We start from the raw sequence: 51,231 nt of genomic DNA on the forward strand, positions 1-51,231 counted from the left end.
CGGCTCCTGGCCCTCCGCCGAGGCGTCACCGGCGGCGGCGGTCTCCACGCCCGCCGCGGGCGCGTTGGGGTCCTCACCGCGGACGCGCGCGGCCATGGCGTCGATCTCCGCGGCGGCGGCCTCCGCGGCCGTGCGCCGTGCGGTCTGCTCCGCCCGGATCGCCTCGGAGCCGCCGGCCAGGGCCCGCATGGACGCGAGACCGTCATCATCGATCTGGTCCCGCGCGGAGAGCGTCGCGAAGGCCTGCGCGGAGAGGGTGAGGGCGTCCGCCAGGTTCTCGTCCGTGAGGGCGGTGAGGTAACCGGCGTCGGAGAGCTGGTTCAGGTCCTGCGGGAGCTCGAACTCCATGGGGGGTACTCCGGAGTGTTCACGTTCCAGAGCCCGGCCCAAAACCAGCGGCGTAGGGACACAGCATAGCCACTCACCAGCGGCGTAAAGCGGGTCTCACGGCCGCGCGGGCGGGGAGTGGACGCGTGGCCCTCCCCGCCCGTGTGCGGGCCTCTACGGTCAGCTTGCGGCCGGGGCGGCGGCGGTGAGGGCGGAGCCTGCGGCGGTGAGCGCGGCCGTGAGCGGGTAGACCACCGCGCCGCCACCCGTGGCGCGGACCACGGCGCCCTCGTGCGCGTGGGCCTTCGCGGCCGACTGGAGGGAGGAGCGGTCCGCGGGGGTGCGCACCGTGGTGGCCGCCTTCACGACGGGGCCGGCACCCGCGTGGAGAACCACCTCATACGTCCCCTTCGGCCAGGCGAAGTAGACGGCCTCGCCGGTCTTCTTGTCGCGGACGACGCTGGAGGCGTACCGGTCGGCCACGGCTTCCGCGGTCCCCTGGCTGGAGGACGTGAACGCCGGGCGCTTGGCCGCCCCGGCGTTCGCGACGACCTCGAAAGTCTGGTGCTTGTTCTGGCAGCTGCACGGCATGAGGGCCGGCTCCTTCCGGGAGAACGGGTGGGGTCAGAAAGCGGCGGGCGCCGGGGGCGTGGTGGTGAACGCGGCGGCGAGCCGGGCCACCTCCGCCCGGCGCTCCTCGTCGCGTTCGCTCTGGCGGCGGGTCAGGGCGTCCAGGAGGCCGTCCAGGAGCTCCGGTCGGGCGAGGGCGGACGCGGTCAGGGCCTCCAGCTCCCGGGCCCCTGCGGCGGGCGCCTCCTCTGGCTGCGCCAGGACCTCGAGGTCCCCGCCGTGCCCGGCGGCGGAGGCGGCCAGGGCGATGTTCGAGCGCTCCACCGCGGCGGCCAGGAGCGGACTGGAGTGCCCGGGCACGGGGACGGAGAGCACGGCGCGGAGCTGCCATGTGCCGGACGGGGCCTGGCGCATGTGGTAGCTGGGCTGGCAGGCCTGGAACACGGTCCGGTCCCACTGGCTCAGCCACGGCGCGGCGGCCCCGGAGAACCAGAGTCCGCGGTCGTTGAGGCCCACGGTGACGACGCCCGCCACGGTGCGGGAGTCATCGAACTGGCACACCGCGCTGTCGCACTCCGCGCCGTCGCGGGAGTGGGGGACGTTCATGGTGAACGCGCCGGCCTTGACCAGGCTGCCGTCATCGAGTTGGAAGCGGGCGCGGAGGAAGTGCGTCATGTCCAGGGCGCCCAGGGACTCGATGGTGAGCTGCCGGCCGGGGTAGCCGGCGTGTGGCTCCCCGGCCTGCGCGACCCACCCGAAGATCCGGCCGTTGGCGTAGTTCACGCCCTGCGCGCCCGGCGGTAGCTCCTCCACCGTGGGCTCCCGGAACCAGGCCGCGGGCATGGGGTCCGCGTCCTGCATCGCTGACCACGCGGACGCGGTGAGCTCCCCCAGCACCTCGTCCGAGACGGGGTGAAGGGTCACGCCGGCGGACGCGCCCACGGTGGTCTCCGGCGGGCGTCCCTCCGGCATGGCGGACGCGCCGACGTAGAACCCGGGGCGGAGCCGGACCAGCTCTCCGTCCTTCGCGGCCGCGTTGAGGTGCTTGCGGACCGTGGACACGGCGAGGCCTACCGCGCGGGCGACTTCCGCCGGGCCGACCGCGGCCGGGCAGGAGCGGACGTACTGGACGATGCGGCGCCGGGAGTCACCGGCCGCCGTCACCTCCTCCGGGCGGGCGGACGCGGCGGCGTCCTCGCCCTCCGCCGGGTCCAGGACGATCCGGGCGCCGGCGAACGCGGGGACGGCCACCAGGGTGGCGCCGCGGAGCCGGGCGCGGGTGATGCGGAACAGGAACTCCCCGGAGCTCTCGGCGTGGACGACCACGCCGGTGTCCGTGTCGTCCGGGTCACCGGCCGCCGCGGTGATCGCGTCGGGGAGGAGTCCGGTACCGCGGAACGCGGCGACCAGGGCGCCCGCGTTGACCTGGCCGCCGGGGCCGGTCATGAGCTGGACGGTGTGCCGCTGCCGGGCCAGGACCGGGCCGGACGCCGTCCACTCCGCCGCTGGCTGCGCGGTGATCGCCCAACCGCCGTCATCCAGGTGGAGCACGGACATGGAGGGCAGGGACGCCAGGAGCGCGAAACCGCCGTCTTCCCCCTCGGTGAGGGTGCGGTCCACGAACTCACAGTCCACGTCGTCCAGGTCGACGGACACCCCGAGCGGCGCCTCCTCGTCCAGGAGCATCGCCGCTTCGGCGCCGGCTCGTTGGCCGAGGTAGAGGACGCCGGACCCGGCGATACGGTCGCCGTCCCGGTTGACGGAGCCGATGGCGCCGGCGAGCTCGGCGCCCTCGTGGCCGCGGAGCATTTCGTCCGCGTACTGGAGCGGCCACGGTCCGCCGGCCCACTCCAGGGCGCCGGCGGCGAAGAGGCGCCCGTCTCCGGTCTCCTGGTTCTCGAACGCCAGGGCCGTGTCTCCGGGGGTGGTCCAGGTGCGTGTGGGCATTCCGGCCGCGGTGGTCTCTTCGGGCATGGCGTCCTCCTCGGGAGCCAGGGGGATATCCAGGTGATCGCCCGCGAAGGCCAGGCGGACGCGGTCGAAGGTGATGGGGCCGAGGCGGTCCTCCAGGGCCGCCAGGAGGGCCGGGTCCTCGCTGTACGCCGCGCACACGTGCGGGACCCACGGGGAGTGTTGGACGGGGAGCTCCGGCCGGTGGTGGGTGTTCTCCAGGGCGTCCGTCGTCAGGGTGTGGAGGGCGGTGAGGCGGGGCGCGTCGTCCGGGGCGTCGCGGTCGTCGCCTACGGCCCACACCCATGACGGGGAGTCGGATCCGGCGTTCCAGTGGTTCGCGCCGAACGCCCGGGCGGTGAGCGGGCCGCCGAGGTCCGCCAGGCGGGAGCGGACGGCGGCCGCGAGCTCCTGGCGCTGGTCCTCGCTCCAGTCGGCGCCCTGGTCGCCCAGGAAGTAGAGGGTGAGGTGGAGCTCGGCGGCGTCCTCTCCGCCCTCGATGGCGAGGCGCGCGGCGTCCTCCTCGGTGGGCAGGAGAGCGATCATGCCGCCCATGAGGTGGCTCCCGTCCCCGGCGGCGGTCACGCCCCGCCGATTCGTAGGTTGGTCCCCGGGGTCGTCCTGAGAAGCGAAGACGCCCGGGCGCTCCTGCGGCAACGGATCGAAGGCGGCGGAGGAGCGGTCCTCCGCGCGGGCCAGGACGAGCCGGCACCGGCAATTCACGACGAGGGAGGCCGGGGCCGTGGGGTCGCCGGGCTGCATCATGTCGACGCCGCCCACGTTGAACGGGTCGTCCAAGAGCTGGAGTTGCCCGTCCACGGCATCGTGGGTGTGGCGGACGCGGGTGTCTCCGCGGGTGCGCCACTGCTTCACCAGCGGCCGGTCCGGGCCGGTGAGGGCCCGCGCGGCCTCCAGGGTCGCGGTGTTCCAGGCGCGGGAGGCCTCCGTGGCCGCGGTGCGCTCCTCCCTGACGCGGCCGAGTTGCGCGCCGTCCGCGGCGAAGCGGGCCAGGAGCCGGGCGCGGAGCTCGTCCAGGCCCTCTCCGGCGTCCAGGCCCGCGGCGAGCTCCTGGCGCGCGACGTCGGCCAGGCGGTCCCCCACGGCCGCGAGGAGGTGTTCCGTGGTCGTCACGTATTGGCCGAGGTCCCCGGGGAGCTCCTGGCCGTTGTCGTGGCGGCCGGGGAGGTCGGTCCAGGTGTCGTCCAGCTCTCCGCCCACAGAGTCCGCGGCATCGTGCGCGGCGGTCTCCGCGACGCCCAGGAGCCGGCGCACGAGGCGCGGCACGCGGGAGGTCCACATGCGGGCGATGGAGCCGACGGAGAACCGTGCGGCCACCAGCTCCTCCGCGTCAGCCACGGCGTCCGCGAAGGCCTCCGCGACCTCGTCCAGGACGGTGCGCACCAGGCGGCCCACCGCCTCCTCCTCGCCCTGGAGAGCTGTCTCCGAGTCAGCCACGGCCGGCCACCTCCTGGCGGGTGCACGGCTGGGCTACCGGGCCGACGTAGACGACCGCCTCCCCGCGGTAGCGGAGCCCGCCGGGCCCGTCCAGGCGGACGTCCGTCACACCGGAGAGGCGGTTCAGGCTGGTGGTGAGGAGGCCACCGCAGGCCGGGCAGAGGGAGAGCTCGTCAAGGTGGTCCGGGCAGCGGGACGCCCAGTCCTCCGGGTCAGACACGGGGGTTCTCCTTCGGGAAGCGGGGGTCATCGCAGACCTGGCACCAGGCGTAGCGGCCGACCGTGGTCACGCCGCCCGGCTCCAGGAGGAGGAGGTCCCCGGCCAGGCGCGTGTACGCCTTGCACGCCGGACACCACTCCGGGGCGGAGGTGCCGGGGGTGACGGTGAGGACGAGGTCCGCCGGCTGGGGCGTGCCCTGACGCCGGCTCATGCGGCGACCGCCAGGCATGAGGTGCGTAGCGCGCCGGAGGTCTGGTCGAAGCTGTGCGTGATCCCGGCGGGGATGAGCTCGCGGCAGTACGTGTCCAGTGACGCGGTCAGGCACTCTGCGTCCAGGCCGAGGCGGCCGGCGACTTCCCCGAGGCGCGGCCAGGCGCCCTCCAGGAGGCCCCATTGTTCGACCTGGCCGTGTTCCACGCGGATGACGGTGTGGAGGCGGGCCGGCTCGATCTCCCGCGCGCGGGCGCGCTCGGAGCGCGGGCAGGCGGGCGTCTTGCGGAGCTTGTCTCCGGCGAGGGTGAGCGCGGTCCAGATCAGTCCGTCGACGGCCTCCAGGACGGCGGCGGGGAGGCCGGGAGCGGCGGACGCCGGGAGCGTGTCGGGGATGCCCTGGTCCTCGTCCACGGGGAGGTTCGTCTCCTCCTGGCCCGCGTCTGGGTCGTCCTCGGGCGTCTCGGGGCGGCGGCGGGCGGCCTCCTTTTCGGCGGTGGGGGCGTCGGCCTCGTCGAAGCCGGTCTCACGGCGGACGGCGGCGGCGGAGATCGCGCCCGCGTTGTAGAGCTCCAGGGCGGTGGCGGATCGGTTCGCCCGTACGCGGAGGTTGGAGGTGTCGACCACGACCAGGCAGCGGTCCGCGTCCTGCACTTTGTCGGCCTGGAGGAGCGGGCGGAGGTAGGTGGTGGTCAGGGCGTGCGCAACCGTGTCGAGGGGCGGCTCCACGCCGAGGGTGACCGCCTCGTCTTGGAGCGCCCACGCGGACCAGTGGTTCGAGTCGCCGAGGCCGAGCATGACCTCCGCGGGGACGTCCAGGCCGGTCGCGAAGCGGCGGATTGCCTCGTCCCTCAGCTTGAGGGCGAGCTCGTCAAACGGGGACTCGAAGGTCAGGCGCTTGATTTCCCCGATCGCCTCGGCGGGCACTTCCAGGATGATCGGGACCGTGGCGGCGGCGGACTCCGGCTCCCGGTACGCGGTCTCCGCCACCTCCATGAACACCTCGATGAGGTCGTCTTCCGCGTTGCCCTGGACGGGCGTGGAAGGGAACCGGGTCCCCTGCGGAACGAGGAGGACGCCCCGGCCGGTCAGGCGGGAGCGGGCGATTGCGGAGACGGCGGCGTTGAGGAGGTGCAGCTCCTCCAGGAGGCCGAGGGACGCGCGGAGCGGGGAGTCTGCCTCCAGGAACCGGCGGGGGTGCGGCTTCCACACGCGCAGGGCGATCGGCGCGCTGTCGTCCTGGACGCTGCTCTCCGGGTCCGCGGGAGGGATCTCCACCAGGTCCCCGTCAATCTCCGCGATCATCTTCTGCCCCTGCGTGCGGAGCTCCTGCGTGGAGAGGACGTGCCACTCATGCGTGCCGTCGTCCCGGGGGCGGATGACGATCCACCCCTCGCCGGCCACGACCAGGTGCGGGCCGAACGCGCCGAGCATCTGTGCTTGGCCCTCGGGGCCGCCGGCGATCTGGGAGACGATCTCCGCGGCCGGGTGGCCGTCCGGTACCGGCTCGATGGTCACGCCGTCATCGGCGCGGCGGCCGGCATAGAGGGTGGCGCGGCTCATGCCGCCGGACACCCACTGGGCGGCGAAGCGGACCTCCGGGGTGGTGTCGTAGAACCCCCAGGCGCGGTCCTGCCAGCCGGTGTCCGGCGCCTTCGTCTGGCCTTTGATCTTGCGGGAGGTGTACCGGGAGGCGGCGGCGGTGATGACGCGGCGGGTGCCCGGCTTCACGACTGGCCCTTGCGGGAGTCGTCCCAGCGGTTGAGGAGGACCGCGCCTCCGGCCACGGCGAACCACTCCAGGCCGTGGATGAGGAGCGGCGCCCGGTCCCATGTGCCGGTGGTCAGGAGGTAGGTGCCGAGGACGGCGCCAGAGAGCCACCAGCCGGTGCAGTAGACGCAGGTGATCAGGGTGACGATCGCCGCGCGGAGGGTGGACTCCGGGCGGCGCGTCTGCCAGTCGATGACCTTGTCCCGGGCGGGGTCCAGGATGGAGTCCCACACGGCCAGTTGCGTGGCCCGGTATCCGGCAAGTGCCAGAACGAGCAGCACGGGAATTCCGATCATTTCCGCCCCTTGCATGATCCACCGACGGTCGGCGGAGCATCATAGGCCCACGCGGCGGAATGGTCGGCGGGTAAACCTCCAGGTCAGGGCAGGGTTTTAGATCATGATGGGGTTTAGTGCGTAGTAATTCTGATCAATTCTGGTGCGGAATTCCCCAGGGAAAGGGGTAGGGTGCCGCGCACGGGGCCCCGGCGGTTATGCCGATGCAGTGTCCGGACGGCGTGGGGGTACGCGCCCCACTGGCCGACGCCGCCCCGCCACCCGGGCCCCGCGGCTGGCGTGCACATCCGCCGCGGGGCCCCGTTCACAGCGACGCGGAACGCGACGAAGGCTCCCGGCCTCGCCAGCGGCCCGCTGGTAGGGCGGGTGCTTACCCTTGCCCCGTGACCGAACAGACTGGCGAAGAGGCGGACCAGGAGTACGCGAAGCTCGTGGACCTGGCGGTGAGGTCCCTGGAGGCCCACGAGAGGGCCGTGGCGGGCCCGTACAGCCCGGAGGCGTGGGCGCCGTGGCGAGAGGCTGGCCACGCCTTCCAGGAGGCCGTAAGGGAGTACGTCGCCGCCGGGGAAGGGCGAAACCGCTTCGAGGTGGAGATGTCCGCGAAGGCGGCCGCGAAGGCACGGCGCGCCGGGAGCTGAGCAGGCACACGAACGCCCGCCCCCGCACGTGTGCGAGGGCGGGCGTTGCGTTTCAGCTCTCGTCCGTGTCCTGCGGGCCCCCGGGCCGGGCGGTGGTGCGCGGGCGGGCGAAGCGGGCGCGAACGGCCTTGACGGCACGCGGCGCCACGTCACCGGCCACGGCCGGGATCGCGTGGTAGGCCAGGATCATCACGGCCAGGCCGGCGACCTCGCCGAGTGCCTTAGGCGCGTAGGGCTTCCCGAGGGCCGCGGCCTCCGCGCGACCCTGGCTCCTGTAGAACTCGCGGAAGGCGGCGGGCCCGCCTCGCTCACTCGCCTCTTTCGTCAACTCGGTGTACGCGCTCGTCATGGGTCACTCCTCGGGTGCTCTCCGGAAGGCTGATGCTCGCAGGCCGGCGCCGCGCCTGGAGGCCTTTTCGGGGAATGAGCCGATACGGACACCCAGCCGGGACAGGGGTGCCGGCGCACCAGGTCAGAAGTCCGGGCCGCTGAACGGCTCGCCCGCCGGGAGCTCTCCGCGGCCGAGCGCGGCGACCCACGCGAGGCGCGCGGCGCGGGCGGCGACGGCCGGGCCGTAGCCGAGCGGCACGAACACCACGCGCGCGGAGAGCTCCGCCATGGTGGAGCCCGCCGGCGTGAGGCCACCTGGCGCGTACTCCGGCTCCCGGCTCACGCCGCTCCTCCGGCGGCGGCCTCCTCGAGGGCGCGCCGCGCGCTGGTGGCGTAGGCGTGTCCGGCCGTACGGACGGCGTCCGCGTCGGTGTCGCCGGAGTCGTGGCGGTCCAGGGCGCGCCACACGGGCGCCAGGCGGCCGGCGCGCTGCTCCGTCCACGTCTGCCACCGGGCGAGGTCCCGCACGAGTTCCAGGGTGTCGCTGGCGGCCTGGCGGAGGCCGAGCTCCTGGAGGCGGGTGGCGACGTCGGCCAGGGTGTCCGGCCGGGCGGCGAGCTCCGCCAGGCTCCCGGCGTGCTCGTGGATGTAGTTGTGGCTCCCGCCGCTCATGGCGCCCTCTCGCTCCTGGTCTCCGGACCGGGAAGGGTAGAGCACCCGCGGACGTGAGCCGGCCCCCACCCCGTGCGTCTAGGGGAGGTGGGGGCCGGAGTGGTGGCGCTTTCGGCCGGTCGGCATTTTGGCTACCCGATCGCCTGTCGGACCTCATCCGCCGGTGGCTGACCCCTGCACCGTCGAGCGCCGCAACCCCCGGGAGAGGTTGAGTCGGGGGGTGGGTGCCGTTCTTCCCGTATCCCGATCGCGGCCGCAGGTACGCCCAGCCAGGCGCCGCCCAGCGTAGCCGGGTCCGGGGACGGGGTTGGAGAGCGCATGGAGGCGTAACGGGGGGCGTGTGTACGGGTGTTGCGTGCGCCTCCCGGGTGGCCGATACCGTTTGCCGTGCTGATCCTCTTCGAGGTGTCTGCTTGGCCCGGACGGCCTGGAGGTCCCCCGCGGCAATCGGGGGACCTCCGCTTTCCGGTCCGTTGACGTCGGCTGAGGCGTGGGAGCCTGGCCGCATGTCGCTGACTGAATCCCTCCTCCGGACGTTCATGGAGAACAACCCGCAGGCCCACTACGCCGCGCTCCACGACGTGGAGGAGGCCGCCACCGTCCACCGCACCCGCATCGTGCTGGAGGCGCTGAGTACGGCGCTGGAGGCTGAGGGCCTGGACATGGAGGCACGGCGCCGGGTCGGCACCCGGCTCGTGGACACGTGCCTCCTGAGCGACCGGGCCCGGAAGTGGCGCAGTGAGGTGGAGCGCCTGGCGGCGACCACGCCGGCCGCCAGCATCCGGGATGCGCTCCGGTAGGTCAGGCCGCTTCCCATTCGTGGGGGCGGCCCCCGCGCCACTCCACCCACGTCGGGTCATCGAGGAGGGTGTCCGGGTCGAGGAGGCCGGCTCCTTCGAGGAACACGATCAAATCGTGATCGCTGTGGGCGAGGCCGATGATGCGGTCGCGGATGGTGACGCGCCGGCCGCCGCTGGGCGACGGCCGGTGCACGACGATCGGCGCGTCCGACATCACTGCAGCGTGCATCACGCCAGGGGGCTCCGCACGTCCGGTCACCGCGTGCGGGAGCTCCCGCCGCCGATGGCGCGCCCGTACCGAGACGCCGCCCGGCCGCCCTGGCCACCGGGCTGACCGCGGCGGGCCGGGGAGTGCACGGCGGACGCTTTCAGCCACTCCGCGGCGAACGCCATGACCACCGCGTCTCCGCGGTCCGGGGACCGGCCCAGCCGCTTCACCAGGTCCTCCTTCGGCTCCACCCGGATCTTCGGCGGGACGCCGGTGGTGGTGTCCCACATCGGGGCGGTGAGATCGGCCAGGAGCTCAGTGTCCGGGGGGAGCATCACCTCCGGCTCGTACGCGGGGTCCAGGAGCTCCCGCATGCGCCAGTAGGCGGCGGAGCGCGTGTTGACGAACCCCCACTCCCCGTCACGGGTGCGGGCGGTCGTCTTCGCGGCGCCGGTGTACGCGAGGACGGGGGCCTCCAGCTCGCGGAGGCGGTCCACGACGCCGCCGCCCACGCCGATGGAATCGACCACCGGCATGATCTCCCCGGCCTCTCCAGTGGCCGCCTGGACGCGCGCCACGGTGCGCATGGTGTCTTCCTTGTCGTGGGCCTCCAGGCCCGTGATGGTGACGCCCCAGCGGTGCGCGAGGATCGTGGAGTCTCCGCCCGCGCGGGCGACGTCCACGCCGGTGAAGCGCCGGCCCTCCAGCGGCGGGCGGCCGGCCAGGTCCCACACGTGCCACCGCTCCACGGCCGCCTCCACCCACGCGAGGGGGATCACGGAGTCCTCGTCCGACGCGTGGAACTCGCCCTCCACGCGGTTGGCGTACATCGCGGAGTCCCGGCCCCACTGGCGGGCGCGCTGCTGCGCCCACTCCGGGGAGATCCGGCCGGCCGCGATCGCCTCCGCGAGGGTGACGTGGCGGACCCACCAGTCCTCCAGCCCGGGTTTGCGGGAGTGGATGTCGTAGAACCGGCCGGCGGGCGGGCCGGGCGTGGAGATCGCGAACGCGAAGGCCTCCGGGAGCTCTCCCGGGGGTCCGTCCGTGTGGCCGCCGGAGAACGCGCCCTCGATGGCGTCCCAGGTGCCGTCCGGGACGATCTTGGCCTCGTCGATGAGGTAGAGCAGGGAGTCAGCGTGGGCGCCCTCGATGAGCTCCGGCTTATGGGATGCCACGGGCGTGGCGGCGCCGTTCTCCAGCTTGAGGTTCAGCGCCAGGAGCTCCGTCCGCTCGGAGAACGGCTCCCGGCCCACCTGGTCCCACCGGATGCGCTTCGCCCACTTCCTCAGCTCCGGGACCAGGTAGACGGAGAGGTGTCTCCACGCGGAGGCCGTCATGATCACCTTCCAGTCGATCCCGGCGGCCTCCCGGGTGGTGGCAAACCAGAGCACGGCGATCGCGGCCATGCCGGTCTTCCCGAGGCCGTGAGGGCCCCGTGCGGCGACGCGGCGGTGCGCGGGGATCGCGGCCAGGCAATCGTCCTGGTAGGCCGTCAGGCCCTCGCCCGGCTCCCACGCGAGGCAGTCCCGGGCCCAGCCGACCGGGTCGTACATGTAGCGCAGGACCCGGCGGGAGTTCTGGCGGGAGCGGGCCCGGCGGACGACGTCCCGGACCTCCCTCAGGGCCGTGATGTCGCCGGTCGCCACCAGCGCGCGGACCTCCCGCTCCAGCTCGGCGCGGGACCTCACGGACCCCCCTCCGCCCCGCCGTCAGCGTCGCTGCCGTCGAACATGGCAAGGATCTCTTCGCCGAGGCGCTGCGCCTCCAGGTTGACCCTGGTCGGGGCCTTCGTGCCCTCCACGTCCGCCCGGCCGGCCAGACACCGGAGGATCACGTCCGCTGCCTTCTTGTCCTTCTTCTGGATCGCGTCCGGCCAGAACGCGGCCTGTAGCCGGTCGTAGCGGGCCACCGTGAGGGCGCGCAGCTCCTCCACGTTCTCGTGCTGCTCCCGGAGGTTCGCTTTCAGGGCCTCGCTCACCGCGGTGCACGCGGCGCCGGGTGAGGCGTAGCCGACGCGGTCAGCGATCGTCGCCCAGTCCACCCCGGCGATGCGGAGCGCCGTGGCCTGCGCTCGTTTCTTCGCCGCGGCGGCGCGCTGCGCCTTCGATGCGCCCATGAGGCCCCCTTTCCAGGGTCTTGTGGGTTCCAGGGATGCCCGCGCCCCGGCCGTTCCGTGGGCGGGGGTGCGGGCGGGGCGGGGGGTTACATGCCGGTGGGGGTGGCGAACGCGCCGAGGACGCACCAGGAGTGCCAGCGGAAGAGGACTTCCGGGCAGCACCAGCCGGCCTCCTGGACGGCCTGGAGGAGGGTGGCTTCCGGGTAGGGCTGGAGGACACCGCGGAGGGCGCGGGCCTTCGCGCGGATCGCGGAGTCGGGGATGCCGTGCTGCTCCTTCCAGTCGTGGGAGGCGTCTCCGGCGATCTCCGCCCAGCGGGAGTCCGGGGGCCGTACCTTCTCCGCGACGATGAGCGCGCCGGTGGCGGCGGCGCCGGCGCGGGCGTTCGCCAGGGCCTTGACCCGGTCGCGGACGGGGAGGAACTGGAGGGTGAAGAGGGCCAGGGTGAGGTCCGCCCGGGCGTACTTCACGGCGGGCTCGCGGACGTCGCTGACGTCGTAGAGCGCGCTGAGGTTGGAGGCGCCGGAGAGTAGTTCCTCGGCGCGGGTGAGCATCGTGATTTCGCTGTCGATGAGGACCGCGTGGAGGGTGCGCTCCGGGTGGCGGGTGGCGATGCGGTGGACGGTGGTGCCGGTGGAGGCGCCGAGGTCGACCACCAGGCCGTCATCCGGGAGGAGCCAGTCCGCGGCCTCGGCCACCAGGTCCTGGATCGCGTCGTAGAACGGGACGGAGGCGCGGACGTGCTCGGGGAAGACGGCGGTGACCTCGGGGGTGAACTGCCATCCGCCGCGGGGGAAGCGCTCCGCGATGTCCGGGCCGTCCTCCTCCCGTACGGCGCCGGAGGCGGGGGTGGTGGTGTCAGCCGTAGAGGCGGTGGTGTTCGGCACGGTAGTACCTCGCAGGGTCGGGGAGGGTGCGGGAGATGAGTGGCTTGAGGCCCAAGCCGTCCTGGAAGCCGACCTTCGGGCGGCGGGTGATGGAGGCGGGGAGCCGGTCGGCGTAGGCCGCGCTGAGGACGGCTTTGCGGCCGGCGGGGGTGTCGGCGTCTCGGACGACGTGCCGGGGCATGGAGAGGGCGAGGGTGACCAGCTCGGGGTCCAGGAACGGGAGGCGGGCCTCCACGCTGTGGGCCATGAAGGCTTTGTTGACGCGGGGGAAGTTCCGTACGGCCTGCGCGGCCACCAGGTGGCGGCGGTAGCCGTACCAGCCGGCCTCCGCGAGGCCCCGGTAGGCGTAGCCGTAGGAGGCCCAGAGCTCGTCCGAGCCCTCTCCGCTGTAGGTGACCTTGAAGCCGTCCGCGTGCATGCGGGCGGCGAGGGCGAGGCACGGCCAGGTGATCTCCACCTGTGCCTTACGCGGCTGCTCGATGACCGCCAGGGCGTGGGTGAGGTCGTCCGCGGTGGGCGGCGCCACGTCCACCTCCACGAGCGTCACGCCCAGGGTCTCGGCGGCCTCACGGGCGCACCGTAGGTCTCGGGAGCGGGGGTCTAGGCGGGCGGTGTAGCAGGTGAGGCCGGGCCGGTGGCGGACGAGCTCGGCGACGATGGCGGCGGAGTCGAGGCCGCCGGAGAGGAGCGCGCACACGGGGACGTCGGCCACCAGGCGCCGGAACACGCCGCGCGCCAGGGCGCCCCGGAGCTCGCGGGCGGCGGTGTCCCGGGTGAGGGTGGGGTTCGGGGCGGCGGTGAGCTGGTGGTGGAGGTGCCGGCGGATGCTCCCGGCGGTGGAGAGTTCCCACCACTGCCCGGCCGGTACGTCGACCACGGCCGGGCCGCAGCGCCGGCCGAGCGCCCGGAACGCTTTGAGCTCGGAGGCGACGAGGAGCGGGGCGGCCTGGTGGACGTGGAGGGGGACCTCGCCGTGGCGGTCGCGCGCCACGTGGAGGATGCCCGGGCGCCGGGCGTCGGTCCAGGCGAGGCCGTACATTCCGTCCAGGAGCGGGAGCGCCGTCTCGGGGCCGAGGACGTTCAGCGCGGCGGCCACGACCTCCGTATCCCCGCTGGTCGCCCAGGTGCGGCCGGGGGCTGCGTCCTCCACGCGGTCCGTGATGTCGTTCTGGTTGAACAGCTCCCCGTTGTAGACCAGGCACACGGGGCCGTCGCGATACGGCTGGTCCGCGCGGGCGGTCGGGTCCTGGATCGCGAGGCGGGTGTGGCCGAGCGTCACCCCGCCCTCCTGAACCGTGGCGGCGGCGTCCGGGCCGCGGTGGTCGAGGGCGGCCACGGCCGCGGTGAGGTCCAGGGCGCCGGCGGCCGCGATGATGCCGCACACCTCAGATCACCCCGCGTTCGCGAAGCGGGATGAGGACCTGGTCCCGCACGGTCGCGGCGATGTGGCTCATCATCACCGGCGGGACCGCGCGGCCGATGCGCTCCCACCGCTGCTCATACGTCCCGGTGAGCTCGAAGTCCGGGGGGAACCCGCCGATGGCGCGGAGCTCCTGGAGGGTGAGTTTCCGGGCCTCGGCGTAGTGGGTCACGCCGGCCTTCGTGACGTGGCCGCCCTCCGCGCTGATCGTCTGGGCCGGCCGGTCCGGGGAGAGGCGCTTGAGGCTGAAGAACCGCTCCGAGGAGCCGCCGGGCGGGGTGTCACGCCAGGCCTCCCCGATCGCGTACCGGCTGATGGTGATGTCCTTCCCGGTCTCCGGGTCGTGCGTGACCTCCCCGGCTGGCGCCGGGTCGTGGACCTGGAAGTGACGGGAGTTCATGCCGCCCACGCCAACGGTGATCGCGGGGCTCGGCCTGTCCGTGACGTCGCCCTGGCCGCGCGCCCCGGACGTGTCGTGCACGAGGCGGGGGACGGCGGGGAGCGCGTCACGGACGGTGTACTGGTACGGGAGCGGCGCCGGGAAGGCGGGCTCCATGTTCAGGTCCTCGCGCACGCCCATGAAGATGAGGCGCTGCCGGGACTGCGGGACGCCGAGGCGGGAGGCGTCCAGGAGCCGCGCGGCCACGCGGTAGCCGGGGGCCTTGAGTGCGGACAGGATCTCCAGGAACATCCCCTTGGCCGTGCCCTTGACGAGGCCGCTCACGTTCTCGGCGACGAAGGTCCGCGGCTGGAGCTCGCTCAGGACGCGGGCGTACTCGAAGAACAGGTCGTCCACGCGCTGGTGGGTGTCGGAGTACGCCTTGACGGTGCCCCAGCCGGCCTCCCGCTTGCCCATGGTGGAGAACGCGGCGCATGGCGGGGACCCGTCGTAGAGGTCCAGCTCCCCCACGGCCAGGCCGGTGGCGGCGCAGATGTCCGCGCCGGTCACCTCGCGGATGTCCCGGGTGTCCAGCACGGTGTACGCCGCGGCGTTTGCGCGGTAGGTGTCCTGCGCTGCCGGGATGAACTCCGAGGCCCAGCGGACGCGGAAGCTGGCCATGCGGTAGCCGAGGGAGGAGCCGCCGCAGCCGCTGAACGTGGAGGCGGCAGTGAAGCCGTTCCACGGGAGTGCCCGGATCTCCTCCATGGACGGGACCCGGTACGGAGGCTTCGCCGCGGCCGGTGTCGCCGCGGACGGCCGCCGCATCACTCCCCCGCCCCCGGGGCCGGCTTCCCGCTCCACGTGTAGGAGCACTTCGGACACTGGTACTCCGTGGGGATGTCCTCCCCGAACTGGGGGAACTCCTCCTCCCCCTCCTCCAGGGGCGGGACGGCGTGCGCGATCTGGCGGACCTCGGCCTCCGTGTAGCCGGTGCCCTCGAACCCGTCGTCGTCCAGGTAGGACAGGAGCTCCGCCAGGGCGTCCCGGTCGTAGTCGCCCACATCGTTCGCCCGGTTGTCGACGAGGTTGATCCGGCGGGCGGTGTCGTCGTCGCAGACGATCACCTCCACGCGTGCGGCCGGCGTCCAGTCCTCGCCCTGGCAGACGCCACAGGGCCGTTCCTCACCCTGGTGGGTGGCGCGGTAGTCGCACGCGCCAGCGCCGTGGAGCTGGAGGGCCTGGAGCGTGTGGTTACCGGCCAGGACGACCAGCGGCCCGTCCGGCTGGACGTGACGGGCCACCAGGCCGCGATACTGCCCGTTTCGCTTGAGGCTGGAGAGGATGAGCTCCACGTCCCCGCGGCGGGCGTTGCCGGGGAACGGCTGGAGCTGGTCCAGGGGGACCGTGTCGGTACGGACGTGGGTGGAGGGCGGCATGGCGTTGCTCCTGGTCGCGTGGGGTCGGCGGCCCAGGAGGATAGGCGCCCCTCATGATCACTTTCAGACGGTCAGGGGAGCGCCCGTCGGCGTGCCCGGCGCCGGGGCGGAATGAGCGGTTCAGCCTCGCGCGCCACCGCGGCCGGTCAGGATTCTGTTCATGGACTCAACGATCACCGCAGCACTCGTAGGTTCCCCCGCTGTCCTGGTCACCGCAGCGGCCGCATTTGGAGCGGGCCGGGTGCAGGGACGCGGGGCCGTGGACTCCGTGCGTCGGGCGTCACAGCGGGAGTCTTACGGAAAACTCCTGGCTGCCTGCTACACGTTCAGTTCCCAGGGCAGCCCCATCGCGGCCCGCCTCGGGAGCTGGCGACTCAACGCACCTGCCAACCCTCCGCTCCCGAATCTGATGACCGCCCAGCAAGCGGCGGAGCTACTTGAGACCCTGGCGGAACGTATCGGTGAATGCGCAGCGGTGGTGCGGCTGGACGGCCCTCCGCACATCGCACGGCTCGCACACGATCTATGGGAGCAGGCGTCGAGTATCGCGGCGGAAGCCGTGCTGTACGTGCTCGCCCCTGAACGAATGACCGGGGCGCCGTTCGAGCACGCGGTCTTCTACGACAAAGCGGTGACGACCTTCGCGGAGGAGGCCAGCGCGTACCTGAATACGGGCCGCCTTCCCCGCTGGCGGCTTAGGACGCGACTTGCCCGTCGAGGTCGCCCGATCCGGTTGTCCGACGGGAGGACTGCCCCGGGTGAATAGAGGTGCGGCGGCTGGATACACGGCGCGCCTCGCCAGGGGTCGGACCGGATTGAGCAGTTCAGCCACGCGGGCCGGGGGCGGCGGGCCAGGATTCTGTTCATGGACCCCGCGATCTCCGCCGCCTTGGTGGCCGTCCCCGCATCTCTCTTCGCCGCCGTGACCGCATACGGTGCGGGACGCGTCCAGGGACGAGGTGCGGTGGATTCCGTACGACGGGCGTCTCAGCGCGATTCGTACGCCCAATTCTTGTCCGCTTGCTGGGCGTTCAACGATGAGCTCCACCTATGGATGCATGCTGTTGACGGTCGGCCGTGGTCTTTCCATCCCCCACCGCCACCTCTTACTGGCAGTACCAGTGAGGCTCTCCAGAGGCTCGGTGAGCTGCAAGGTTCGATCGCAAAGCGCGCTGCCATCGTGGCGCTGGACGGGCCTCCGCCAATCGCCTCCATTGCAGATCAGGCGAGACAGTGGGCAAGCAACATCATCTTTACCGCGCACACCGTCCACCGAACAGCGGACGTAGCGGAAGCGGAGCGTCTGCCCGTCTACTACACGCTGGCTGATGAGGTCCGCGCCTTCCACTGGTCGGTCGCGCTCTTCGGGGAGGAGGCCAGTGCGCACCTGAATACCGGCCTCCTCCCCCGGTGGCGACTTAGGCCCCGGCTCCCCCTCCGAGAGAACCCCATCCGGCTAGCGGACGGGCGGACCACCCCAGACGAGTAGTTGCGCGGCGTTTGTTCTCGTCGGAATGCCACTGGCGGAACGTTCGGCCGGCCTGGCGTTTGCGGAAGCGCGGGATGTGGGTGCCGTCATGAGACGTCCAAGCCAGCGGCCTTGAGGAGCGCAGCGACGGTGACCACGCTATCCGCTGTGTGCCGGGAGTCGATGACGGCGACGAGGGCGCGGAGCGCGCGGAGCACGATCTCCCCCGCCGGTAGGTCGGGGAGGACGTCGCGGGCGGCCGTGATGAGGCGGGAGGCCTCGTCCCCGTCCGCGACGGTGAGGACCACGGAGCCGCGTGCCGCCGGCGCGGGTGTGCCGCTGGTCGCGGGGACGCTCGAGGTGGCCGGGCCTCCAGTAGGTGACGCGGCGGTCGGGGAGGGCGCCTGGCTGCCGCTGGAGGGCTCGGGGGCGGGCGTGGGCTCCGGGGTGTCGTAGGGCTCGGGTTCGTCGGTCTCGGCCTCGGCCAGGTACTCCAGGAGGTCCGTGAGGTCGGTGTCCGTGTAGCCGGTGCCGGCGAGGTCTCCGTCCATGTCGTCCAGGAGCGCGGCGAGGGCGGCGTCGTCGTAGGAGCCGGCGTCCGAGGTGCGGTTATCGGCGAGGACGATGCGGCGGGCGGTGGCGTCGTCGCACTGGTAGATGGCGCACTGGGCGGCCGGCTTCCAGTCCTGGCCGTGGCAGAGGGCGCACGGGCGCTCCTCTTCACCGTGGCGGGTGATGAGGCCGCACGGGCCGGGGCCGTGGGCGGCCATGGCCTGGAGGGTGTGGTTCCCGGCGAGGACGATCAGCTTCCCGTCCTCCAGCTCGCGCACCACCAGCGGCCGGAACTGGCCGTTCGCGGTCAGGGACTCCAGGATCATGCCGACGTCGCCGCGGCGGGCGTTGCCGGGGTAGCCGGTGAGGTCGCCCAGGGGGTGGGTCTCCAGGCGCTGGAAGACGGCGCCGGGCGTGGTGGTCATCTGGGGGTCTCTCCTGGTCGGCCGGGGTGCGTGAGGCCGGAGGAGGATAGGCGCCCGTCATGATCAGGTCTGGGCGTGCGGAAGGGCCCGCCCCGGGGTGTGCTCGGGTGCGGGCCCTGGCGGGTGAGGCCGGGTCAGGTGAGGGCGGCCACGGCCGCGCGGAGAGGTGCGGTGTACTCGTAGCCGAGCTCGGCGTGCGCGAAGTGGCCACCGTCCAGCTCATCGTCGTAGCGGATGAGCGGGGCGTGGATGAGTACCCGGTCGTCGGTGAGCGTGGCGGTGATGCTGTCCGGGAGCGGCGCCCCGCCGGCTGCCCTCCACTCCCTGTACCGCGGGTGCGTGAGGACCTGATCCAGAGCGGCGAGGAGCGCGGAGCGGGGGCCCGGGGCGAGGGTGTCCCACGCCCCGATGGCGCACCAGGCGCCGGCGCGTTCCTCCGCGGTGGTCGTCCGCTCGCGGCTGAGGGTGGCGGGCACGTAGACGGAGGCGGCCAGATAGGCGGACTCGCGGCGAACCTCGACGTCCCACCAGGGGGTCATGGTGGTGCTGGGTTTCAGGATGGCTCCCATGCGGTGCTCCTTCGATGCGTGCGTGTGCCCGGTTAACGAGCGGGCGGCCCGTACGGGGCTCTGAGTTGTCGACCGGTTCAGGGGTTGCGGTGGTGGACGGTGTAGGCGGGGAGGACCCGTTCTACGGCGGCGACCAGGTCGGCGGGGCGCCGCTGCCCGGGGATGCGGGCGCGGGCGCGGAGGTACGCGGTAAGGCGGGGCGCGGGGATGATGCGGAGGCCGTAGAGCTCCAGCTCGGTTGCGCGCCGGCCGTGGGGGCCGTGGAGGGCGGCGCCGTCCATGACGACCAGAGGCGTGACGGGCACGCCGAGGAGGCGGGCGACGGTGGCGGCCTCGTTCTGGAGGCCGGTGAGCCGGCCCGTGACGTCCCGGTCGCCGTGGAAGAGGTGGCCGAGGCGGACGGTGACGGGGTATCTGCTGCTCCAGCTCTTGGTGTCGGGGAGGAACACACCGCCGGCCGGGGAGATGAGGAGGTGGTCCACGTTCTCCCGGCGTCCGGGTAGGGCCAGGTCGTGGAAGATGTGCCACCCCTCGGCGTGGAGGGGTTCGAGCCGGCGGGCGGTGCGGCGTTCCCCGCGGGCGCCCTCCTCGTAGCGGCTCGCGAGGGCGCCGGCGCGGGTGGGGATGTTGAGGGCGTTCGCGAGGCGGACCAGGGGGGTGCGTAGGGCGCGGGCGCGGGCGGCGGCGGATGCTCCGGCGCCGGTGGTCGGGCGGTGGTGGCGCCACCACCAGACGGCGGCGGCCACGAGGAGGACGGCGGTTAAGGTCACGGCTCCTGCTCTCTGGCGGGGCCCGGGCCGTGGGTGGCCCGGGCCGTGGGGGCGGTCAGTGGCACGGGCACTTGCAGGGGCAGTGACCGCAGTCGGGGTTCTGGCAGTCCTGGTGTCGGCAGTGGCCGCACGCGTAGACCTGGTGCGGGAGGCACGAGCACGGGCGGGCGGCGGCCGGGGCGGGCGTGGGGTCCAGGAGGGCGTCCGCCGCCTCCAGGTGAAGCGCGGCGTGTTCCTCGCGGAGCGTGGCCAGGGGGCGCCCGTCGTAGGCGCGGGCCAGGGTGTCCGCCACGCGGTGGCGCTCCTCCTGCGGGGTGCGCGGCCGGTGGGCGTCCACCACCGGGTGGAGCCAGACCGGCCAAGGGAGCGTGTAGTCCGCGCGGTACGGGACCTCCTCCTCCGACACGAGGACGGACACCTCCTGGAGGTCCTGGCCGCGGTAGAGGAGACGTACACCGGTGACGGGGCCCTCCTCCTCGTCTGGGGCGCCGGTGACGGTGAACACCAGCTCCACGAGCGGGCGGGCGGGGCGGGCGGCGGTGACGGTGATGGACATCGGGTCCTCCGTGTTGTTCGGGATGTTCGGGTTGTTCAGGCGGCCAGGGCGTAGCGGCCCTCGCGGAGGGCCTTGAGGCGCTGGAGCTGGTAGCCCATGCCGGGCGCGCCCTCCAGAGGTGCCGTGGCGTGGGGCCATGCCTGGCGGGCGGCGGCGGTGTAGGCGGCGCCGGCGAGGACGATCACCTCCCGCGCGTGGCCGAGTCCGAGGGCGCGGGCCTGCGCGCGGAGTTGTTCGCCGGTGACGGAGCCGGCCTCGCCCATGCGGAGCTCGTAGGGCGCCAGGACGCGGTCCAGGGGGACCAGGCCGTGGAGTGCGGAGAGCACGAGGACCGTGCCTCCGGGGCGGGCCAGGGCGTCCGCGGCCCGGCGGCATGCCCGGTGGAAGCTGCCGGTGTAGAGCTCCCCAGCGGGGGCGGGCCGGCTCAGCTTCGCGGCGCCGCACGGGATGACGATCACGCGGCCCGCGGTCGAGGTGGGGAGCGGGAGACGGGTGGCGGACGGGCGGACGGTGAGGGCGCGTCGGGTGGCGACCTCCAGGGCGACGGGGAAGAGGCGGGCCAGGCGGGCGGGGCGGCGGGCGGCGTGCTCCAGGTGGGCGGCCAGGGTCCAGCGGGTCCAGGCCGGGAAGGCGGGGAGGCCGCGGCCGGCCTTTACGGAGGCGCGCATCGCGCGGATCCACGAGCCGTAGTTGGCGTGTGCGTCGGCGTCCACGGACATGTTGTCCAGGGGGGTGCGTACGTCACGGTCCGCGCCGTACGGGCGCCAGCGCACGCACTTCGGGCCCACGGAGATGACCACGCCGCCGTGCGCGTGGTGGACGCGGGGGCCGGGGCGGTGCTCGGGGAGGCACTGGACGCGCAGCCCGGGGACGACGATGCCCGGCCCGGAGATCACGTCTGGCAGCTCGTCCCACGTGAGGCGGGCCTCATCCGCGGCCTGGTTGGCGGCCTCGGCGGCGGCGTGCTCCAGGTGGCGGGTAAGGGACCATGCCGTCCACTCCGCGTAGGGGAGCGGGTTCCCGGCTCGCCTTGCGGCGATCTCCGCCCGGACGGCGGCGCGGTTGTCGAGGTGGGAGGAGGCGTCCACGCGCATGTGGTCCAGCGGGGTGCGGACGTCGCGGTCCCACGCATAGGGACGCCAGCGGACGCACTTCGGGCCCACGGAAACGATGACGCCGCCGCGGGGGTGGCGGACGCGGGGGCCGGGCTGGTGCTGCGGCAGGTACTCCACGTGCACGCCAGGCACGACGACGCCCGGCCCGGCCACGATCCCCGGCACTCTGTCCCACATGATGCGCTCCGTTCCCGGGAGGCTCCGCGCCACCCTGCATCCCCATATTGGCAATCTGACTTTGCAAAGTCAAATTGCATAGCGTGATTGCTAGGCGCGGCGCGGGGACAGAGGGGGGACACGGCCGGGGACACCGCCCCTACGGCTGAGGACACGGCGAGGACATCAGGCGGACACGGGCGGGCGGGGAGCGTGTCCCCACAGGTCAGGGGCGGAGGACACGTCCCATGCGGGATGTCCTCCGCCCCTGGCTGCCTTCGGGTCCTCAGCGGATGACGACGCCGTCTTCGTCCGTGCGGATCTCGGCGTTGCAGTGACCGCAGACGAGTTCAAAGGCGCTGCGGGAGCCGCGATAGAGGGTCATCGGGGTGCCGCAGTGCTCGGGGGGTTCGTGGAGGTCGACGCCGTCCCCCGGGCGGTATCCGTGGCTCATTGCATCTGCCCTTCCTTGTGGCTGGTGACATGTTGGCGCCCCGTGACCCAGGGGCGGAGGAGTGGAGCTCTACGTGGCGGCGGTGATCTCCGCCGGTGCGTAGCTGGTAGGGAGCTGGTCCGGGTCGCAGTCCAGAACGACGCCGTACCCGCCACCTCCGCCCGGCGCGAGGCCCGTGATGGTGCCCTCGGAGCCGGCCGGTACGGCGAGCGCTCCAGACCAGGCGGCGGGGGCGCCCACGAGGGTGCGCACCCGGGTGCCGATCGCGTACGTCATGGGTCAGCCCTCGTCCACGAGGAGGCCGGCGCGGACGTCGTCGATGGTCTCCACGGCGCCCCAGGAGAAGCGGACTTCCACCTGGCCGTGGAACCACTCGCCGGTCTCGTCGTCACCGGCTCCGGGCGACACGGCGCGGACCAGGGTGGCGTGGAGGTTGTGGTCCACGAGGATCGCGTCCCCCTCACGGACGGCGTGCTGGTCACTTGTGCTGTTGACCTTGAGACGGGCCATGCTGCTGGGCTCCTTCGGTGAGGCCGGGGCGGCGGCGGTTCCGCCGCCCCGAGGGGGGTGATGGGTGGTCAGTAGTGGGCGCCGCGGTGAAGGTCCGCGATGAGTACGGACGCGTTGTCCGCGTACTCGCCGCTGAGCTCCACGGCCGCCTCCACGAAGGTCTCCGCGACGTCCTCCAGGTCGCCGGGAAGGTAGTCCACCAGCGGGATGGAGGAGTGGTCCTCCACCGGGTCGTACGCGCCATCGCTCGCGAGGAGAAGCCGGCCGAAGCGGTCCAGGTGGCGGGTGACGCTCTCCACCGCGGCGTGGCCGTGCGTGGCGCGGACCTCCGCGTCCGTCTCGTTGGATCCGAGGGCGCTGGTGAGGTGGTTGGCGCGGCCGTAGGGCGGATAGACGCGGCGCCGGTTGTGGTCCGCGGTCAGCTGCCTGCACGTCCCGCCCGCCCAGAGGTAGGCGCGGGCGTCGCCGCACCACGCGACGGTGAGGGGGCGGCCGGGGGCGGTGACGGCGACGACTGCCGCGGCGTACGGGAGGTCCTGGAACGGGTCCGCGGGGTAGGGGCGGCCGGTGTAGTGGTCGTACGCGGCGCGGAGGCCGGCCTCGGCGTCCTGGTGGCGGGCGGCCAGGGCGGCCACGCGGTGCGCGGCGCCGGCCGTCCAGCGGGCGACCTCGCGGGAGGTGCCCACGCCGTCCAGGAGGGCGTACGCGCGGGTGCCGTTGGGGGTGACGCGGACGGCGGTGGCGTCGCACTGGCGGGGGCGTCCCCCGACGTGCCGGGCGGTGGACCAGTTACGCATGGACATCGGGAGCTCCTTCGCTCACTGCGTGGGGGTTGTGAGGGGGCCGCCCGGGTGGGGCGGCCCCGGCGGGGTGGGTCAGGCGGAGTGCGCCGTGAGCTCCGGTCGGAAGGTGGCGGCCACGACGTCCGGGGTGGCGTGCTGGGCGGCCAGGAGGGCGAGGTGGGCCATGAGGGTGAGGCGGACCCGGCCGCCCTGCTCCAGGACCAGACGGTGGGCGTAGAGGCGGGAGGTGGCCGCGGGGCCGATGCGGCAGAGGCCGGCGCGGATGATCGGGCGTCCGTCCTCGCGGGCGGGGAGGGCGCCGGTGGCCGCGTGCACGGTGTGGAGGTCCGCGCGGACCTGGTCCGTGAGCGGCCCGGCCGGGGTGTGCGGGGTCAGGGTGATGGAGCGCGGCTGGCGCCTGTGGCCACCGGCGCCCAGGAGGTGGACGGTCCAGGTGATGACCGCGCCACCGTTCTCCGTGGGGGTCACGGTGTACCCGCGGGTGAGTGCGCGGCGGATGAGGTGGAAGGCGTGCGCCTCGGAGGCGGTGCCCTCGGTGGTCCCTCCGGCGTGGACGACGGTTTCAGTGAACACGATTCCTCCTGCTGGGGGTGGGGCCGGGTGCGTGGGGCGCCCGGCTGGCGGGGCGTCAGGTACCCCTCTGTCGCTGGGCCTGTGGCCCCCTGACACCTCGATACTCGCATGGTGACTTTGCAAAGTCAACTTGCCCAGTCGGTACGCTTGCGGCGTGGCGTGGAGGGCCGGGCGTCCCTGGCGTTCAGGGCAGACGGAGGGCGGCGGAGCGCAACCGCGCCAGGCACGTACGGCAGGACGGAAGGCGGCCATCCCGCGTGGCCTCCAGGTAGGCCAGGTTCGGGGCGTTGCTCGGGGTGTGGCAGAGGGCCGTCCCGGCGTCCCGGCGGAGCCGGCCGACGCGGAGCGGGTCGAGGAGGACCACGTGGTCCGCGCCCTGCGTGTAGAACTCCAGGTGTCGCGCGGACGTGTAGTTGTGCCGGACCTCGACGCGCACGCCGGCCCGGCGGAGCGCGTCGACCAGCTCCCGCCACTCCGCCTCCTGCCGGGCGGCGTCTTCCGCGCCGGCGCGCAGCGCGGCCCGCTCCTCCAGCTCCCGGGCCGCGCGGGCGGCCGTGGCGCACGGCGGTGGGGGCGGCGAGGGCTCAGCCTGGACGGCCAGGTGGAGGAGGTAGAGGTCCGGCCAGGTGAGAGCGCGCGGGCCGACGTACGGGCAGCCCAGGATCTCCGTGGCCCACTCCGCACTGTGGACCCGGAACGCGGCCTGTACCCGGGGGTCCACGAAGGGGCCGACCTCCCGGCGCGCGCGGGTGCGGAGTTGGTCCAGGGCGGTCGGCGTGAGGCCGGTGGCGCGCAGCGTGCTGCTCATTTCGTCTCGTCTCACGGGTGAGGCCGGGCGCCGTGAGGGAGCGGCGCCCGGCCGGAGGCGGGTGGGGTGTTCAGCGGGCGAGGGCGGAGCGGATGCCGAGGCGCCACCCCTCCCCCAGGTGCGTGGCCCATGCCTCGCGGACGAGCTCCGGGACGGGGACTCCGAGGTGGGTGCGCGGGGCGCCGGTGGTGTGCGCCGTGGCGCGGTCGGTGCGCCACTCCTGCCACTGGCCGCCCGGGGTGCGGTAGACGGCGGTCATGTGCGGGGCCTCCGCGTTGACCTCCTCCGCGGCCTGCTGGTCCGCGCAGGTCCACAGGCGGCCGTCGGGGTGGCGGACGGCCCAGTCCGTGGGGCCGGTGGGCTGCTCGGGCTCGGCCGGCGCGTTCATGAGACCGGGGATGTCCTCCAGGGCGACGGCCACGCCGTGGTCCACGCCGGGGCCGAACACGGCCCAGCCGTAGGCCCGGCCCATGTAGGCCAGGCGCCATGTGGCGCCGCGGTGCTCGGCGGAGTGCGTGACGCCCTTGCCGGGGACGAGGGGGCCGAGGGTGATCCCGGCGGCGGCGAGGACGGCCCGGAGCTCCTGGAGGGCGGCCTCGGGGATGGTGCGGGGCAGGTGACCCATGGTGATGTCCTTCGGGAAGGGGGCCGGGCGCCGTGCGGGGCGCCCGGCCCGGGGTGAGGGTGGGTCAGGCGGTGAGGATGAGGGCGGCGGCGTCCGCGTTCTCCAGGGCTGCCAGGGCGGCGGTGGCGTCGCTCTTGAAGGTGGCCCGGGCCGCCTTGCGCGGGGGGACCTCGCCGCGGGCGGTGTAGTCGAGAGCGATGGCGGCGCCGTCGAGGATGGAGCGCCCGGAGGTGCGAGTGATGACCACGCCGCCGTACTGGCCGTTCGGGAGTCGGCGGAGCCAGGCCTTTTCGGCGTCCGCCGCCTTGCTCAGGGCCTTCGCCTGGCGGTCGAGCTCGGCGTAGCGGACGGCGTGGGTCTCGATGTCCTCCACCGCGGGCATGTCGGCGCCGTCCAGGAGCTGGTCCTCCGGGGCGGGGGTGGTGAGGCTCGTCTCCCCGAGGGCGGTGGTGATGCGCTCAACGGAGAGGGTGGCGGCGAGGGCGGCGCGGCGGGCGATGCGCTCCACCCGGCGGGCGGCGGTGGCCGCGTCACGGCGGGCGCCGCGGGCGGCGTGGCGGGCGGTGCGGGCGTCCTGCTCCAGGCGGGCGGCGCGCTCCATGCGGGTGGCCAGGCGGCGGGTGGCGACCGCGAGACCCTTCCCGGCGCGCTCCGCGGTACGGAGGGCCTTGCGGGCCTCGGTGACCTTCGCGCGGGCGTCCTTCGCGCGGAGGGTGGCGCGCTCGGCGGTGCGGGCGGCGCGGGCCTCCTCGCGGCGGGCGGTGGTGAGGGCGTCCTCCGCGTCGACCAGGACGGCCAGGTGGCGGGCGGCGGCGGCGGTGATCTTGCTCATGTCGTACCTCCGTGCTTGCGGCCGGGTCCCTCGCCCTGCCTGCACCTCGATACTCACACAGTGACTTTGCAAACTCAACATGCCTAGCGGCTTTGCCCTGCCGGTTACACAACGGTGACACGAACGTCGGGGCGCCCCGCCTCCCTTGCGGAGGGCGGGGCGCCGCGTCAGCGCTGGTCAGACCTGCGGCCGATAGGCGGTCACGACGCGCCGGCCGCCGCGGACGACGACCCAGCCGGCTCGGGTGAAGGCGGCACGCATCTCGCGGAGCTGGGCGACGAAGGGGCTACCGGTGGCGGTGACGTACCGTCCGTCCTCCACCCAGAACGCCCGCACGTGGCCGTTTTCCTGCGGCTCGACCACGACCCCGGTCACGCCCTCGCGGCCGGTCACCAGCGCCGAGGACGGGCTGAACCCGGCCGGGACCAAGGCGAAGTGGGCGAGCTCCAGGACGTCCAGGGCGGCCGCGACGTCCTCATGGAGCAGGTGCTCCGGTGCGGCGCCGCGCGTTTGGGCGTTCATCGCCTTGAGGTTGTGCAGGCAGGAGCGGAGAGCATCCACGCTCATGGTGGCCACGGCGTCCGGGATCGGCACGGGGGCGCCGGTGAGGCGCGCGGCCTCCAGGGCCGCCGCCTCGGCCTCCTGGCGGGTCAGCACCATGGACATGCTCCGCTTCCCGGTGCGGGCGGTGACCCAGCCGTACCGCACGCCGAGGCCTCGACTGACGCGGTACGTCCAGGCCACCGGGTGGCTCGTGTTGAGGAGCTGCACCCCGTCGAAGGCGTGGGCGTCCGGGGCGGCGGTGGTGACGGTGAGGCGCGCGGCGACCTCCTCCCAGAGGGCGGCGAGTTCCGCCGGGTCCGCGGCGGCCTCGGCCGGCTGGTCGGCGGCGACCTTGGCCAGGTCTCGGGCAGCGGAGGCGGCGCCGGCTGCGATGGCGGAGCGGACCTCCTGGTCCGTCTCTGCCGCCTTGAGGTAGTCCATGGCCGCGGTGAGGTCCGCGAGGGCGGCGCGCCATTGCGGTGAGGTGGTGTCCTTCGCCTGGCGGACGTGCTCGGCCGTCAGGTTGGAGACCTGGCGGGCGGCGCGGATGTCCTCCCAATTGGCGCGGCGGCAGTTCGCGGCGATCCACTGCGTGCCGTCCTCCACCACGACGTGGGCCGGCTCCCCGAGGGTGAGGGGCGCCATGCCCTGGACGGTGCGGGCCACGCCGTCCGCGCACACGACGCGGTCACCGGCCTGGAACGTGACGGGGGTGGTGGTCTGGTTGTTCATCAGGTCCTCCGTGGTTGAGGTGTGGACGCTGCGTCCGGACACCCTCCGGGCCGTCCGCCGTGGCGGGCGGCCCGGGGCGGGTCCGGCCGGGTCAGTAGGTGACGGCGGTCGGGTCCACGACGGACATGCGGGTCATCTCCGTGAGGTAGCGGTCATACGTGGCGAGCACGGCGGCCAGGCCGCCGGTGGCGAAGGAGCCACGGGCGGCGTCTTCGGCTTCGGCGCGGCGGGCTGGGTCGTAGCGCCACATCGCGGTGCCGAGGCGGTTGGCGTGGGCCGCGGCGACGGTGGCGGGGTCCTCGCCGGCCTCCATGCGGCGCAGGAGGACGGCGCGGAACTCGCGGAGTCGGGGAAGAGCCGAGCGGGCGCCGTCGCGGAGTTCGGTGCGGCGCGCGATGGCGGCCTCGTAGTTGGCGTAGCGGGCGGCCTTGCGGACGCGGTAGGAGCTCCAGCCCATGGCCGTGGCGGCGCATCCGGTGCCGTAGTAGGTGAGCTCTCCGTCCGGGGATCCGTCCTGGTCGAGGGGCTGGAGGGCGACGGTGGAGCGGAGGTGGGTGCGGTGGCAGCACTCGCAGTCCGTGAAGAGGTCCGTGGTGCCCATGATCTTGAATGCGGCGCGCATGTCGTGCTCCTTCCGCCGGGACCTGGCGTCCCCGTGCACCACCATGTTGGCAAAGTGATTTTGCAAAGTCAACACGCTAAGGGTGTGGCGGAGGTGATCGCGGGAGGCCACCTGTCTCCCCTCGGGGACACGGCAGCGCGAGGGGAGACGTGAGGGCCGCCTCCGCCCTTCGAAGGGAGGACGGGGCGGCCGGACGGGGCCTCAGGCGAGGGGGGCCGTCCAGTACTTCCCGGCGGCCCCGAAGAGGGAGAGCTCGCGGCCGGTCTCATCCTCGGCGTGGCGGAGGCCGCGGGACATCCACACGCGGGTGATGCGGAGCGGCTGCCCGGTGACCTGCTTCCGATCGCCGGCCGGGTGCCAGTGGCCGCCGCGCTCGAAGCCATAGAGGAAGAACGGGGCAGCGAGGCCCTTGAGGGTGCGCCATTCCGGCTGCCCGGGGGTCGGCTCGGCGGGCGGGGTGGCCGTGCCCTCGGTGCGGGCGGCCAGGGTTTCGCGGATCACGGTCACGGCGGGGCCGGTGAGTACGGCGTCCCCGTCTTGCGGGGGCGTCTGGAAGACGGCGCGGCGGCCTCGGCCGACCCAGTCGGCGGTCAGGTTGGCGGCCTCGTCCAGGACGTCCGCCACGGTGGCGCCGGCGGTCTCGGCGACGGTGGAGGCCTTCGCGGGGAGGGTAGCCAGGAGGGCGTCCACGGCCTCCTCCACGTCGTCGGTGAAGGTGAGGATGCCGCCGGGTCGGCTCGCGTTCGGGCTCCAGACAGCCCACCGGCCGCGCTTCATGCCCTTCTCGTCGTAGATGACGCCCATGACGCCGGCGCGCTCCACGGCCCACGTCATGCTCCCGTCTTTCCAGGTGGTGACGCCGGGGCGGGTGACGTCGGCGGGGGTGATGTCGGACATGGGGTACCTCCCTGATGGCGGTGAGGTCTGGCGACCTCCTACACCACCATGTTGGCAAAGTGACTTTGCAATGTCAACGCTCCACCGGGTGCGCGCCACGTGCACCCTTAGCATTGCGACCGTGCAAACTCGGGTGGCATAGTGGCCCCCATGACCTCCACCACGCCCCGCCGCTTCACCCGCCTGGACCGGCACACAGCCGACTTCCGGGCCGGCGAGGAAGCACAGGAAGAGGCCCGTAAGGCCCTCTACGCGGCGATCATTCGGCACCTGACGGAGCGCAACGCCAGGCCGGGGAAGATCGCAGACCACACCCCGTATGACCGGAACTGGATCGGGGAGCTCGGCCGCCAGGCCGGCGTCCCGCCGCTCAAGGGCCCGAACGCGGTCGGTCCGGCGCCGAAGTACGACCCGGCCACGCAGGCCGCCGCGCTGGAGGAGCTGGACGCGCTGACCGCCGAATACGACCGCGCGAAGGCTGCCATCGAGAAGGCACGCGGCCCCATCCACGAGGAGATCATCAAGCACTACGAGGCGGGCGTGGGACCGGAGGTCCTGGCGCAGCACTCCCCGTATGACCGGAACTGGATTGGGCAGATCGCCCGGTCCGCGAGCGTCACCCGCCAGCGGCAGAAGTCCCCCGCGCCCACGGAGTGAACTCCCGGGGCCGGCGGGCCGCCTCGAGGTGGCGGGGCCTGAACGCACGAAGGGCCGCACCCAGCTGTCGGGTGCGGCCCTCCGTCATGCCCGGGAGGCAGGCTCACATGATCTTGAAAAGGACCAGCGCGAGGACGAGCGCCAGGGCGACGACCGCGGCCACGCGCTGCTCCGTGGGGAGCTCCGCCAGGCTCATACGGGCCGGCTGGAGGACCAGCTCGCCGTCCGGGATGAGGCCGCCGTGCGCCTGCATCCGGTGGGCGTACTGGACGTCCTCCAGCTCCCGCCGACTGTAGACCTCCGGCGAGGTCTCCCCGCACTTCACGCACCTGTACTCGTACGGCCCGAACACGGCGGCCCTCCTCTCGTCCAATCCGCTCACTTCCAAGGGTGCCCGGCCGCGCGGCCCGGAAGGGTTGATTCCTGCCATTCACGCACTGGCACCGGTGTTCGGCTCCTTCACGGGCGGGAGGTCGTCACGGTGGATGCCGATGTGAACTCGGCCGTCCACGCGCACGCCACTGCGGACGGTGACCCCGGCCTCCTCGTACGCGCGGGCAAGCGCGGCCAGAGACCACAGAGCCCGGTGACCCTCAGCGCGAAAGATCGCCACGATCGCCGACAGATGGACTCCTCTGTCTCCCTGTCGGTAAGCCATGGCAGCCACTCGCCGCAGCTCTTCGGGCTCCACCTCGACCGGGTACCGGGCCAGGGAGCTCACGGGTGCGTCGCGTGGCAGAGGTGGCGCGGGCGCGACCAGCGGCCGAAGCCGCATCTTCCGGACGTAGTCCTCAACGCATGCCGCGCGCTCGAACCATTCCGATGTGCCGACGCGGAAGTCAGCGAACCGTTCATGCAGCGCGCCCTCCAGTCGAACGCCCCCGCCCAGAGTCAGGAGTACGTCGGAGGCCTGCGCGTGAAGAGCTTCGAGCCGTCGCCGGAGATGCGTGGTGTACCCGATCTTGAAGCGGTCGCCACGCGCGATGAAGTACACACACGCCGGGTGCATCCCGTCCAAGTGCGGCGGCACTCTCCGAGCTGAGTCCACGAGTTCCTGGAGATGCGCCGGGAGCTCCCGCGGCTGCCTTGCATCACCGGCCGCAGTGCGCAGCATCTCAGGGACGATCGCCATCGCGATCTGCATGCGGTGACGGCGGCAGATGGGCGCCGGAACGGCGGACGTTACAACGTCCGTGCACGTCTGCCCTCCGTCGGTGCAGATGCACCCCGGCGTGCCATTGGCCATAGTTGACTCCTCGTCACTCGGCTGCCTCCAAGAGGGGTCCAGTCCCCCCGAAGGCGCTTCCCGTCAGTCTGACGCTAGCTCGCTTAGAGCTCGAACCGGTTCCGCTCGCTGAGGTCGAAATAGGTCACCCCGCCGTAATCAGTGCGCACCACGCGCACCCCTTCTTCAGACGTCCCCTCCGCCGTTGTTGTTGTTGGCGTTGGCTCCTGACCTGCGACAACGCCCGATGCCGCTGGCGCCTCCTGGGGACCGGGTAGCTGCGGGACGTCCGACCGGTGCACGCCGGGACCGTTGCCGCGCATCGAACGGACCCCCGCCCGGGATGGGATTCCGGCCGTCTCCAGGGCCTCACGGAGGGCTCGGGTGGAGGGGTAGCGGAGGTGGTCGCGGAGGGCGGTGTGGAGCACCCCGGAGGACCCGCCGACGAGGGCGTGAAGCGCCCTCACGATGTCCTCTCGGGAGGGGGCCGGCGGGGCCTCGACGGCGGGGGCGCCAGCCGGCTCTTCCTCGGGCTCCTGGCCAGCCGCCGCCGAGGTCTCTACGCCGGGTTCGTCGACGGGCTCCCCGGCCGGCTCCGGGACGGGCTCGGCCAGCACCTCGGGGGAGGACTCTGCCGGGAGCTCCGCGGCGGGCCGCTGGAGCGCGGCCGCGAGGCGCCTGGTGAAGTCGGCGCGCGGGTCCTTCCGCGCGTCCTTCCCGGAGGTCGGCGCCTTCGCCGCGCGGGCTACCTGGAGGGCGGCCCAGCGCTCCGCGACGGCCGCGGTGATGAGCCACCCCGGGATGAGCAGCACGGCACCGGTCCAGGAGTACCGGGTCAGGGTGTGCACGATGGCGGCTCCGACCACAGCGGGGATGAACAGGAAGCGGGGCAGGGGGCTGACCTTCGGGCAGAGCTGGCCGGCGAGCCATCCGCGACCGACCAGCACCAGCACGGTGGACCCGGCGCGGAGCAGGTGCCCGGCCTCGCGGCACACGGGCGCCAGGCCCTGGCGTATACGGGGCGCGGTGGCCTTCGTGGCGCCCACGGCGAGGCTGCCGAACTCGTGGGCGGTGCGCCGGTCCGGGACGTACGGGCGGAGGTCGGGGAGCGCGAACGCGCGCGGCCGGGCGCCCGCCGCCTCGCCCTGCTCCGTCTTCTCCAGCTCGTCCCCGGCTTCGGTGGCCGGCTGGTCCTGGACGTACCGCTCCCCCGGCGTGGCGCGCGCGGGCCCCGGCCCGGGCGCCTCCGCCGGCTCGGTGGCCGGGGAGTCGTCCGGGTCGGGGACCGGGTAGAGGTGAGCCGTGCTCATGACGCCATGCCGTGGACGGCGGCCGCGATCCTCTTGGACAGGACCGCCCAGGGGCCGCCCGCTCCGGACGCCACGTAGGTGAAGAACACGACCAGGTAACTGATGCCGCGTCGGGACCACTTCTTGAACACCGCCAGGAGGGCGAGGATCAGGGCCAGGGCCGGCATGGTCAGCTCCGGCGCGAACGCCCCGATGAGGCCGACCAGGTCATTGACCAGGGAGGAGATGAGGTCGAAGGGGGTGCCGGCCGCGTTGAAGGCGGCGCCGGCCAGGAGCGAGAGAAGGACGCAGGCCCACCAGTTGAGCGGACCGACCTTCGCGTTCTCGTTGTCCTTCGTGCCGAACCACAGGACGACGAGGAGGGCCGAGGCAATGCCGAACACGCCGATGCCGCTGAAGAAACTCATGAGGGGGTCCGTTCTCGGGGTGGAGCGGGGTCAGAACAGTTGCGAGATGGGCGTCTGGACGCCGTCCAGGAGCACGCCGACGACCAGGGAGGCGGAGAGACCGCGGGCCGCCCACGCGAGCGGGAGCACCCACCTGCGGCCGCGCCAGTCGAGGACGAACACCGCGGCGGCCAGGGCGTAGCACTGGAAGGAGTAGCCGTCCGTCAGGGACGGGTGTTGTGCGGCTAGTACGGCCGTTCCGTGCATGACCCACTGCGGGGCGCCGACGTAGAACCCGGCGCCCAGTGCGCTGCCGGTGTAGAGCATCCACACGACGTGATCCGGCACGGACCGGATCACCTCCAGGAGGGAGCGCCGGTCACGCGCCCGCATGGTGAAGGGGACACCGTGCGCGGCGAGCCGGGGGCGGCGGCGGGGCCGCGGGGCGCGGGGAGCTCGCCGCGCCCCGCGCCACCTCTTCCCGGCCGGCTCCGCGCCGTCCTCCGCCTCGGGCTCCTCGGCGTCGTCGGTGTCCTCCTCCGCCTCCTCCGTGTCCCCCGCGTCCTCCTCCTGGGGTTCCTGTGCGGCCGGTCGGCCGGCGCGGGAGACCACGGCCTCCTTCACCAGGGTCAGCCGGCCCCGGCGCGGGGAGGCGTCCTCCCCCGGCTCCTGGTCCTCCGCGGGTGCCTCCTCCTCCGCGTCGGCCGGCTCCTCCTCGTGGGCGGGGAGCTCGGCTTTCGGGAGGCGCCAGTCAGGCAGGCGGGACGCGGTGGCCCGGGCCGGAACGGTCCGCACGAGCGGAGCCTCCCGCGCCGCGAGGGTTGACTCCGCCGCAGGCGGAGCGTCCTCGAGGTGGGGCTCCTCCCCCAGCGCGGCGTCCGGTGCGTGCTCCGGCGCGGTCGCCGTGCCGGAGGGCGGGGTGGGCGCGTAGGAGACGCCGAGCTGGTTGAGCCGCGCGCGGGTCTCCAGCTCGTCCGTGTCGGGCGTGGTGGTCACTTCGCCCTCCTGACGAGCACGAGGAGGAGGACGCCCGCGACACCGGCGGCCCCGGCCGTCCGCCAGTAGGCGTCCGAGACGAGGAGACCGAAGACGCCCAGGCCCAGGCCGGCGAGGACGGCCCGCGCCTGAATCGCGCGGGACACGCCGTAGGCCGCGACCACCAGGGCCAGAGCGAGGGCCGTGGCGTATTCGAGGAACCAGAAGGTGGTGGGGGTGGGGATCATGAGGCCTCTTTCTCGATGCGGCGACGGAGGCGGCCCACGTCCTTACGCAGGTCCTTCTTGTCGCCGAAGGCGTCACGGACCTGGTCCGTGAGGTCGTCCAAGCTGATGGAGGGGTCCGCCTTGACGGCGGCCCGGATGAGTCCCGATTTCGTCGGCTCGCCCAGCACCGGCACGCCCGGGTGGTGGGCCGTGGCCGGGGCCGCCGGAGCGGGCCCACCGGCGGGAGCCGGAGCCGACGGCGCCGGGGCGGCGGGGGCCGCCGTGGCGGGCGGCACGTGGGCGCGCTGGTACATGACCGGGTCGGGGGTGGCCACCGGCGGGGCCGGGGCCGAGACGGGCACGCCGGTGGGGCGCGCCACGTTCAGGCCGAGGCTCTTGAGGAAGCTCGTCCCCGTGTCCCCGACCGGGGCGGACACGGCGTCCCCTGCCGGTGCGGACACCGGGGGGACGGGCGGCGTGGCCTGCGGGGACACCGGCACGGCCGGGCCCTCGACGGGCGCGGCCACGGGTGCCGGCGGGGCGGCCTGGACGGGCGGCACCGGCGCCGGCGCGGACACGGAAGGGACACCGGGGACGCCCGGGGACACCGGCCCCGCCGGGGCCTCCTCCCGCTCCACCTGGACGTCCTGGTCCAGCTGCGGGTACAGGAGCCGCTGGTGCGCCTCCATGGCCGCAAGCTGGCGCCGTTCCGCGCCGAGCGCGAGCTTGACGGAGATCCGCCGGCGGCGGGTGAGGAGGTGGTGCGCCATGCCCTCGTCCAGCGGCACGGCGTAGTACCCGAGGACGTTGATCCACATGGCCTTTGCCAGGGCGGAGATCCCCGCGCCGACAAGGCCGGACGTGAGCTCATCCTCCACGTGCCCGTGAGCGATGATCGCGGCCATCGTTCCGGCCAGAGCGACGTAGCCCAGTGCGCGCGGAATCCGCGCGCGGCCCGGGTCCCGGCGGTCCAGCCACTCCCGGGCCTGGCAGGTGAGCCACGCCAGGTCAAAGATCACGGCCACGGCGTACGCCGCCCAGGGGTCCGCGGACCGAGCGAGGAGATCCCCGATGCTGTCCGTCGACCACGCCAGGGACAACGCAGTCACCAGGACCGTCCCGCCGATCATGGCGCGCACCAGGAGCGCGTCCCAGTCACGCGGCGGGGCCGGCACACGCACGGTCCGCTCCACCGGCCGGTACGTGGTCTCCCCGTCCAGGGTCGTCGCCTCCCACTCCGTCACCCGCCGCTTCACGTAGCGGAGGCCCGGAATGTCTGGCTGCTGGTTGTCGTCGCTCACCGGATTGCCCTTCGTGGTTGACACCGCGGCAGGTTGCCGGGCCCGCGCACGCGGACCCGGCAACCTGCCGTCATCGGGGGGTCAGAAGAGGCTGGCGCCGCTGCCCTTACGGGCAAGTCGCGCCTTGGAGGCCCGGGCCCGCTTCACGCGGTCCGCCTCCGCCTTCTCCCGCTGCTGCTTGCCGCGCGCCTCCTGGCTGCGGCGGAGCTGGTTCGCCCGCACCACGTCATTGCCAGGGGTCACGGAGATCAGGAAGTCGCGGAGGCCCATCACCGACCACCCGCCCGCGGGCCGCGCGCGTTCGCGTCGTCCCGGTGCGAGGAAGCGCGCCGCGCCGCCTCGGCCTCCTTGTACTCCTTGGCCGCCTTCTTCAACTCGTCCTTCGCGCTCACTGGCCCGCCCTCCAGCCACGCGACACGGCCTCACGGCGGAGGGCCTTCGCGTACTGGGCGCGGGTCGACCGCGGCGCCGCCGCCGGCAGGACGTCCATGACCGCGTTCAGCAGGGCGGACGCGCCACCGAAGGCGCTGCGCCCGGTCGCGCGGTAGACCTCCGCCGACGCGCAGATGCCCGTGGCGTCCGGGGCCAGGAGGCCGTTCGGGTCGTGGGCGGTGAAGTGGTCGGCCATGGCCGCCAGGACCCCGGGCACCTTGGCCGGGTCCGCGGCACTGGCGCCAGTACGGGCGCCGGCCGAATTCTGATCAGTACAGTTGCTCACTGCGTCAGCTCCTGTCGATACCAGGAATGGCGTACCGGCCCGTGCTTCACGGGCCGGGCCCGCTTCCGTGTGCGACCACGGGGCGGGGTCGGCGGTGCCCGGTGTGCGACCACCGGGCACCGTCTGTCTCAGCGACCCCGGCCACCGTGTGCGACCACGGAGGGCCGGGGTTTCGTGCTGAGATTGCAAGAGTGCCACTTGTTTGCGTCAGACGCAAATAGGTTGAGAGGATGTCGCCATGCCCAACTCCCCCGCGGAGAGGGAGCCCGCTCCAGGGCTGACGCTTGTACAGATCCCGGACATGCCGGATCACCTGGAGGAGGCCGGCCTCAAGCGGCTCACCCCTGCCCGCCTCCGACAGCTGGCCGCCGAGGACGTGACCTTCCCCGCGCCGGTCTACCAGCGTGGGCAGGTGCGGATTTGGGACATGCGCGACGTCGTCCAGTACCTCCAGAGCCGCGTCCTACGCCAAGGAGAGCGCACGGACCTATCGGCGAAGCGGCCCGGTGAGGAGTGAAACCGTCTCGGGCGCCGGCCGGACATGACGCGGCCCCTGGCGGTATGACCTCCTGCCAGGGGCCGCGGTACGAAGCGGCCCCCCCGCCGGTGTCTAGGCCTGGCGTGGGGGGCCGTTCCCGTGGAGCCCGACCCACGGAGCGCGGGGGCCGGGCATCGGGTGACGCGCACCCGATGAGCGTGGTCGAGGGTAGCGGCTCGGATTGATCAGATGTGGTCAGCCGAGCGCGGAGGGCGGCTCCGGAGCGGGGGTGGCATCTCTGGCGGTGAGGTCGAGTGCCGCGATGATGTCCCCGGGTGAGCGGGCGAGGGTGGGTTGGTGGTCGAGCTTGGCCTGTTGGGCTGCGGTGAGCTGGAAGACGTGGACGGCCCAGTCGACCTTGACGATCAGGAGGGCACCGACACGGACCACGGCGTCTTTCGTGGGCCCTAGGGACGTGATGACCGGGCCGAGGTTCTGCATGAGCGTCGCGGTCACGGCCGCGTCCTGAGCGAGGACCAGGCGCGTGTCTGCGATGTGCATGGCGACGCCGGCGGCTTCGCGTGCCGCTTCACGCGTTGCTTCCGAGCGGACCGCGGTACGCACCCCGGCCCGCATGTTTCGAAACCAGGAGCCGAGGACCGGCCTGTCTCGCCAGATAAAGGTCAGGCCGGCGGTTTCTAGGAGGTCTTTTACGGCCTCCTCGACTTGTCGATGGGAGGCCTCATCGGACAGGTAGACGGTCACGGGTATGGATGATTCGGCCGGGCGGATATCGGGCCTATTGATCGGGGTAGGGGGGTAATATCGGGCGCCGGGGTTGAACCCGGTGGTATCAGTGAACCCGAATTCAATTCGTTCATCGGATTCGCCGCTTGGCTGCTTCGGGATGTCGGTTGGCTGCGGGAGGTCGGAGTCAGTGGGCCGATGTGGATCGGGAGTACGTGGAGTCTGGGGCGATCCGGGGACTCCCCCGCTTTCCGAGACGACGCCATCCGCCGCCATGGCGGCGGTTAGGGTAGCGAATTCCCTGCTTTCTTCTGAGGCCTCGGATTCCATTACCAATTCTGCCGTGCGCCTCAGGAACTCATATACGGACTGAGGGATGGGAGGAAGATTCCCCACAATGTCCCGCAGTCGGCGGGTGAATTCCTGGTCCACACCCATTCTGAGGTCGATTGCACGCCTGAGCACCCGACGTTGCGTGAGATACGCAACGGCAGCGGAAACGTGAATATGGCGTCGAGCATAGAACGACGACCGAATAAAAGGCGTCACGTCATCCACACCGATGCGCGCCATAAGGAATGTATAGAACTCGCTCAGATGGACGCTGTACTCCGGGCGCTCAGACGGCATGCCGCTGGGGTGAGACTGTTCCACGTGCGCGTCCAGATAGAGAAGCGCTTGTTCGACCATCGGGTTCGACCTTGAGCTTCCACTGGCCATCCGCTTCCCCTGACTCCCACCCGCCGGATGTAGGCGTCAACCGTACTGGCTCCCCTACTAGTTGGGGGCCGGATTGCGCCTTCATGTCGAGTTTGACGCGGCGGGAGCGTTCAGCGCGAAAGGCCCTGAGGCCGGTGTGGTCTGGGGCCCTTCACGCTGCTCGGGTTATCGGGTGCCGGCGGCGGCCAGGCCTGCGGCAAGTCCGATGCATACCTTGTGCCAGGCCTGGTCCAGGAGCGGTCCGGCGCCGGGGTCACTCTGTAGCCACTTGCCCTTGCCTGCGGCGTGGGCGGCGCGTACGAGGAGCGGGGCGCCGGGGTCGTCTTCCGCCCAGTGGCTGGCGCACCGGTCGGCCAGGTAGTGGGTGGCGGCGGAGAGGGCCAGGGCGGCGGTGGCGTGCTTCCAGTTCAGGCGGAGGCGGAGTCCGCGGTCGGCCGCCAGGAGCGCGAGGGCCTGTGTGGCCGTGTAGGTGGTGACGTGGCGGGCGCATGCGGCGCGGCCGATGGCGCCTGGCTTCCCTTTGTCGCGTGCGTCGGCGTCGCGTTGGACCCAGTAGTCCGCGCCTTCGTGGGCGGCGGTGAGGACGGCATATACGGCGGCGTAGGTGGCGGCTTTGCTGCTCATCGGGTGCTCCAGGTGTAGGGGTTGGTCGGCCGGTAGGGCCAGGTTGGCGGGTGCTGGCGTTGCGCTGTGCCCGGCGTTGGTCACTGCGGCGGTGGGGTGCCTCACGTATCGGTCATGCGTGTGGGGATCGGCGCGGGTGTGGGGAAGCCGGGCGGGGGTGGGGGGACGTCGGTGCGGGCGAGGACGGCGACGTTGCCGTGCTGCACGGTGCCGGGCATTGGTTGCGGCGAGCCGGCGGGCCAGGAGTACGCGTTGACTCGGTGGAGGCGGCCGGCCGCGTGGAGTTCGTGACCGGGCCGCGGGGTGATCGGCCACTCGTCCGGGGCCCGGTAGGTGAAGTGCGGCAGGAGGGCGTACAGCCGGACGTCGTCCTCCGGCTCCGTCCAGGCCTCCAGGCTCCTGGCCGGCGCTGTGGTCCGGCGGCGGAGGTTCTGCGTGAGGTAGTGGGCGCCGTCGCGCTCCGGGTGGTCGTGGGGAGCGGAGAGCGCGGCGAGGTATCTGATATCGGGCTCCACGTTGGGGGCGTGGGTGCCGTGTTGGGCGACGGTGAGGGTGAGGGGCGCCGTGAAGCGGTAGGTGACCGCCCACTGGTGGTCCGGGTTGCCGGACTTGTCGAGCCAGGTGAGGCGGACGGTGGTCACCGGCAGGGTGAATACGGGGTCCGTGTCGTGCTCGTCAGGCATCAGGGGCTCCGCCGTGGAGCTCGTGGTCCAGGAGCTCGAAGGCTTCCGTGAGGGCGGCGTGGACCTGGTCGCGTCGGACGCTCGCGCGGTAGGCGAAGCGGACGCCGTCCGGGCGCTCGTCCCCGGGGGTGTCCCCTGTCGTGTCCCCGGTGTCCCCGGGCTGGGGACGCGTGGGGACATTGCTGGTCAGGTCGTGTGCGGTGCCGTCCGTGAGGAGTGGTGTCTCCAGGTCTCCGCCCGTTCCGGGGACGCGTCGGGGCGGCGTGTCCCCCGGGGTGCGGACGGTGTCCCTGGTGCTGTCCCCGGGGTGGGTGGAGAGCGTGACGGTGGCGCCGGGTGGCGCGTCCGGGTTCGCGGCCGAGGAGACGCCGGCGGCGTCGAGGGCGGCCGTGACCGCGCGCCAGATGTCTGCGTTGCGGTGGACGGTGTCCGGGGGGAGGTCGGGGCCGAGCTGGCGGATCAGCTCGTGGGCGGTGTCGTACGCGGCCTGGCGGCGTGGGGAGATGCTGCCGGGCGGGGGCGGGTCGGCCGGGGTGATGGCGAAGCCCTGCGGGAACACGCCCTGTCCGCCGCCTGGCGCTTGGATGATGACGGTCGGGTCGTCGGAGAGGGCAACCAGGCGTCCGTACCAGGACGCGGTCAGGCTCGGGTTCGGGTTGGTGACGGTGACCCACTGGCCGAGGTGGTCCAGGAGCTCGGGGCGGGTGAGGCTCATGGGCTGGTGTCCTCCGGGGTGTCGGGCAGGGTGATGGTGGCGGTGACGGTGAGGCGGGTACCGGGCGGGAAGCCGTCCGCGAGGGCGCAGAACCCGGGGCCGGAGACGGCCCCGTGGGTGGGATCGCCGCCGGGTGGGCCCCAGAAGTAGCCCAGGAGGCGCCGCTCCTCCGGGCCTCGGAACACGGACGGGTGCAGGTACCGCGGCTGGAGCTCCAGGACCGTCGTGGTCTGCCGGTTGGCCGGGGTCATCCACTCGTCCGGCGCGGAGTGCTTCGCGCACTTCCAGTCCTTCGGGACGTGGTCCAGCTCGTGGGCGGCGGTGTACTCGATGACGCTGACCTCCATGCATGGGCCGGGGCCGGTGCAGCGGCGGACGTGGGTGCGGCGGCGCCCGCTCATGAGTCGGTGCCGTTCTCGTCGTCGGCCGGCGCGGTGGGCTTGACCGTGAGCGGGGCAGGGTCCGTTTGGGTGCTCGCGGCCTCGTCCCAGATGTAGGAGCACGTCAGGCACTCGCGCTCCAGGCGCTCGGGGAGCGGTCCGCGGAGGAGGGTGTCGTCCCGGCGCAGGAGTGTCCTGGCGCTGCGGGCGGGCCGGTACGTCGTGGAGGCGCCGCGAGTGGAGCACTTCACACACCTCACGGAGCTCCCGGTGTACGCCGGGAAGTGAGGGCCTTCCGGGGCCGGGAGGGCGCCGGCGGCCGCGAGGGTGTCCTCCGCGCGCTGGCCGGCGGCCGCGTTGGTGGCCGCGTCGAACTCCCACGGACGGCCGTCTGGGCTCTTGAGGAGGGACCAGCCGGTGGCGGTGCCCTCGTCGCTGAGCTGGAGGGAGAGCGCCAGGCCGCGCGGGTGGAAGGCCTGGCGGTTGATCAGCCAGAGCAGGCCGGTGGAGCTGAGGTCGTGGAACGGGCGGAGCTCCTGGTCCTCGACGACGAGGGCGGGGGCGGGGGTGGTGTCGGTCATGACGTCCTTCCGGTCAGGGATGGTCGGTCAGCGGTGGCGCTTGGCGGGCGGGCCGTAGGGGCTCATCCACGCCGGACGTGCCGGGCCGGCAACCGCGGCCGGCGGGCGGCGGAGGGTCCGGATCGCCTCGGCCATCTCCTGGAGGGCCTGGACGGCGCGCCGGGTGAACTCGCGGAGCTGGTCCATGAGGTGGCGGACGTACGCGCAGGTACGGGCGAGAGCGGCGGAGACGGCCCGGGTCTCCTCCGGAGTAAGGCGGGTGATCGTCATGGGGTCCTCTGCGGTGTGGGGGCCCCGGCCGTGCACGCGGCCGGGGCCCGGGATGGGGCCGCGCTACGACTGCGCGCGGGCGGCGTTGACGAGCTCGGCGGCCGAGGTGACGGCCATCTCGAACAGGACTCTGATCGCCTGGCCGAGGTCCGGGGTGCCGGCGCGGTCGGACTCGAACGCGAAGGCTTCGAACAGGGCCTCTGCCGTGGCCATGTCCTGGTTGGCGAACGCGGCGGTGAACTGGGCGACGAAGCGGAGCGGCGCCGGGAGCACGTCCAGCGGCTCCGGCTCCTCGGTGACGGAGTCCACCACCACGGGCCCGAAGAACCCTTCTGACGGGGCGCTCATCCGGGCGGGGTAGGAGGCGAGTTGGGCGAGGGCGCCGCACATGAGGAAGGTCGAGAGCGGCCCGGCGTCCACGAGTGGCTGCAGCATTCCGGCAGCGCTCTCCCACCCTTCGATCAGGCCGCGGGCGACGGCCCGCTGAATGACGGCGATGTCCTCCTCTTGGGTCATGACGTGCTCCCGCTGGTGGCGGCGGTGCTCGAGGTGGCGTGCCGCCCGGTGGCGGCGTCGGCGGGCGGGTGGGGGTGATCCGGGCACGCCTCGCCGGTGGAGAGCTCCCGGCCGCACGGCGGCGTGTCCCGGCCGAGGGTGGCCTCCAGGACGCGGATGCGGTCCTGGAGGTGGCCGACCCGTGCCCGGAGTCCGTACGCCTCTACCGCGGTCTCCTCGCCCGCGGTCACGGAGGCGTCGGCGGCGGCCCGCATGACGCCGAGGAGGGACGTCAGGCGTTGGTTCTGGCGCTCCAGGTGGAAGATCAGGCCCTCGCGCTCATGCGGGAGCCGGCGCAGTGCGCGCCGTTTCGCGGAGCGCAGGGCGAGGCGTGTGCGGGCGTGGGCGTGCTCCTCGTCGTGGAGCTCCACGGCGAGGGACGCGCCGGGGTGGTCGGCGGCGGCCAGGCATGCGGCGATCACCACGGCGTCCGGGGTGTCGCCCGGGAACTCGACGGAGGCGCCGTTCGGGGTGTCGAGGCCGCACCCGTCCAGCGGGGAGTGGATGCCGAATACGGCGCCGGAGGGGTGGCGGAGGAGGGTGCGGCGGTAGCCGGGTACCTCGTTCCAGCCGGCGGCCTCCAGGGCCTCCACGACGGACGTTCGGCCGGTCCAGTTGCTCATCAGGGTTCGCTCCGTTCGATGGGGTGTGGTGTGCTGGTGCCGGGCCGCCCCCGCCAACCTCGGGGGCGGCCCGTGCTCGTGGTCATCCGTTGGGCTGGTGGCCGCCGGCTGCGGCCATGAGCGCGCGGAGGAGGTCCGTGCGGCCGTTGAGGGAGATCTCGTTGGCGGCGGTCATGACGGAGCGGGTCCAGTCGGCGAGGGGCGCGAGGACCCCGGCGGCCTCGGTGGCGGCGGCGTCGGTGTCGAACGCGGCCAGGGCGTGGCCCTCGTGGTGGGCGAGCATCCACCGGTGGCGTGCGTCGTACTGCGTGGGGATCTCGTAGACGTGGAGCCCGGGGACGGGCTCGGTGGCCTCCACGATGAGCATCCCGGTGGAGGTGTAGGCGACGTGTTCAGGCATGTGCGCGCTCCGCTTCGGGCAGGTCGGTGCGCGGTACGCCGGTGCCGTGCTGCGAAGGGGCGAGACGGCCGTAGTCGGCCTCCAACTGGTCTAGCGGGACTGGGTCGTTGGAGGTGTCTCCGTTGAGGAGGACGAGCGGGCAGCCGCGGTAGTCGAGGGCCACGGGCAGCCACCAGTCGCCGTCTCGGTCGCTGTGCCAGACGGCGGCCTGGACGGTGCGGCCCTGCCACCGCACGGAGGCTTTCACGCAGCCCGGGGCGTGGGTGGTGGCGTCGTAGCAGCGGCAGCCGCGGGCCTCCAGTTCCTCCACTCGCGCGGCCAGGAGGTCCACGACGCCCAGGAGTTCCGGGAGGAGGGCCCGGGCGTTGCGGATGACGAACTCGTCCGTGAGGTCGGGGAACGCGGTGGGGCCGGCGGCGATGACGCTGACGATGTCGCGGATGCGGTCCAGTCGGCCGGGGGTCCAGGTGATGGTGGGCGCGTGGTCAGGCTCGCTCCAGCCGAGCGCGTCCCGGATTTCGGACTGGCTCACCCGCCCCTCGGAGACGAGGCGGTCCTCCCGCCAGTGCTGCCGGGTCCGCATGAGGGCGGCCAGGCGTGCGGGGCCGGCCGGGTCCAGCGCTCGCGCGGCGCCCGTCGTGTCGCGGGCGCGGAGCGCGGCGGGTGTCCGGTCCGGCCAGTGCGGCTCCGGCTCCACGATGGCGTCCAGCGACTCCGTGCAGTCGGCGCACCGGCGCGATTTCTTGAAGCCGCCGGCGGTGGGGTATTCGCTGGTCACTTCCCATGAGGTGTGGGCGCACCCCGGGCTGAGTTGGACCAGGTCGGGGTCCACCGAGGCGGCGGCGGACGTGGCGGCCGCCTGGCCGTCCGGGCAGAGCTCGCCGAGGCGGGCGCCCGGCGGGCATGTGGTGCAGGTGAGGGTGTGGGTATCGGCTGCGCGTAGGGCGGCCACGGCGGCCTCCATGGTGGTCTCGCTCATCGGGTTCCTTTCGTGCTGGGGCTTCACAGGGCGCCGGTCCACGCGGCGAGTTGTTCGCCGGCCTCCGCGTTGGCGTGGATCAGGGCGTCGCGGTCTTTCAGGAGGTCGGTCAGGGCCGTGCGGCACTCCGTCAGGAGCGCCCTGGCCGCGGCCTCGTCGGCCGGTGCGGCGGCCAGGCGGGCCGTGAGGTCGCGGATGTCGCGGACCCGGGCGGGCTGGAGCTCGTTCACCGGGCACCTGCCGTCCAGGCGGGCCGCCGGTAGAGCGGCGCGGCCGGGTCGAGGTGGACGCCGAGGGTGGCGAGCTCCTGGCGGTACGCCTCCGCCCGGACCCGGGCGCGCGCCCGCATCCGGGCGAGGATCTGCGCGAACGTCGGCGCGGTCCAGGCGTGCACGCCGGAGCGCATGAGGGCCAGGCCGTGGGTGTCCTGTGGGCGACCGCACCAGCGGCAGCCGCTCGGCTCCGGGGGCCGGCCGTCTGGGTAGCGGATCGGTCCCCGGGCCAGACCGGTGCGGGGGTCGCGGAACATGAGGGTCATCGGTCGTTCTCCTGGCCGTGCTGGGGGGCGAGGTTGGTGGTGGTGCCCCGGCCTGCGGCGGCGAGGGCGCGGGTGACGGAGCGCGGTCCGTAGCGGCGGGCGGCGGTGTCCTGGCCGTGCTCCTCGATGGCGGCGAGCACGAGCTCCACGGGCGCGTCCCCGGCCGGGCCCGGGCGGGCCGGCGCGGCGCGGTGGCGGCGGCTGTTGCACAGCAGGCACCCGCCGCCCGCGACGTCCACCGGGCCGTCCGGGTGGATGCGGCAGCCGGTGACCGGGACGCGGCCCACGGCGGCCACCAGGCGCCGCACGAGGAGGACGGATTGGTCCAGCTCCCGCAGGAGCTCCGGGGTGGTCTCCCGGGCGGTGAGGCGGGCCTCGTACTCGCGGAGATCCGCCAGGGCGGCGCGGAGGTCCCGGAGGAGGGTGAGGTTCATGAGCCCACCGCCTGTCCAGCGGCGGCGGCGCGGGCCTCCACGCGACAACGGGCGCACTTCCCGGCGGGCTCCGGCGCGGGCACGGTCCGGATGACCTTCCCGCAGTCCCCCTCGCAGTCCCGGAACACGGTCTTCCGGGAAGATCGTTCAGCGGCCGTCTCCGGCTGCGTGGGCGCCTCGGCGGTCCCGGAGGGCACCCCGACCAAGATCGCGCCCTGAACAGGCAGCTGAGCAGCCGCACGGCGCTGCCTACGGTCCTCGGCCTCCCGCTCGCAGGTCCGGCAGCGGTCCCCGGTGTCGAGGTCCTGGCCGTCATCACAGCGGGCGGAGGTGCAGTTCCCGCGGCGCACCAGGGCCACGGCCACGCCGACCGGCCGGAGGATGCCCGGGCCCTCCGCGGACTCCGCGTCCGCCTCGTAGCCGTGGTTCCACCACCGGCGCTCCGTGCGGGCCACGAGCTGGTCCACCGTCAGGCCGCGGGCGAGCTCCGCCCGGATCGCGTCCTCGATGGCGGCGGGCAGGAGCTCCGGGAGCTGGTCCCTCAGCCGCGACGGGAGGAGCGCGATCACACAGCCGATCGCCGCCCTGTCGACCTCCTCCGCCGCCGGGTCCGCTTTTGCTGCCGCGGCGGAGCCGCTCGAGGTCGGCCCTCCACTACCGGTAGTAGGCCTACGGCCGTCACCAGAGGTTCCGGACGGTTGAGTGGACGGTTCCCTGACGGTTACGGCGGCACTGAGTGCGTGACGTCCGCACTCAGAGTGCGTGACGTCACGCACTTCGAGTGCGTGACATGCGTCGTCAGAGTCCGTGACATCCCCCTCCGTCACGGCGTCAGAGTCCGTGACGGTCACGCCGTCTGCGTGCGTGACAGCAGCGGCGGCGGCGCGCCGGGCGCGGGCCTTGCGCTGCCGTTCCTTCGCGGCGCCCTTCTGGCGCTCCTCCTCCTCGATGAGCTCCGCCCAGTCCGAGGCGGGGCGGGAGAGGTGGAGGGCCAGGGCGTAGATGACGTTTTCGTGGTGCGTCCCCGTGGCCCGGATGAGGCCGGCGTCCTCCAGGCGGCGAAGCGCCCGTTGAACGGTGCGCCGGTCGAAGCCGGTGCGGTAGCGGAGCTTGACCACGGAGGGGCGGGCGCCGCGCCCCTGCTTGTCCGCGTGCTCGGCCAGAGCCTGGAGCACCCCGCGGGCCGTGGTGTCAGGGCGCCCCTTCTCCGTGCGCAGCATGGGCGCGTCGTCCATCGCCCATGTGACCGCTTCGTGGCTCATGCGGCGGTCCACCTTCCATCAGTGCAGATCAGTGCCGGTGCGAGCGGGCCGCCTTTTGCCGGGGCGCCCCGTTCGTGATCACCACATTGATGGGGTGAGTTTGCAAAGTCAAGATGCACTGTCACGCACTTAAAAGGCGTACACGAACGGGTCACGCTGACCCCGCCTCGGCGGTCGCGCGGTTCATGAGCCGGACCCACGCCTCCGCCGACCGCGTCCGCATGAGGACCACGGGGTCCACCACGCGCACCACGTAGGCCGCCGGGCACTCCCACGAGGCCCCGGGCACCCGGCAGTCGGGATCGGGCTCCAGCTCCCCGTCCGGTGCCACCTCGTAGAGCGCGCCGTCCGGGAGGAGCGCGGCGTAGACCCGGGCCACCGTCCGACTGGTCGTCACGTACACCCGGTCCAGCCGCGCGGCGCCGCCCAGCTCGATCGCGGCCGCGGTGGTCGTCCCCTCCGCTCCGGTCTCGGCCGGCGGGAGGAGACGGCCACCAGGGGCCAGTCCGGGGACACCGCCGTGGAAGTACCGGGCGGGAGGGCGGGGGTGGGACACGACGGTCTCCAGGCGGGGAGGGCGTGGGGAAGGGGGCCGGGCCTCCGCGACGGCGAAGGCCCGGCCGGGAGGGGGAGGCGCGCGGCTACCGGCAGCGCGTAGAGCTCGGCGCGGGCGTGGGCGTCGACCGGGGCGCCGGGAGGAGGCCGTGCCCGTGCTTGACGGTCTTGGCCGGCTTCGGGACCTTCCGCACCGGCGGAGCCAGCTTTGCGGGGGCCGGCTTGCTCAGGCCCGCCTCGCCGCCGCTGGAGCGGCTGCCGGAGCTGGAGCTCCGACCGCTGCTCCCGCCCCGGCCGATCACGGCGCCGACCGGGCTCATGGACACCGTGGCGGTGGGCGAGCAGTGCTTCACGTGACGGTGGTGGTGGCAGTCGTCGTGTGCCACACAGGCGGTGGTGAGGAAGAGGGCCGTGGCGAGGAGACCGGCCGAACGGACCCCGGTGCGTGCGCGCATCATCGGCCGGCCACCCGTCCACCGCGCCCGCGGAGCGGGACCTTTGCCTCAAGGAGGAGTTGCCGGACGGTGCCGTACGACATGGCCCGGGCCACGGCCAGGCCCCGGATCGAGGCCCCCGCCGCGTACTCCTCGCCCAGGAGGCGCGCCACGTGTGCCCGGGCCTCCCCCTTGATTCTCGGCCGGTACGCCTGCGCCAGCCGGGGAGGGCGGTGCTGTACCTCGCTCATGTGCTCTTGCCTCTCTCGCTCTCGTATCGCTCGTTCTGCTCCGCGACCCACCGGCGAGCGGCCTCCTCCGCGCACACCTTGTGCGCCGGCCGCCCCCGGTGGTCACGGAGGTTGGTCATCTGCGGGCAGTAGCGGCACTGCGCTCGGACGTCGGACCAGTGGCCGTGACGCCAGTCGAGGAAGCCGCCCGGGATGCTCGGGAGCTCCGGCGTTTCCTTCTCCGGCCGGCGGCGGGCGGGCGCCATCACGCGACCTCCGTCCCGGCGGCCTTGCTCGCGCGGCGCCGGGCGGCCCGGGCGCGCTCCCGCGCCCGCCGGATGGTCACGCGCCGCTCCACCTCATCCAGGCCGCCCCACACGCCCCACCGCTCCCCGCGCTCCAGGGCCTCGTCCAGACACGTCGTCCGGACGCGGCACCCGGCGCAGTAGCTCTTGGCCTCCTCCCAGATCAGCCGGACCTGTCCGGCGTCCCCCTCCGGGTGGAAGAGGTCCGGATCAGCGCCGACGCAGGCGGCGTCTTGCGACCAGTGCGGCGGCCGGGGGAGGCCGTCCGGGCTGTACCAGCGGCGGGCATGTCGGGACATCAGGGGCCTCCCGTCGACTCATCAGGGGACACCTGGGGGACCGTGTCCCCGCAGGTCACAGCAGGAGGACCGGGGGACGTGTCCCCCGTGTCCTCCACGGCGGGGACGTCCTCCCAGACGGTGAGCACACCGGCGGACGCGTGGTCCCCGGTGTCCTCCGGGCCGTGTCCCCAGGTGTCCCCGAGCGCGAGGACGAGGAGGACGACGGCGCCCACGGCACAGACCGGCGCCCACACGGGAAAGGTCACGACGAGGGCCAGGAGGACGTCCACGCTCACCGGCCCGGCTCCTCCTCCAGGCGCCACAGCCGGATCACGCACCCGGAGACCTCCATGACGTCCCGGACCTGGCCGTGATCGGTGTGGTACCGCTTCACCAGGCGCCGGTACTCGACCAGCAGCGCGTCATCCCGATAGATCCCGGCCGTGGTGAGGGCGTCCTCCGTCGACCGCGCGAGCTTGGAGAGGTCCGGCACGCCCGCCGGCATGGCGGGCGCGGAGGGCCGGACCTGCTCCGCGTTGCGGCCGGTCCCGAAGTGGCTCCGGGGCCGGGTGAGGGTGAACACCATCTCGGCGGCCAGGGGCCCGGTGAGGGGCTTCCAGCCTCGGCCGCGCGCGACGAGCGCGGCGCCCACGACGTCCTCCCGCCAGGGCTTCACGTACTTCGAGGACTCCACCAGGTGGATGCGGTTGGTGTGCTTGTTCCGCTTCGCGCTCTTGCTGCCCTGCGGCGCCGGGGCCCCGTACACGGTCACCTCGAACGCGGGCGGCGGCGATGCCGGTTCGGCGGGCGCCGGCTCCTCATCGGGGAGGGCGTCGTCCAGGAGCGCGGAGGCCTCGTCCAGCGCCACCGCGGCCGTGACCCGGTCGTCTTCCCACAGCGGGACGTCAATCACCGTCGTCCCCCTGCTCCGTCTCCGGCGCCTCCGGCTCCGCCGGCTGCTTGCGCCAGGCGTCCGGGAGCGGCACGGGCACCGCGCGGATATCGGTCAGGACGATGTCCTCCGTGCGCTCCGCGTCGAGGTTGGCGGTGACCTCCAGCTCCGTGCCGGGGAGCGTGAGGACGTCCCCGCCCGTCGCCTGGAGGAGCTGGTCCAGGAGGACCGTCACGGACGGGTCCGGCCGGTCGACGTCCAGGAGGACGCGCGCGGTGGCGGCCACGCCGTCCAGCGTCGACACCCGGGCCCGCACACGGGTCCGCTCGCCGTCCCGCGCGGCCAGGTACGCCCGCGCGAGGTCAGTCACGGTCAACTCGCCCTCCCCCACGGGCCGGACGAACTGCCGAAGAAGGAGCGCCATGGCGAAGCCGTGCACGTCCTCCACGTCCTCCCCGGCCGCCAGGGCGCGGAGGTGGTCCTCCATCGCCCCGGGGAGCGGGAGGTCCGCGGCCTGGAGCGTCGCGGTGACCAGGCCGGCGCGCCACGCGGCCGTGCCCTCCGTGGTGGCCGCCGAGCAACGGCAGCCACGGACAATGCCCATGAGGTCGGGGTGGGTACAGCCGGAGCACTCCAGCGCGGACGCGGCGCCCCGGCGGCACAGCGCCGCGGAGCAGCACGAGCACGCCGGACACGGCTCCTGCGCCGGGCGGAGGCTGTCCGCCGCGGTCGGATCCAGGATCTCCGTCATCACTGATCACCTGCCGTCGTGGTCTTGCACTCGCAGCACGTGCGGCTGCCGTCCGTGTGGATGAAGTGCGGGCGGGTGCGGCCCTCGGCCGGGCAGTGCTCCAGGCCGGCCCGGTCGGCCTCCAGGAGGAGCGCCACGGTGGACGGGTCCTCCACGCCGAACGGCCGGACGGTCGGCAACTGCGCGTCCAGGACCAGGACCCCGGTCCCGTAGGTGCCGGTGGGCGGCGCGGGCGGCGGGCCGGGCGGGAGCAGGAGGAACGGGCCGCGGTAGTGGCGGGGCGCCCGGTGGCGGCCCTGGCCGGCGCACCAGAGCCACGCCAGGTAGGCCGCGGCGGCGAGGGAGGCGGCCACGATGGCCGCCCCCACGATGACCGGCGTCACCGCTCGCTCACCGGCTCATGGAACGGAAGGAGCGGCCACTCCAGCCGCACGTCCTTCGCCCACTCCTCCTTGCCGGGCGTCCGCGCGAAGTAGTCCCGGAGGTCTTCGCGCTGCTCTCGTGCCCAACCCACCTGCTCCTGGTGGAGATGGTCCACGGTGAGCCGGTCCAGGACCCGGTACCGACGACCCATCTTCCGTACCAGGGCGCACACCGCGACGGCGTCAGCCTCCGAGGAGTGCGCGCCTTCCAGCGGCACCACGTAGTGCCGGCACAGGTCCGCCAGGGTCCGCCCGCCGCGCCGGTACTGGCGGACGCGCTTGTCCAGGACGTAGGGGTCCAGCACGACCGGGGAGACCCGGTCGCCCAGCGGCGTCACGCCGTACCGGCGGGCCTCCCGGTCCACGACCGTGAGGTCGTAGGAGGCGTTCATGATGACGAGGGGGCGGCCCTCCTCCACGGCGGCCGCGAGCGCCGCGGTGATCTCCTCGACCACCGCGGCGGCCGGGCGGCCCGCAGTGCGGGCCGCCTCGGTCGTGAAGCCGTGAATCTGGGTCGCCTCGGCGGGGATCTCCGCCCCGCCGAGGTCGGACACCCACGTGAGGGCAGCGGTGGTCCGGCCGCCGCCGGACTGGACCACGGAGCCGGTCACGATGCGTGCCGTCTCCGGGTCCGTGCTCGTGGTCTCCAGGTCGAAACCGGTCAGCCGGTGATAGGTCCAGCCGAGTTGAGAGAGCGTCCTCATGCGGGCCTCCCCGCCCGGGCCTTGCGGCCCTTGCGCGTGGAGCGGCGCGGCTGCGCGCGCTTGAGGGACCGCTTACGCGGGAGCTCCGGCAGGGCGTCCTCGTGCGAGGCCTCCGCCGCCTCCCCGGCCGCGTCCGCGTCGGCCGTCAGGGCGGCGGCCTCCGGGTCCGGAGCGTGGAGAACCTGGACGCGGCCCTCCTCCCCGGCCTGGTCCGCGGCCACCAGGGCGCGCACCTCCGCCGAGACGGGGACGACCTTCTCCAACTGCCGGATGGCCGTCTTCCGCCACATGTCCAGCGGACGTGTGTGCCAGAAGGAGTCCCGCTTGCCGGAGGCTTCCGCCGCCACGTACGCCCGGGAGTACTCGTCCCGGATCTCCTCCATCTGCTCCCGGTTGACGGTGGCCACCTGCGAGCGGGCGTTGTTCGTGAACCAGACGAACGCGTACGCGAAGAGGGGCGCGCCGCGGTCCTTCTCCGTCCGGGCCGGGTCCTGCCGGTGCGTGAAGTCCAGCGGGCTCGGGGCGGAGGGCTCGAACGTGTACTCATCGCCCTCGTGGACCATGCCGACCCGCACGGACGCCACCTGGCCCGTGCGGTGCATGAGCGCGATGTATCCCCGGTATGTCGGGATGAACGTGGCCCGGCCGGCCTCGGCGGTGATGACGGCCTCCCGGCCGTCCGGCACCAGCCCGAACCGGGCGGCCGTGAGCGTGGCTTGGAGGACGGAGGCCGGGTTGCAGTAACGGAGCTCCGGGAGGACCGCGCGCACGGCAGCCAGGAACGGCTCGGGCTCCATGTGGCTGGGAAGGGCGTCCGTGACGTGGCCCTCATACCGGCGGAGCCAGGTCAGGACGGCGTCAGCGGAGTCCTGGACGGGGTCCGCCTCGGCGGCCTCCTCCAGCGTCTCCGGCGCCTGAACCGGGGCGGCCTCCTGGACGGGGGCCAGCGCCGGGCGCCCGCCGGTGGCGGGCGCCTTCGGCTGCGTGGCCGCGCGGACGCGGTCCGCGAGCGTGGTGAGCGCCATGTCAGATCTCCTTCTTCGGGACGAAGAGGCGGCGACCACGGCACGCGTCGTACGCGGCGGTGTGCTCGGCCTTGAGACGGGCCATGTCCAGGACCTCCACCGTGGTGGTGAGGTCGGCGGCCAGGTCCGGGTACTGCGCGCGGAAGT

General features: G+C 73.4%; 74 protein-coding genes and 1 pseudogene (1 of these 75 only partly in view). 6 read left to right on the plus strand and 69 right to left on the minus strand.

Annotated features, from left to right (window positions below):
* The 7 genes and pseudogenes from L1885_RS00995 to L1885_RS01025 all read right to left on the minus strand — a co-directional run.
* Window positions 1-348 (minus strand): annotated as a pseudogene (locus tag L1885_RS00995) (major capsid protein); the annotation flags it as partial.
* A gap of 159 nt (window positions 349-507) precedes the next feature.
* Window positions 508-918, minus strand: coding sequence for a hypothetical protein (locus tag L1885_RS01000; protein WP_235794980.1), 411 nt, complete (start codon window positions 916-918; stop codon window positions 508-510).
* Between the two features lie 33 nt (window positions 919-951).
* Window positions 952-4,302 carry a phage minor head protein gene (locus L1885_RS01005; RefSeq protein WP_235794981.1) on the minus strand — a complete coding sequence of 1,117 codons (3,351 nt, stop codon included), beginning with the start codon at window positions 4,300-4,302 and terminating at the stop codon, window positions 952-954.
* Window positions 4,295-4,522, minus strand: a complete 228-nt coding sequence (locus tag L1885_RS01010) for a hypothetical protein (RefSeq protein WP_235794982.1) — start codon at window positions 4,520-4,522, stop codon at window positions 4,295-4,297. The genes L1885_RS01005 and L1885_RS01010 overlap by 8 nt, the downstream gene beginning before the upstream one ends.
* Window positions 4,515-4,733: a hypothetical protein gene (locus L1885_RS01015; protein WP_235794983.1), complete on the minus strand. Its 219-nt coding sequence runs from the start codon at window positions 4,731-4,733 to the stop codon at window positions 4,515-4,517. The genes L1885_RS01010 and L1885_RS01015 overlap by 8 nt, the downstream gene beginning before the upstream one ends.
* Complete coding sequence (locus tag L1885_RS01020; RefSeq protein WP_235794984.1) at window positions 4,730-6,463, minus strand: hypothetical protein; 1,734 nt, start codon at window positions 6,461-6,463, stop codon at window positions 4,730-4,732. Before L1885_RS01020 ends, L1885_RS01015 begins: the two co-directional genes overlap by 4 nt.
* Window positions 6,460-6,798, minus strand: a complete 339-nt coding sequence (locus L1885_RS01025) for a DUF1360 domain-containing protein (RefSeq protein WP_235794985.1) — start codon at window positions 6,796-6,798, stop codon at window positions 6,460-6,462. The genes L1885_RS01020 and L1885_RS01025 overlap by 4 nt, the downstream gene beginning before the upstream one ends.
* A 383-nt stretch (window positions 6,799-7,181) precedes the next feature.
* On the opposite strand from L1885_RS01025, the gene L1885_RS01030 reads away from it, so the two are divergent.
* Window positions 7,182-7,436, plus strand: coding sequence for a hypothetical protein (locus L1885_RS01030; protein ID WP_235794986.1), 255 nt, complete (start codon window positions 7,182-7,184; stop codon window positions 7,434-7,436).
* A gap of 52 nt (window positions 7,437-7,488) precedes the next feature.
* Here the strand turns inward: L1885_RS01030 and L1885_RS01035 are convergent, their stop codons facing one another.
* The 3 genes from L1885_RS01035 to L1885_RS01045 all read right to left on the minus strand — a co-directional run bounded on the left by L1885_RS01035 (window position 7,489) and on the right by L1885_RS01045 (window position 8,438).
* A complete protein-coding gene (locus L1885_RS01035) occupies window positions 7,489-7,785 on the minus strand; it encodes a hypothetical protein (RefSeq protein WP_235794987.1) in 297 nt (98 codons plus the stop codon).
* Between the two features lie 123 nt (window positions 7,786-7,908).
* Window positions 7,909-8,109, minus strand: a complete 201-nt coding sequence (locus L1885_RS01040; protein WP_235794988.1) for a hypothetical protein — start codon at window positions 8,107-8,109, stop codon at window positions 7,909-7,911.
* The gene (locus tag L1885_RS01045) at window positions 8,106-8,438 is read right to left on the minus strand and encodes a hypothetical protein (protein WP_235794989.1); all 333 of its coding nucleotides are present in this window, start codon (window positions 8,436-8,438) and stop codon (window positions 8,106-8,108) included. Before L1885_RS01045 ends, L1885_RS01040 begins: the two co-directional genes overlap by 4 nt.
* A 506-nt stretch (window positions 8,439-8,944) precedes the next feature.
* Between L1885_RS01045 and L1885_RS01050 the strand changes: the two genes are divergently transcribed.
* Entirely contained in the window at window positions 8,945-9,238 is a 294-nt protein-coding gene (locus L1885_RS01050) for a hypothetical protein (protein ID WP_235794990.1), read from the plus strand.
* Window position 9,239: 1 nt separating this feature from the next.
* Here the strand turns inward: L1885_RS01050 and L1885_RS01055 are convergent, their stop codons facing one another.
* The 7 genes from L1885_RS01055 to L1885_RS01085 form a co-directional block, all read right to left on the minus strand.
* Entirely contained in the window at window positions 9,240-9,452 is a 213-nt protein-coding gene (locus tag L1885_RS01055; RefSeq protein WP_235794991.1) for a hypothetical protein, read from the minus strand.
* Between the two features lie 41 nt (window positions 9,453-9,493).
* Window positions 9,494-11,134 carry a hypothetical protein gene (locus L1885_RS28755; RefSeq protein WP_268983449.1) on the minus strand — a complete coding sequence of 547 codons (1,641 nt, stop codon included), beginning with the start codon at window positions 11,132-11,134 and terminating at the stop codon, window positions 9,494-9,496.
* The gene (locus tag L1885_RS01065; protein WP_235794992.1) at window positions 11,131-11,562 is read right to left on the minus strand and encodes a hypothetical protein; all 432 of its coding nucleotides are present in this window, start codon (window positions 11,560-11,562) and stop codon (window positions 11,131-11,133) included. The genes L1885_RS28755 and L1885_RS01065 overlap by 4 nt, the downstream gene beginning before the upstream one ends.
* 86 nt (window positions 11,563-11,648) lie before the next feature.
* Entirely contained in the window at window positions 11,649-12,449 is an 801-nt protein-coding gene (locus L1885_RS01070) for a methyltransferase domain-containing protein (protein WP_235794993.1), read from the minus strand.
* Complete coding sequence (locus tag L1885_RS01075; RefSeq protein ID WP_235794994.1) at window positions 12,421-13,833, minus strand: asparagine synthetase B family protein; 1,413 nt, start codon at window positions 13,831-13,833, stop codon at window positions 12,421-12,423. Before L1885_RS01075 ends, L1885_RS01070 begins: the two co-directional genes overlap by 29 nt.
* Before the next feature lies 1 nt (window position 13,834).
* A complete protein-coding gene (locus tag L1885_RS01080) occupies window positions 13,835-15,016 on the minus strand; it encodes a DNA cytosine methyltransferase (RefSeq protein WP_235794996.1) in 1,182 nt (393 codons plus the stop codon).
* Between the two features lie 59 nt (window positions 15,017-15,075).
* Window positions 15,076-15,687, minus strand: coding sequence for a ParB/RepB/Spo0J family partition protein (locus L1885_RS01085; RefSeq protein WP_235794997.1), 612 nt, complete (start codon window positions 15,685-15,687; stop codon window positions 15,076-15,078).
* 409 nt (window positions 15,688-16,096) lie between these two features.
* Between L1885_RS01085 and L1885_RS01090 the strand changes: the two genes are divergently transcribed.
* Window positions 16,097-16,453 (plus strand): hypothetical protein, encoded by a 357-nt coding sequence (locus tag L1885_RS01090; protein ID WP_235794998.1) that lies wholly within the window; start codon window positions 16,097-16,099, stop codon window positions 16,451-16,453.
* An 809-nt stretch (window positions 16,454-17,262) separates the two neighbouring features.
* Here the strand turns inward: L1885_RS01090 and L1885_RS01095 are convergent.
* From L1885_RS01095 to L1885_RS01170, 16 genes are all read right to left on the minus strand, one after another.
* A complete protein-coding gene (locus tag L1885_RS01095; RefSeq protein ID WP_235794999.1) occupies window positions 17,263-18,132 on the minus strand; it encodes a ParB/RepB/Spo0J family partition protein in 870 nt (289 codons plus the stop codon).
* A 134-nt stretch (window positions 18,133-18,266) separates the two neighbouring features.
* Complete coding sequence (locus tag L1885_RS01100) at window positions 18,267-18,701, minus strand: hypothetical protein (protein ID WP_235795000.1); 435 nt, start codon at window positions 18,699-18,701, stop codon at window positions 18,267-18,269.
* A 77-nt stretch (window positions 18,702-18,778) separates the two neighbouring features.
* On the minus strand, window positions 18,779-19,471 hold the full coding sequence (locus L1885_RS01105) for a nuclease-related domain-containing protein (protein ID WP_308117263.1): 693 nt from the start codon (window positions 19,469-19,471) through the stop codon (window positions 18,779-18,781).
* Window positions 19,472-19,526: 55 nt separating this feature from the next.
* Window positions 19,527-20,027, minus strand: a complete 501-nt coding sequence (locus L1885_RS01110) for a hypothetical protein (RefSeq protein WP_235795001.1) — start codon at window positions 20,025-20,027, stop codon at window positions 19,527-19,529.
* Between the two features lie 35 nt (window positions 20,028-20,062).
* Window positions 20,063-21,319, minus strand: a complete 1,257-nt coding sequence (locus L1885_RS01115; protein WP_235795002.1) for a DUF6884 domain-containing protein — start codon at window positions 21,317-21,319, stop codon at window positions 20,063-20,065.
* Between the two features lie 265 nt (window positions 21,320-21,584).
* Entirely contained in the window at window positions 21,585-21,752 is a 168-nt protein-coding gene (locus L1885_RS01120; RefSeq protein WP_235795003.1) for a hypothetical protein, read from the minus strand.
* 69 nt (window positions 21,753-21,821) lie between these two features.
* On the minus strand, window positions 21,822-22,028 hold the full coding sequence (locus tag L1885_RS01125; protein ID WP_235795004.1) for a hypothetical protein: 207 nt from the start codon (window positions 22,026-22,028) through the stop codon (window positions 21,822-21,824).
* Between the two features lie 3 nt (window positions 22,029-22,031).
* The gene (locus L1885_RS01130) at window positions 22,032-22,262 is read right to left on the minus strand and encodes a hypothetical protein (RefSeq protein WP_235795005.1); all 231 of its coding nucleotides are present in this window, start codon (window positions 22,260-22,262) and stop codon (window positions 22,032-22,034) included.
* Between the two features lie 68 nt (window positions 22,263-22,330).
* Entirely contained in the window at window positions 22,331-23,065 is a 735-nt protein-coding gene (locus L1885_RS01135; protein ID WP_235795006.1) for a PP2C family protein-serine/threonine phosphatase, read from the minus strand.
* Window positions 23,066-23,137: 72 nt separating this feature from the next.
* Entirely contained in the window at window positions 23,138-23,638 is a 501-nt protein-coding gene (locus L1885_RS01140) for a hypothetical protein (protein ID WP_235795007.1), read from the minus strand.
* A 184-nt stretch (window positions 23,639-23,822) separates the two neighbouring features.
* Window positions 23,823-24,446: a DUF8336 domain-containing protein gene (locus L1885_RS01145; RefSeq protein WP_235795008.1), complete on the minus strand. Its 624-nt coding sequence runs from the start codon at window positions 24,444-24,446 to the stop codon at window positions 23,823-23,825.
* Between the two features lie 70 nt (window positions 24,447-24,516).
* On the minus strand, window positions 24,517-25,071 hold the full coding sequence (locus tag L1885_RS01150) for a hypothetical protein (protein WP_235795009.1): 555 nt from the start codon (window positions 25,069-25,071) through the stop codon (window positions 24,517-24,519).
* Window positions 25,072-25,135: 64 nt separating this feature from the next.
* Window positions 25,136-25,903: a hypothetical protein gene (locus L1885_RS01155; protein ID WP_235795010.1), complete on the minus strand. Its 768-nt coding sequence runs from the start codon at window positions 25,901-25,903 to the stop codon at window positions 25,136-25,138.
* 177 nt (window positions 25,904-26,080) lie between these two features.
* Window positions 26,081-27,178 carry a hypothetical protein gene (locus L1885_RS01160; RefSeq protein WP_235795011.1) on the minus strand — a complete coding sequence of 366 codons (1,098 nt, stop codon included), beginning with the start codon at window positions 27,176-27,178 and terminating at the stop codon, window positions 26,081-26,083.
* A 91-nt stretch (window positions 27,179-27,269) separates the two neighbouring features.
* Window positions 27,270-27,800 (minus strand): hypothetical protein, encoded by a 531-nt coding sequence (locus tag L1885_RS01165; RefSeq protein ID WP_235795012.1) that lies wholly within the window; start codon window positions 27,798-27,800, stop codon window positions 27,270-27,272.
* 201 nt (window positions 27,801-28,001) lie between these two features.
* A complete protein-coding gene (locus L1885_RS01170; protein WP_235795013.1) occupies window positions 28,002-28,697 on the minus strand; it encodes a hypothetical protein in 696 nt (231 codons plus the stop codon).
* Between the two features lie 150 nt (window positions 28,698-28,847).
* On the opposite strand from L1885_RS01170, the gene L1885_RS01175 reads away from it, so the two are divergent.
* Window positions 28,848-29,354 carry a hypothetical protein gene (locus tag L1885_RS01175; protein ID WP_235795014.1) on the plus strand — a complete coding sequence of 169 codons (507 nt, stop codon included), beginning with the start codon at window positions 28,848-28,850 and terminating at the stop codon, window positions 29,352-29,354.
* A gap of 103 nt (window positions 29,355-29,457) precedes the next feature.
* Here the strand turns inward: L1885_RS01175 and L1885_RS01180 are convergent, their stop codons facing one another.
* The 10 genes from L1885_RS01180 to L1885_RS01225 all read right to left on the minus strand — a co-directional run bounded on the left by L1885_RS01180 (window position 29,458) and on the right by L1885_RS01225 (window position 35,496).
* Entirely contained in the window at window positions 29,458-29,706 is a 249-nt protein-coding gene (locus L1885_RS01180; RefSeq protein WP_235795015.1) for a hypothetical protein, read from the minus strand.
* A gap of 78 nt (window positions 29,707-29,784) precedes the next feature.
* Window positions 29,785-30,498, minus strand: a complete 714-nt coding sequence (locus tag L1885_RS01185; RefSeq protein ID WP_235795017.1) for a GIY-YIG nuclease family protein — start codon at window positions 30,496-30,498, stop codon at window positions 29,785-29,787.
* 185 nt (window positions 30,499-30,683) lie between these two features.
* The gene (locus L1885_RS01190) at window positions 30,684-31,889 is read right to left on the minus strand and encodes a hypothetical protein (RefSeq protein ID WP_235795019.1); all 1,206 of its coding nucleotides are present in this window, start codon (window positions 31,887-31,889) and stop codon (window positions 30,684-30,686) included.
* Window positions 31,886-32,296, minus strand: coding sequence for a hypothetical protein (locus tag L1885_RS01195; protein ID WP_235795020.1), 411 nt, complete (start codon window positions 32,294-32,296; stop codon window positions 31,886-31,888). The genes L1885_RS01190 and L1885_RS01195 overlap by 4 nt, the downstream gene beginning before the upstream one ends.
* A 30-nt stretch (window positions 32,297-32,326) precedes the next feature.
* The gene (locus tag L1885_RS01200; protein ID WP_235795021.1) at window positions 32,327-33,271 is read right to left on the minus strand and encodes a hypothetical protein; all 945 of its coding nucleotides are present in this window, start codon (window positions 33,269-33,271) and stop codon (window positions 32,327-32,329) included.
* Window positions 33,268-33,498, minus strand: a complete 231-nt coding sequence (locus L1885_RS01205) for a hypothetical protein (protein WP_235795022.1) — start codon at window positions 33,496-33,498, stop codon at window positions 33,268-33,270. Before L1885_RS01205 ends, L1885_RS01200 begins: the two co-directional genes overlap by 4 nt.
* On the minus strand, window positions 33,495-34,802 hold the full coding sequence (locus tag L1885_RS28760; RefSeq protein ID WP_268983450.1) for a hypothetical protein: 1,308 nt from the start codon (window positions 34,800-34,802) through the stop codon (window positions 33,495-33,497). Before L1885_RS28760 ends, L1885_RS01205 begins: the two co-directional genes overlap by 4 nt.
* A gap of 57 nt (window positions 34,803-34,859) precedes the next feature.
* Complete coding sequence (locus L1885_RS01220) at window positions 34,860-35,021, minus strand: hypothetical protein (protein ID WP_235795027.1); 162 nt, start codon at window positions 35,019-35,021, stop codon at window positions 34,860-34,862.
* A gap of 26 nt (window positions 35,022-35,047) precedes the next feature.
* Window positions 35,048-35,170 (minus strand): hypothetical protein, encoded by a 123-nt coding sequence (locus L1885_RS28765; RefSeq protein ID WP_268983451.1) that lies wholly within the window; start codon window positions 35,168-35,170, stop codon window positions 35,048-35,050.
* Window positions 35,167-35,496, minus strand: coding sequence for a hypothetical protein (locus L1885_RS01225; protein ID WP_235795028.1), 330 nt, complete (start codon window positions 35,494-35,496; stop codon window positions 35,167-35,169). The genes L1885_RS28765 and L1885_RS01225 overlap by 4 nt, the downstream gene beginning before the upstream one ends.
* A gap of 238 nt (window positions 35,497-35,734) precedes the next feature.
* Here L1885_RS01225 and L1885_RS01230 point away from each other — a divergent pair, with 238 nt between their 5' ends.
* Window positions 35,735-36,013 carry a hypothetical protein gene (locus L1885_RS01230; RefSeq protein WP_235795029.1) on the plus strand — a complete coding sequence of 93 codons (279 nt, stop codon included), beginning with the start codon at window positions 35,735-35,737 and terminating at the stop codon, window positions 36,011-36,013.
* A 216-nt stretch (window positions 36,014-36,229) separates the two neighbouring features.
* On the opposite strand, the gene L1885_RS01235 is transcribed toward L1885_RS01230, so the two are convergent.
* The 16 genes from L1885_RS01235 to L1885_RS01310 form a co-directional block, all read right to left on the minus strand.
* A complete protein-coding gene (locus tag L1885_RS01235) occupies window positions 36,230-37,411 on the minus strand; it encodes a hypothetical protein (protein ID WP_235795030.1) in 1,182 nt (393 codons plus the stop codon).
* 195 nt (window positions 37,412-37,606) lie between these two features.
* Window positions 37,607-38,065, minus strand: a complete 459-nt coding sequence (locus L1885_RS01240; protein ID WP_235795031.1) for a hypothetical protein — start codon at window positions 38,063-38,065, stop codon at window positions 37,607-37,609.
* A gap of 101 nt (window positions 38,066-38,166) precedes the next feature.
* The gene (locus tag L1885_RS01245; protein WP_235795032.1) at window positions 38,167-38,748 is read right to left on the minus strand and encodes a hypothetical protein; all 582 of its coding nucleotides are present in this window, start codon (window positions 38,746-38,748) and stop codon (window positions 38,167-38,169) included.
* Window positions 38,741-39,463 carry a hypothetical protein gene (locus tag L1885_RS01250; protein ID WP_235795033.1) on the minus strand — a complete coding sequence of 241 codons (723 nt, stop codon included), beginning with the start codon at window positions 39,461-39,463 and terminating at the stop codon, window positions 38,741-38,743. The genes L1885_RS01245 and L1885_RS01250 overlap by 8 nt, the downstream gene beginning before the upstream one ends.
* Window positions 39,460-39,810: a hypothetical protein gene (locus tag L1885_RS01255; RefSeq protein WP_235795034.1), complete on the minus strand. Its 351-nt coding sequence runs from the start codon at window positions 39,808-39,810 to the stop codon at window positions 39,460-39,462. Before L1885_RS01255 ends, L1885_RS01250 begins: the two co-directional genes overlap by 4 nt.
* A 50-nt stretch (window positions 39,811-39,860) precedes the next feature.
* Complete coding sequence (locus L1885_RS01260) at window positions 39,861-40,424, minus strand: hypothetical protein (protein ID WP_235795035.1); 564 nt, start codon at window positions 40,422-40,424, stop codon at window positions 39,861-39,863.
* Window positions 40,425-40,451: 27 nt separating this feature from the next.
* Complete coding sequence (locus L1885_RS01265) at window positions 40,452-40,694, minus strand: hypothetical protein (protein WP_235795037.1); 243 nt, start codon at window positions 40,692-40,694, stop codon at window positions 40,452-40,454.
* A gap of 63 nt (window positions 40,695-40,757) precedes the next feature.
* Window positions 40,758-41,210 carry a hypothetical protein gene (locus tag L1885_RS01270; protein ID WP_235795038.1) on the minus strand — a complete coding sequence of 151 codons (453 nt, stop codon included), beginning with the start codon at window positions 41,208-41,210 and terminating at the stop codon, window positions 40,758-40,760.
* Window positions 41,207-41,872 carry a hypothetical protein gene (locus tag L1885_RS01275; protein ID WP_235795040.1) on the minus strand — a complete coding sequence of 222 codons (666 nt, stop codon included), beginning with the start codon at window positions 41,870-41,872 and terminating at the stop codon, window positions 41,207-41,209. The genes L1885_RS01270 and L1885_RS01275 overlap by 4 nt, the downstream gene beginning before the upstream one ends.
* An 82-nt stretch (window positions 41,873-41,954) precedes the next feature.
* Complete coding sequence (locus tag L1885_RS01280) at window positions 41,955-42,272, minus strand: hypothetical protein (protein ID WP_235795041.1); 318 nt, start codon at window positions 42,270-42,272, stop codon at window positions 41,955-41,957.
* A complete protein-coding gene (locus L1885_RS01285; RefSeq protein WP_235795042.1) occupies window positions 42,265-43,251 on the minus strand; it encodes a hypothetical protein in 987 nt (328 codons plus the stop codon). Before L1885_RS01285 ends, L1885_RS01280 begins: the two co-directional genes overlap by 8 nt.
* 23 nt (window positions 43,252-43,274) lie before the next feature.
* Window positions 43,275-43,481, minus strand: coding sequence for a hypothetical protein (locus tag L1885_RS01290; protein WP_235795043.1), 207 nt, complete (start codon window positions 43,479-43,481; stop codon window positions 43,275-43,277).
* Entirely contained in the window at window positions 43,478-43,789 is a 312-nt protein-coding gene (locus L1885_RS01295; protein WP_235795044.1) for a hypothetical protein, read from the minus strand. Before L1885_RS01295 ends, L1885_RS01290 begins: the two co-directional genes overlap by 4 nt.
* Window positions 43,786-44,223 carry a hypothetical protein gene (locus tag L1885_RS01300; protein ID WP_235795045.1) on the minus strand — a complete coding sequence of 146 codons (438 nt, stop codon included), beginning with the start codon at window positions 44,221-44,223 and terminating at the stop codon, window positions 43,786-43,788. Before L1885_RS01300 ends, L1885_RS01295 begins: the two co-directional genes overlap by 4 nt.
* The gene (locus L1885_RS01305) at window positions 44,220-45,485 is read right to left on the minus strand and encodes a helix-turn-helix domain-containing protein (protein ID WP_235795046.1); all 1,266 of its coding nucleotides are present in this window, start codon (window positions 45,483-45,485) and stop codon (window positions 44,220-44,222) included. Before L1885_RS01305 ends, L1885_RS01300 begins: the two co-directional genes overlap by 4 nt.
* A 151-nt stretch (window positions 45,486-45,636) precedes the next feature.
* On the minus strand, window positions 45,637-46,041 hold the full coding sequence (locus L1885_RS01310; RefSeq protein WP_235795047.1) for a hypothetical protein: 405 nt from the start codon (window positions 46,039-46,041) through the stop codon (window positions 45,637-45,639).
* A gap of 158 nt (window positions 46,042-46,199) precedes the next feature.
* On the opposite strand from L1885_RS01310, the gene L1885_RS01315 reads away from it, so the two are divergent.
* A complete protein-coding gene (locus tag L1885_RS01315) occupies window positions 46,200-46,397 on the plus strand; it encodes a hypothetical protein (protein ID WP_235795048.1) in 198 nt (65 codons plus the stop codon).
* Between the two features lie 97 nt (window positions 46,398-46,494).
* Here L1885_RS01315 and L1885_RS01320 read toward each other — a convergent pair whose 3' ends face one another.
* From L1885_RS01320 to L1885_RS01360, 10 genes are all read right to left on the minus strand, one after another.
* The gene (locus L1885_RS01320; RefSeq protein ID WP_235795049.1) at window positions 46,495-46,725 is read right to left on the minus strand and encodes a helix-turn-helix domain-containing protein; all 231 of its coding nucleotides are present in this window, start codon (window positions 46,723-46,725) and stop codon (window positions 46,495-46,497) included.
* Window positions 46,722-46,844, minus strand: a complete 123-nt coding sequence (locus tag L1885_RS28770; protein WP_268983452.1) for a hypothetical protein — start codon at window positions 46,842-46,844, stop codon at window positions 46,722-46,724. The genes L1885_RS01320 and L1885_RS28770 overlap by 4 nt, the downstream gene beginning before the upstream one ends.
* Before the next feature lie 125 nt (window positions 46,845-46,969).
* On the minus strand, window positions 46,970-47,308 hold the full coding sequence (locus L1885_RS01325) for a WhiB family transcriptional regulator (protein WP_235795050.1): 339 nt from the start codon (window positions 47,306-47,308) through the stop codon (window positions 46,970-46,972).
* Window positions 47,308-47,586 (minus strand): hypothetical protein, encoded by a 279-nt coding sequence (locus L1885_RS01330; RefSeq protein WP_235795051.1) that lies wholly within the window; start codon window positions 47,584-47,586, stop codon window positions 47,308-47,310. The genes L1885_RS01325 and L1885_RS01330 overlap by 1 nt, the downstream gene beginning before the upstream one ends.
* Entirely contained in the window at window positions 47,583-48,203 is a 621-nt protein-coding gene (locus tag L1885_RS01335; protein WP_235795052.1) for a RusA family crossover junction endodeoxyribonuclease, read from the minus strand. The genes L1885_RS01330 and L1885_RS01335 overlap by 4 nt, the downstream gene beginning before the upstream one ends.
* Window positions 48,196-48,786 carry a hypothetical protein gene (locus L1885_RS01340; protein WP_235795053.1) on the minus strand — a complete coding sequence of 197 codons (591 nt, stop codon included), beginning with the start codon at window positions 48,784-48,786 and terminating at the stop codon, window positions 48,196-48,198. The genes L1885_RS01335 and L1885_RS01340 overlap by 8 nt, the downstream gene beginning before the upstream one ends.
* Window positions 48,787-48,932: 146 nt before the next feature.
* On the minus strand, window positions 48,933-49,316 hold the full coding sequence (locus L1885_RS01345) for a hypothetical protein (protein ID WP_235795054.1): 384 nt from the start codon (window positions 49,314-49,316) through the stop codon (window positions 48,933-48,935).
* The gene (locus L1885_RS01350) at window positions 49,313-50,059 is read right to left on the minus strand and encodes an exonuclease domain-containing protein (RefSeq protein WP_235795055.1); all 747 of its coding nucleotides are present in this window, start codon (window positions 50,057-50,059) and stop codon (window positions 49,313-49,315) included. The genes L1885_RS01345 and L1885_RS01350 overlap by 4 nt, the downstream gene beginning before the upstream one ends.
* Window positions 50,056-51,084 (minus strand): RecT family recombinase, encoded by a 1,029-nt coding sequence (locus L1885_RS01355; protein WP_235795056.1) that lies wholly within the window; start codon window positions 51,082-51,084, stop codon window positions 50,056-50,058. The genes L1885_RS01350 and L1885_RS01355 overlap by 4 nt, the downstream gene beginning before the upstream one ends.
* 1 nt (window position 51,085) lies before the next feature.
* On the minus strand, window positions 51,086-51,231 hold the final stretch of the coding sequence (locus L1885_RS01360; protein ID WP_235795057.1) for a YqaJ viral recombinase family nuclease. The gene runs 919 nt beyond the window's last position; 146 of the gene's 1,065 nt are visible here — the last part of the coding sequence; the start codon falls outside the window, past its right edge; it ends in the stop codon at window positions 51,086-51,088.

Source organism: Streptomyces fuscigenes (assembly GCF_021556455.1).
Classification (GTDB): domain Bacteria; phylum Actinomycetota; class Actinomycetes; order Streptomycetales; family Streptomycetaceae; genus Streptomyces; species Streptomyces fuscigenes.

What these genes read in the sequence shown, in the direction of transcription:
- L1885_RS01250 (WP_235795033.1), bottom strand. Translation starts at nt 39,463, where the DNA reads ATGAGCCTCACCCGCCCCGAGCTCCTGGACCACCTCGGCCAGTGGGTC.
- L1885_RS01045 (WP_235794989.1), bottom strand. Translation starts at nt 8,438, where the DNA reads ATGAGCGGCGGGAGCCACAACTACATCCACGAGCACGCCGGGAGCCTG.
- L1885_RS01125 (WP_235795004.1), bottom strand. Translation starts at nt 22,028, where the DNA reads ATGACGTACGCGATCGGCACCCGGGTGCGCACCCTCGTGGGCGCCCCC.
- L1885_RS01280 (WP_235795041.1), bottom strand. Translation starts at nt 42,272, where the DNA reads ATGCCTGAACACGTCGCCTACACCTCCACCGGGATGCTCATCGTGGAG.
- L1885_RS01120 (WP_235795003.1), bottom strand. Translation starts at nt 21,752, where the DNA reads ATGAGCCACGGATACCGCCCGGGGGACGGCGTCGACCTCCACGAACCC.
- L1885_RS01150 (WP_235795009.1), bottom strand. Translation starts at nt 25,071, where the DNA reads ATGGGTCACCTGCCCCGCACCATCCCCGAGGCCGCCCTCCAGGAGCTC.
- L1885_RS01015 (WP_235794983.1), bottom strand. Translation starts at nt 4,733, where the DNA reads ATGAGCCGGCGTCAGGGCACGCCCCAGCCGGCGGACCTCGTCCTCACC.
- L1885_RS01190 (WP_235795019.1), bottom strand. Translation starts at nt 31,889, where the DNA reads ATGAGCACGGCTCACCTCTACCCGGTCCCCGACCCGGACGACTCCCCG.
- L1885_RS01205 (WP_235795022.1), bottom strand. Translation starts at nt 33,498, where the DNA reads ATGATCCCCACCCCCACCACCTTCTGGTTCCTCGAATACGCCACGGCC.
- L1885_RS01230 (WP_235795029.1), top strand. Translation starts at nt 35,735, where the DNA reads ATGCCCAACTCCCCCGCGGAGAGGGAGCCCGCTCCAGGGCTGACGCTT.
- L1885_RS01350 (WP_235795055.1), bottom strand. Translation starts at nt 50,059, where the DNA reads ATGAGGACGCTCTCTCAACTCGGCTGGACCTATCACCGGCTGACCGGT.
- L1885_RS01175 (WP_235795014.1), top strand. Translation starts at nt 28,848, where the DNA reads ATGACCTCCACCACGCCCCGCCGCTTCACCCGCCTGGACCGGCACACA.
- L1885_RS01270 (WP_235795038.1), bottom strand. Translation starts at nt 41,210, where the DNA reads ATGACCCAAGAGGAGGACATCGCCGTCATTCAGCGGGCCGTCGCCCGC.
- L1885_RS01300 (WP_235795045.1), bottom strand. Translation starts at nt 44,223, where the DNA reads ATGAACCTCACCCTCCTCCGGGACCTCCGCGCCGCCCTGGCGGATCTC.
- L1885_RS01110 (WP_235795001.1), bottom strand. Translation starts at nt 20,027, where the DNA reads ATGTCCATCACCGTCACCGCCGCCCGCCCCGCCCGCCCGCTCGTGGAG.
- L1885_RS01255 (WP_235795034.1), bottom strand. Translation starts at nt 39,810, where the DNA reads ATGGAGGTCAGCGTCATCGAGTACACCGCCGCCCACGAGCTGGACCAC.
- L1885_RS01100 (WP_235795000.1), bottom strand. Translation starts at nt 18,701, where the DNA reads ATGGGAGCCATCCTGAAACCCAGCACCACCATGACCCCCTGGTGGGAC.
- L1885_RS01275 (WP_235795040.1), bottom strand. Translation starts at nt 41,872, where the DNA reads ATGAGCAACTGGACCGGCCGAACGTCCGTCGTGGAGGCCCTGGAGGCC.
- L1885_RS01090 (WP_235794998.1), top strand. Translation starts at nt 16,097, where the DNA reads ATGACCGCCCAGCAAGCGGCGGAGCTACTTGAGACCCTGGCGGAACGT.
- L1885_RS01065 (WP_235794992.1), bottom strand. Translation starts at nt 11,562, where the DNA reads ATGGGCGCATCGAAGGCGCAGCGCGCCGCCGCGGCGAAGAAACGAGCG.
- L1885_RS01160 (WP_235795011.1), bottom strand. Translation starts at nt 27,178, where the DNA reads ATGAACAACCAGACCACCACCCCCGTCACGTTCCAGGCCGGTGACCGC.
- L1885_RS01050 (WP_235794990.1), top strand. Translation starts at nt 8,945, where the DNA reads ATGTCGCTGACTGAATCCCTCCTCCGGACGTTCATGGAGAACAACCCG.
- L1885_RS01145 (WP_235795008.1), bottom strand. Translation starts at nt 24,446, where the DNA reads ATGAGCAGCACGCTGCGCGCCACCGGCCTCACGCCGACCGCCCTGGAC.
- L1885_RS01135 (WP_235795006.1), bottom strand. Translation starts at nt 23,065, where the DNA reads ATGTCCATGCGTAACTGGTCCACCGCCCGGCACGTCGGGGGACGCCCC.
- L1885_RS01025 (WP_235794985.1), bottom strand. Translation starts at nt 6,798, where the DNA reads ATGATCGGAATTCCCGTGCTGCTCGTTCTGGCACTTGCCGGATACCGG.
- L1885_RS01340 (WP_235795053.1), bottom strand. Translation starts at nt 48,786, where the DNA reads ATGGGCATTGTCCGTGGCTGCCGTTGCTCGGCGGCCACCACGGAGGGC.
- L1885_RS01130 (WP_235795005.1), bottom strand. Translation starts at nt 22,262, where the DNA reads ATGGCCCGTCTCAAGGTCAACAGCACAAGTGACCAGCACGCCGTCCGT.
- L1885_RS01085 (WP_235794997.1), bottom strand. Translation starts at nt 15,687, where the DNA reads ATGCCGCCCTCCACCCACGTCCGTACCGACACGGTCCCCCTGGACCAG.
- L1885_RS01295 (WP_235795044.1), bottom strand. Translation starts at nt 43,789, where the DNA reads ATGACCCTCATGTTCCGCGACCCCCGCACCGGTCTGGCCCGGGGACCG.
- L1885_RS01320 (WP_235795049.1), bottom strand. Translation starts at nt 46,725, where the DNA reads ATGAGCGAGGTACAGCACCGCCCTCCCCGGCTGGCGCAGGCGTACCGG.
- L1885_RS01165 (WP_235795012.1), bottom strand. Translation starts at nt 27,800, where the DNA reads ATGCGCGCCGCATTCAAGATCATGGGCACCACGGACCTCTTCACGGAC.
- L1885_RS28770 (WP_268983452.1), bottom strand. Translation starts at nt 46,844, where the DNA reads ATGACCAACCTCCGTGACCACCGGGGGCGGCCGGCGCACAAGGTGTGC.
- L1885_RS01170 (WP_235795013.1), bottom strand. Translation starts at nt 28,697, where the DNA reads ATGTCCGACATCACCCCCGCCGACGTCACCCGCCCCGGCGTCACCACC.
- L1885_RS01185 (WP_235795017.1), bottom strand. Translation starts at nt 30,498, where the DNA reads ATGCAGATCGCGATGGCGATCGTCCCTGAGATGCTGCGCACTGCGGCC.
- L1885_RS01115 (WP_235795002.1), bottom strand. Translation starts at nt 21,319, where the DNA reads ATGTGGGACAGAGTGCCGGGGATCGTGGCCGGGCCGGGCGTCGTCGTG.
- L1885_RS01265 (WP_235795037.1), bottom strand. Translation starts at nt 40,694, where the DNA reads ATGACGATCACCCGCCTTACTCCGGAGGAGACCCGGGCCGTCTCCGCC.
- L1885_RS01155 (WP_235795010.1), bottom strand. Translation starts at nt 25,903, where the DNA reads ATGAGCAAGATCACCGCCGCCGCCGCCCGCCACCTGGCCGTCCTGGTC.
- L1885_RS01325 (WP_235795050.1), bottom strand. Translation starts at nt 47,308, where the DNA reads ATGTCCCGACATGCCCGCCGCTGGTACAGCCCGGACGGCCTCCCCCGG.
- L1885_RS01305 (WP_235795046.1), bottom strand. Translation starts at nt 45,485, where the DNA reads ATGAGCCACGAAGCGGTCACATGGGCGATGGACGACGCGCCCATGCTG.
- L1885_RS01080 (WP_235794996.1), bottom strand. Translation starts at nt 15,016, where the DNA reads ATGGAGGAGATCCGGGCACTCCCGTGGAACGGCTTCACTGCCGCCTCC.
- L1885_RS01000 (WP_235794980.1), bottom strand. Translation starts at nt 918, where the DNA reads ATGCCGTGCAGCTGCCAGAACAAGCACCAGACTTTCGAGGTCGTCGCG.
- L1885_RS01095 (WP_235794999.1), bottom strand. Translation starts at nt 18,132, where the DNA reads ATGACCACCACGCCCGGCGCCGTCTTCCAGCGCCTGGAGACCCACCCC.
- L1885_RS01260 (WP_235795035.1), bottom strand. Translation starts at nt 40,424, where the DNA reads ATGACCGACACCACCCCCGCCCCCGCCCTCGTCGTCGAGGACCAGGAG.
- L1885_RS01035 (WP_235794987.1), bottom strand. Translation starts at nt 7,785, where the DNA reads ATGACGAGCGCGTACACCGAGTTGACGAAAGAGGCGAGTGAGCGAGGC.
- L1885_RS01055 (WP_235794991.1), bottom strand. Translation starts at nt 9,452, where the DNA reads ATGTCGGACGCGCCGATCGTCGTGCACCGGCCGTCGCCCAGCGGCGGC.
- L1885_RS01240 (WP_235795031.1), bottom strand. Translation starts at nt 38,065, where the DNA reads ATGAGCAGCAAAGCCGCCACCTACGCCGCCGTATATGCCGTCCTCACC.
- L1885_RS01235 (WP_235795030.1), bottom strand. Translation starts at nt 37,411, where the DNA reads ATGGTCGAACAAGCGCTTCTCTATCTGGACGCGCACGTGGAACAGTCT.
- L1885_RS01195 (WP_235795020.1), bottom strand. Translation starts at nt 32,296, where the DNA reads ATGAGTTTCTTCAGCGGCATCGGCGTGTTCGGCATTGCCTCGGCCCTC.
- L1885_RS01285 (WP_235795042.1), bottom strand. Translation starts at nt 43,251, where the DNA reads ATGAGCGAGACCACCATGGAGGCCGCCGTGGCCGCCCTACGCGCAGCC.
- L1885_RS01245 (WP_235795032.1), bottom strand. Translation starts at nt 38,748, where the DNA reads ATGCCTGACGAGCACGACACGGACCCCGTATTCACCCTGCCGGTGACC.
- L1885_RS01355 (WP_235795056.1), bottom strand. Translation starts at nt 51,084, where the DNA reads ATGGCGCTCACCACGCTCGCGGACCGCGTCCGCGCGGCCACGCAGCCG.